Here is a 54,002-nt window from a genome sequence, read left to right as displayed (position 1 = left end):
CTTCGAGACCCTGCGCTTCGGCGCGCCGCAGGCCCACCACGCGCCAACGACGCTGCGGGCCGCCTCGGTCGGCGTCTTCAGGCGCGCGCACCCGCTGCACGCCGCAGCGCTGGCGCCCATCGGCGAGCCGGTGTCGGCGGGGCAGGCCGTGGGCGTGCTGCAGATCGGCCCGCTGCTGCTGCCGGTGCTCGCGCCGGTGCCCGGGCGGGTGGCCCGGTGGCTCGCGGACGATGGGGCGGCGGTCGGCTTCGGCGCCGCCCTGATCGAGTTTCAAGAAACGACCTGACGGCGAAGGGACCGCACCATGGACATCGATCTGAACGCCGACCTCGGCGAGGGGCTGGGACCCTGGCGCATGGGCGACGACGAGGCCCTGCTCGGCATCGTCTCGTCGGCCAACGTCGCCTGCGGCTTCCATGCCGGCGACCCGCTCATCATGGACCGCACCGTGCGCACGGCGCTCAGGCACGGCGTCGACGTCGGCGCCCACGTGGGCTTTCCGGACCTGGTCGGCTTCGGCCGGCGACAGATGCAGATGGACCCGGCCGAGCTCTCTGCCTGCGTGCTCTACCAGCTCGCCGCGCTGTCCGGCATGGCCCGGGCCGCCGGCCACCGCCTGACGCACATGAGCTTCCACGGCGCCCTCGGCAACATGGCGGCGGCCGATCCGGCGCTGGCCGGGCCGCTGGTGCGCACGGTCGCCGATTTCGATCCGTCGCTCACGATCAGCTCGTCGGCCAGCCGCGCCATCGAGGAAGCCGCCGCGGACTGCGGCCTGCGCGTGCGAACCACCTTCCTGGCCGACCGCGCCTGCGACGAGGAGGGCCTGCTGATCCCGCGCAAGATGCCGGACGCCGTGATCCACGAGCCGGCGCGCGTGCTGGCCCGGGTCCGCCAGCTGCTGGAGGAGGGCACGGTCACCAGCTATGGCGGCCGGAAGATCCCGATGCGCGTCCACTCGATCCTGGTCCATGGCGACACGCCGGGGGCGGTGGCGCTGGCGCGCGGGGTGCGCGCGCTGGTCGAGGCGCACGGACGGGTCGTCCCGATCTCCCGGCAGGCGGCCTGAGGGGCCCGGACATGGTGCCAACCCTGAGCCGGCGCGCACCCTTCCCGGGCGACATAAGGGCCCCTTATCGCTCCACAGACAAACCGTCTTGGCGCGTTGCCGGAGCGCTCGATACAGTGAATCCATCGCATCGTCCTTCGTTCCACTGAAAGCCATCGCCATGCCGTTCTCCGACTACAAGACAGCCCTCGTGACGGGCGCCTCCTCCGGCATCGGTGCCGCGGTGGTCGAGCGCCTTTGCAAGGAAGGCCTGCAGGTCCACGCGCTGGCGCGCAGCGGCGGCAAGCTCGAGGCGCTGGCCGCGCGCACCGGCTGCATCCCGCACGCCATCGACGTCAGCGACCTGCGCAGCATCACCGCGCTGGCGAAGGAGGTCGACTTCGACGTGCTGGTCAACAACGCCGGCGTCGACCGGCCCGGCTCGATCCTCGCGGCCGATGCCGAAGGGATCGACCTGCTCGTGGACGTCAACCTGCGCGCCGTGCTGCACCTCTGCCGGCTCGTCGTCCCCGGCATGGCAGCGCGCGACCGCGGGCACGTGGTCAACATCAGCTCGATCGCGGCGGCCTACAACTTCGGCGGCAACAGCACCTACCACGCGACCAAGGCCGCCGTCAGCATGCTGTCGCGGCAACTGCGCATCGACTGCTTCGGCAAGCGGGTGCGCGTCACCGAGATTTGTCCGGGCCGCGTCGCGACCGACATCTTCGCCCACGTGCACGGCGATTCCGAAGCCACCCACCAGCGCTTCGTCGAAGGCTTCGAGCTGCCGCAGGCCGAGGACATCGCGGATGCGATCGCCTTCGCGATCGCGGCGCCCATCGCGGTCAATGTCGGCCACATGGAAATCACGCCCACCATGCAGGTTCCGGGCGGCCTGTCGACCACGCGTCCCGGCGCGGCGCAGGCCTGAGTCCGGGTCTCGCATCGCTCCGCACGGCGCCTGCCACACCAAGGACCGGCAATGAAGGAATTCGATCTCCTGGCGATCCTGCTCAAGCCCGAGTTCGGCCTGATGCTGCTGCACGGCATCGAGGCCACCTTGCAGATCGCCGCCGGCTCCTGGCTGCTGGCCATGGCCATCGCGATCGTGCTGCTGGTGGTGCGCCTGACGGGCCAGCCGATCGCCGAGCGAGCCGTGGCGGCCTATGTGTCCTACCACCGCAACGTGCCGACCCTGGTGCAGCTGATGCTCTGGTACTTCGGCATCTTCAGCCTGCTGCCCGACGCCCTGCAGGCCTGGCTGTCGGAGCACAACGCCGAGACCCTGCTGTCGATCGTCGCGCTGGGCCTGTGCCAGGCGGCGTATTTCAGCGAGGACATGCGCTCCGGCCTGCGCTCCATTCCCGCCGGGCAGGCCGAGGCCGCCCGGGCGCTGGGCCACGGCTACATCGGATCGATGCGTCACGTGATGCTGCCGCAGGCGATCCGCAACGCGGTGCCGGCGCTGGTGAACCACAGCGTGTCGCTGTTCAAGAACAGCAGCCTGGCGATGGCGATCGGCGTCGCCGAGCTGACGCATGCGGTGAAGGAAATCGAGAGCCAGAGCTTCCGCACCTTCGAGGCCTACAGCGCCGCCACCGTGCTGTACCTGGCGTTCTCGCTGCTCATCATGGCCGTCGGCGCCTGGGTGGCGCGGCGCTATCGAATCGTCGGTGCGAGGTAGCCCATGTTCAGCATCTTCGAGATCCTCAGGGACAACTGGCTGCTGCTGCTGGTGGGCCAGTATCCGAACGGGCCCCTGGGCGGGATCGTCGCCACCCTGATCCTGTCGGTGCTCGGCATCGTGCTGGCCTTTCCGCTGTCGGTGCTGCTCGCGCTGGCGCGCCTGTCGCCGTGGAAGCTGCTGCGGGTGCCCGCCACGGTGCTGGTCTACATCGTGCGCGGCGTGCCGCTGCTGATGGTGATCCTGTGGGTCTATTTCCTGGTGCCGATCCTGATCGGCCGCGACGTGTCCGGCTTCACGACGATGCTCTGCACGCTGGTCATCTACGAGGGCGCCTACCTGTCGGAGGTGGTGCGCGCGGGCATCCAGTCCCTTCCCAAGGGGCAGAGCGAGGCGGCGCGCGCGCTCGGCCACAGCCACCTCGGGACGATGTTCTACGTGATCCTGCCGCAGGCGCTCTACAACATGCTGCCGAGCATGCTGAGCCAGTTCATCTCGACCATCAAGGAAACCACGCTGGGCTACGTGATCAATGTCCAGGAGCTCACCTTTGCCGCCAACCAGATCAACAACCAGCTGCTGACCAAGCCCTTCCAGGTGTTCTTCATCCTGGCGATGACCTACTACGTGGTCTGCTTCAGCCTGACCCGGCTGGCGCTCTGGCTGGAGCGCCGCATCGCCCTCAAGCGGCTCGGCACCGCCGTCCGCCAGGACCCCGGCGCCAGCGACCTGCCGCCCGCCGTGGCCACCCATCCCTGAGGCCGCGCAGACGGCCCACCACAGAAACCGACGGAGACAGACCATGAACCCCCCATCGCCCCTCCAGGACGACCCCATGATTCTGTTCAACAACATCAACAAGTGGTACGGCGACTATCAGGCGCTGACCGACGTCTGCGCCGAAGTGAAGAAGGGCGAGGTCGTGGTGGTCTGCGGGCCGTCCGGTTCCGGCAAGTCGACCTTGATCCGCACCGTCAACCGGCTCGAGGAGATCAAGTCGGGCCAGTTGCTGTTCGACGGCCACGACATCCACGCGCCGATGAGCAGCGTGGCGCTCAACCGGCTGCGCAGCCGCATCGGCTTCGTGTTCCAGAGCTTCAACCTCTTTCCGCACCTCTCGGTGATGGACAACATCATGCTGTCGCCGATGCGGGTGCTCGGCGTGAAGAAGGCCCAGGCCCGCGAGAAGGCCGGCCAGCTGCTGGAGCGGGTCGGCCTGTCGGGCAAGGCCGGCGCTTTTCCTGCGCAGCTCTCGGGCGGGCAGCAGCAGCGCGTGGCGATCGCGCGCGCGCTCGCCATGGAGCCGCCCGCGATGCTGTTCGACGAGCCGACCAGCGCGCTCGACCCCGAGATGGTGGGCGAGGTCCTGTCGGTGATGCGTGGCCTGGCCAGCGATGGCATGACCATGATGTGCGTCACGCACGAGATGAACTTCGCCCGCGAAGTCGCCGACCGCGTGTGGTTCATGGATGCCGGCCGGATCCTCGAGAAGGCCGAGCCCGAGACCTTCTTTCGTCACCCGCAGCATCCGCGCGCGCAGCGCTTCCTGTCCGACCTGCGCGCCCATTGACCCTTCCCCCGCCCTCTCACCCCTTCAGGAGATCTCCATGTCGAAACCGACCGCTCTTCAACTCGGCGCCCTGGGCGTCTGCCTGTCCGCGCTCTCCCTGCTGGCGCATGCCGACCAGTGGGCCGACATCGCCGCGCGCAAGGAACTCAAATGCGGCACCTTCGCCGACGTGCCGCCGTTCGCCGCGCCGGACCCGAAGACGCGCGAGATGGTCGGGCATGACGTCGACCTGTGCAACGCGCTGGCCAAGGAGCTTGGTTTGACGGCCAAGGTCACGCCGCTGTCGGTGGAGGCGCGGGTGCCTGAAGTCAAGCTGGGCCGGGTCGACGTGACGATCGCCAACCTGGCCTACACCAAGAGCCGTGGCGAGCAGATCCAGTTCAGCGATCCCTACTACGTCGCCAAGGAGATGCTCGCGGTCAAGGCCTCGGACCCCGGCACCACCAAGGCCGACTTCAAGGGCAAGCGCCTGAGTTCGACCAAGGGTTCGACCTCCGAGCTGTCCATCAAGATGAACGGCTCCGAGCCCGTGACCTTCCAGGACACCGGATCGGCCTTCATGGCGGTGCAGCAGAACAAGTCGATGGGGATGGTGGCCAACACCATGACCATCACCAAGCTGGTCAACCAGTCGAAGACCGAAGGCGTGCCGCTCAAGATGATCAAGGAGCCGATGGTGCTGCAGCCGATCGGCATCGGCATGAAGAAGGACGAGCCGCAGCTGCTGGCGAAGGTGAACGGCGCGCTGTATGCGCTCGAGAAGTCGGGCGAACTCGACCGCCTCTGGGCCAAGTGGCTGGGCCCGAACACCGAATACAAGCTGGTGCGCGAGGAGAAGGTGATGCCGCTGGCGGACCTGAAGTTCGAACTGCTGCCCTGAGCGCAGCTGCGCCAAAAAAAAAAGGGCCGCGCAGCGGCCCGTTCGTCTGCCTCCTTCGGCCGAAGGAGGCAGACTGCGATGTCAGCTTGCGGATGCGGTCGTCTCTGCCGAGACGGCGGGCGACACAGGCGCCGAAGCTTTCGTGGACGCGCGCGGTCGGCGGGTCTTGGCGGCGGCCTTTGGGGCCTTGGGCGCAGCAGCTGCCTTGCGTGCCGGCGCAGCCTTCTTCAAAGGAGCACTCTTCCTTGGCGCGGCCTTCTTGGCGCGAATCGACTTTTTCACCGGTGCGACAAGGCGGGCCTTGCGGGTGGTTTTTGCGACGGCCGCGACCGGCGCGTCGACGCCTTCGACCGAAGGTGCCGCAGCGACGCCAGAGGGGGCGATGAGGAACTTGTCACGGTTGCGAGCCGTGGCAATCCATCCGGGAGCCTTGCCGAAGCCGGTCCAGGTCTTGCCCGTCTTGGGATGGCGGTACTTGGGAATGCCTGCGCCCTTGCGAGGTGCCTTGCCCTCGCCGAAGGCCTTGACGGCGGCCACCTTCAACGCTTTGGCGCCACGGCCAAAGAGATGTTCGACAGTCAGGCCGAACGTGGCAATCGACTCCTTGATTTGCGCAATCACCTTTGTCATTTCAGCTTCACGGAGCGCAGCCGCTTCCTTTTCGAGTTTGGCGATGGCGGATTTGAGTTGCGCGTAGGACTTCGTCATTGAGTCTGAACCTTTGAAGTTGAGGGGGTTCGTCGCATGGCGTCATGAACGTTGGCGACAAAGGCGTCTTTATTGAATGAATGAATGAACTTCGCTTATTCAAATCGACGCCAATTTGGATTTTACGGGCTGCTCGACGTCGAACCGGCGCCCTCGCCGACGCAATTGATGACCAGGTCCAGGAATGCGCGCAGTCGTGCCAGTCCACGCAGGTCCTGGTGATAGGCGAACCAAACGTCCCTGCCCGGGGGTGACGGGTGGACATCGTGTCTCTCGATACCGGGAAACTGGTCACCCAGCAGAGTCGGCAACACGGCGAAACCTGCCCCCAGGGCGCATGTGCGAGCCTGCACATCGCGATTGTTGCTACCCAGCGCGAAGGTCGCTCCCGGAAACGTGTTTCGCAGCCAGTGCACATCCGGGAGGTCCTCGAACGCCGCATCCAACGTGATGAGCCGGCTGCCCGCGCCATCGCCTGCCGTCGGCGGAGGCATCCCGACCGGACCGTACAGGGCATAGGTCATGTGCATGAACTGCCGTTGGACGATGTCCGGGCTTTCCGAAGGCCGGATGCGAAACACCAGCTCCGCCTCCCGTCGGGCAAGGTCGCGAAAGCGCGAGTCCGTGATGAGGTCGACGCGCACCCCAGGGTGAAGCGCAACGAACCGCGCAACTACGGGCGAAAGCACATGGAGTCCGAACCAGTCTGAAGACGACACCCGGAGAAGACCTTGGAGCTCGGCGCCCCGTCCTGCAAGTTGTCGCTCGATGGCGAGCGCCTCTTCTTCCATCCGCTCGGCGTGCAATAGCACCGACGCGCCTTCATCCGTGAGTTGAAACCCCTCGCGCCCGCGTTGGAACAGCCTCTGACCGGTCGAGTCTTCCAAGGCTCGCAGGCGACGTCCCATGGTTGGCTGGGACATCCCCAAGCGCTGCGCTGCGCCACTCAGCGAGCCCGAGCGAGCGACCGCCAGAAAGATGCGGACATCACTCCAGTCCATGACGCATTCAAATATGAATGAGAGAAGTTCAGATTCGTGAATTTACATGCAAAGACGAACACCTCAAACTGAAGTCCTGGATTCACGCGCATCGCATATCAAAAGGACGATTCCCATGCCCCGCTCACTCGTTCCCGCCACCATGCAGGCTGCTGTCGTTCACGAGACCGACGGCCCCTTCGAAGTTCTAGCCCGCCCGGTTCCGGATGTCCCTCGGGGGCATGTCCTGGTGCGTATCGGAGCCAGCGGCGTCAACCCGCTCGACACCAAGATTCGCGCCGGCGTCGCGGCGCATGCAGAGCACCCCCTGCCGGCGGTTCTTGGAATGGACATGGCAGGGGTTGTCGTCCAGGTCGGTGTCGGCGTCACCCGCTTCGAGGTGGGTGACGAGGTTTACGGTCTCGTCGGTGGCGTGGGTGGCCTGCAAGGGACCTTGGCCGAATACGCTGCGGTAGACGCGGACCTCCTCGCGCACAAGCCGAAGCGCTTGTCCATGCGGGAGTCCGCCGCACTGCCGCTGGTCTCGATCACCGCCTGGGAAGGCCTGATCGACCGCGCACGCGCCAGTAGCGGTCACAAGGTCCTCGTACATGGCGGAGCGGGGGGTGTCGGGCATGTGGCCATACAGATCGCTCGCGCATTCGGCGCCGACGTCTACGCGACTGCAAAGCCCGCGCAGTTCGATGTCGTGCGTTCGTTCGGCGCGACGCCCATCGATTACACGGCTTCGACCCCTGCGGACCATGTTCACGCGCACACGGCGGATGAAGGATTCGATGTGGTGTACGACACCGTGGGTGGCGCCACGCTCGATGCGTCATTCGTGTCTGTACGCCGCTACACCGGCCACGTCGTGAGCGCTCTGGGTTGGGGCACCCACTCGCTGGCGCCGCTGTCCTTCCGAGGGGCCACCTATTCCGGCGTCTTCACGCTGATGCCCATGCTCAGTGGCAAGGGCCGCGCCCACCACGGACACATCCTGGCCCGGATCGCCGAACTGGTCGATGCGGGTCGGCTTCGCCCTCTCCTGGACACGCAGAGATTCACGCTCGGTCAGGCCGCGGACGCACACGCTCGCGCGACCAGCGGTCGGGCTGTTGGCAGAGTGGTTGTCGACATCGCCTAGTCCCCTCGGATTCCACTTCGCAATGCGCGCCCCGAGCGGGTCACCCGCAGCCCACCACCCATCGTGCATAGAGCCGCCCCAGCAACGCGTGCATTTCCTGCGTGCGCTTCGGCAGATCGTTCAGCAGGTCGCCGCCGGCGCTCGCCGCCGGATTCGCGAGCGCGTTCTGCCGAACCAACTGCTGGCCGTTGCGCGCCATCGACAGCTCGACCAGTGCAGGCGTCATCTCGAGGTGAGACTGCACCAGCAGATGCCGGTCGCGCAGCACGAAGGCCTGGTTGGCGCAACAGGCGCCGCGCGCCAGCGGGACCGCGCCGGGCGGGGGCGTGAAGGTGTCGGCGTGCCACTGGAAGGTCTGAAGCACCTTGCCCGCGTGCTCCTCGCCCCACCACGCACGCGCCGTGTCGCTGGCTTCCGCGGTGATCTCGCACCAGCCGATCTCGGGCCGGTCGTGCGGATGGACTTCGCCTCCCAGCGCGAGCGCCACCAGCTGGCTTCCCAGGCAATGGCCGGCAACCGGGATGCCGCGCGCATCGGCGTCGCGGATCAGGGCAAGCTCCTGTGCGATCCAAGGCAGCGGGTCGTGCGCGCCCATGTAGCCGCCCATGAAGACCAGGCCGCTGAAGCGCGAAGCGTCCGCAGGGACCGCCTGGCCGTCGACGATGCGCACCATCTCCACCTCGCGGCCCAGGGCCCCGAGGATCGGCAGCACCGCGCCCGGTGCCCCCACCTCGGTGTGCTGGAAGACCGCGATCGGCTTCATCGGCGCCGACCCCTCATGCCTGCACGTCGGTCATTCCGACGCCGAGCAGGCCCTCGAGCAGCGACGCATCGCCCGCCAGCGCCGCGCTCGGACCGGCATGCACCACCGTGCCGCGTTCGAGCACGATGGCCTGGTGCGTCATCTCGAGCGCCAGCACCGGATGCTGCTCGACCACGATCGACGCCAGCCCCTCGCTCTCGCAAAGGTGGCGGATCGAGCGGGCCAGCTCCTCGACGATGATCGGCGCCAGGCCTTCCATCGGCTCATCGAGCAGCAGCAGCTTCGGGTTGGTCATGAGCGCGCGGCCGATGGCCAGCATCTGCTGCTCGCCGCCGGACAGCTGGTTGCCGTAGTTGCCGCGCCGCTCGCGCAGCCGCGGGAAGAACTGGTAGACCCGCTGCAGGTTCCAGGGACCGGGCCGGCCGATCACGGTCAGGTTCTCCTCGACGGTCAGCGACGGGAATACCTCGCGCTCCTGCGGCACCCAGCCCAGGCCCGCGCGCACGCGCCGGTGGGCCGGCCAGCGCGTGATGTCCTCGCCGCACCAGCGCAGCGCGCCGCGCATCACGCGGGTGTTGCCCATCAGCGTCTCGAGCAGGGTGGTCTTGCCGACGCCGTTGCGTCCGAGGATGGCGAGGCTCTGGCCCTGCGCGAGCGCGAAGCTCAAGCGGTCGAGCACGACGGCGTTGCCGTAGCCGGCGACCACCTGGTCGAAGGCGAGCATTTCAGACATGCGCAGCTCCATGGCCGAGATAGACCTCGCGCACCCGCGGGTCGCGGCCGATCTCCGCCGGGCTGCCCTCGGTGAGGATCCGGCCGGCGACCAGCACCGAGATCCGGCGCGAGAAACGGAAGACGAGGTTCATGTCGTGTTCGATGAACAGCACGCTGATGTCCTGCGGCAGTTCGGCGATGGCTTCGAAGAGTTCGCCGCTCTCGTCCTCGGGCACGCCGGCGGCGGGCTCGTCGAGCAGCAGGATCCGGGGCCGGGCGGCCATCGCGAGCGCAATCTCGAGCAGGCGCTGCTTGCCGTAGGCGAGTTCGGCCACCGGCACGTCGGCCAGCGCGTCGAGCTTGAGTCGGCCGAGCAGCGCATGCGCTTCGTCGAACGCCGCCTTGTTGCGCTTGAGCGGGCGCCACCAGACGGCGCCCAGGCCGTCGCGCTCGCTGATCGCGAGCACCACCGACAGCAGCGGCGTGAGGCTCGGGAACAGCGTGTTGATCTGGAAGGTGCGCGCCAGCCCCATGCGGGCGCGCTTGTCGGCGCTGAGCGCGGTGAGCTCGCGCTCGCCCATGTGGATCGTTCCGTGGGTTGGCTTGAAGACGCCCGTCAGCAGGTTGATCAGTGTCGTCTTGCCGGCGCCGTTGGGGCCGATCAGGGCCTGGCGGGCACCGGGTTCGAGCGTCAGGTTGACGTCGTCGACCGCGCGGAAGGCGCCGAAGGAGATGCCGAGGCCGCGCGTGCGCAGTACGGCGCTCATGACGCCCTCCCGGTCTTCACCAGCCGAGACAGCGCGCCCATGATCCCGCCGCGGCCCAGCATGACGGCGGCGATCAGGAAGATGCCAAGCCAGAACATCCAGTACTGCGGATTGAGATCGGCGAACCAGTCGTGCACCAGCATGTAGACGATCGCGCCGATCATGCCGCCGTACAGCCGGCCGGTGCCGCCGAGCACGAGGATGATCAGCACCTCGGCCGAGCGGTTGAAGCCGATCGATTCGATGCCGACGAACTGCGTGGTCTGGGCCAGCAGCGCGCCGGCGATGCCGGCCACGCCGGCCGACAGCGCATAGGCCAGGCGCAGGCGGGCCTCGACCGGCGAGCCGATCGCCAGCATGCGCTTGCGGCTGTCGTGGATGCCACGCAGCGTGAGCCCGAACGGCGAGCGCAGCACCAGCCGCACGCCGAGAAAGACCACCAGCACCACGCCGTACGCATAGGCGAAAGCGGTCTTGCCGTACAGGTCGAACTCGAACAGCCCGAGCACCGGCGCGATCACCACGCCCTGCAGGCCGTCGGTGCCGCCGGTGATCGACGACAGCCGGTTGGCCAGCTCGGCCAGCAGCATGCACACGCCGATGGTGATCATGAGCCGCGTGAGGTCGGCGCCGCGCACCACCAGGTAGCTCAGCACATAGCCGAGCGCGACGCACAGCAGCAGGGCGAACAGCAGGCCGCTGAAGGGCTCGCTCCAGCCGTGCCTGGCCAGCAGCCCGGCGGCATAGGCGCCGGCGCCGAAGAAGGCCGCATGGCCCACCGTGAGGATGCCGGCGTAGCCGAGCGCCATGTCCAGCGAGACCGCGAACAGGCCGAAGATCACGATCTGGCTCATCAGCGTGAGCTTGTCGGGCAGCAGGAAGAAGCTCGAAGCCAGTGCGAGCCAGAAGAAGACCTCGATGCCTCGCAGGCGGGCGGGGGACAGTGCGAGCGGCTTCATGCCAGGCCCTTGCGCGGGATGATGCCGTTGGGCCGTGCTAGCAACATGATGATCATGACGACGTAGATGAGGAATGCGCCGGCTTCCGGCAGGTAGTACTTGCCTGCGACATCGACGATGCCGACCAGCAGCGCGGCCACGAAGGGGCCGGTGATGGTGCCGGCGCCGCCGACGCAGACGACGATCAGGAAGTACACGAGGTACTTGAGCGGGAACGAGGGCTCGAGCCCGAGCATGCCGAGGCTCAGCGCGCCGCCGAGGCCCGCCAGCCCGCAGCCCAGCGAGAAGGTCAGGAAGAACAGGCGCTGCACGTGGATGCCGGTGCCGCCGGCGACGCGCTGGTTGTCGACCGCGGCCCGCACCATCGCGCCGTAGCGGGTCTTGCCGAGCACCCCCAGCAGGGCCGCCAGCACCGCCACGCCGCAGAGGATCAGGAACAGGCGGTAGCGTCCCACCTCCAGCCCGAGCAGCGACACCCGGCCGTCCAGCAGCGGCGGCAGCTGGAAGGCCTGCATGGTCGGGCCGAAGAAATACGTGAACACGGCGACCGAGACGAACACGATGCCGATCGACAGCAGCACCTGGTCGAGCGGATGGGCGCGGTAGAGCCGGCGGTAGAAGGAGAACTCGAGCACCGCGCCGACCAGCGCGGCGGCGATGAAGGCCGCCGCCAGCGACGGGAAGAAGCCGACGCCGAAGTGGTTCATCAGAACACTTGCGGCGTAGCCGCCGACCATCGCGAACGTGCCGTGCGCGAGGTTGACGAAGTTCATGAGGCCCATCGTGATGGACAGGCCCACCCCGATGAGGAACAGGAGCATGCCGTAGGCCACTCCGTCGAAGATCACGATTCCCATGGATTTCCCGTTGCTGCTGGCGGCCGGCTGGTGCCGGTTACTGGCTTTCCTTGGCCGGGTCCTTGACGCGCTCGAACTTGTCGAACTCGACGTTCACCAGTTCGCCCTTGACCCGTTCGGTCTTGCGGATGTAGACCGTCTGCACGATGTCGCGGGTGGCGGGGTCGATCTCGATCGGGCCGCGCGGGCTCTCGAACTTCAGCCCCTTGAGCGCGTCCATGAACTTGTCGCCCGAGAGCTCGCCCTTGGTCTTGGCGAGCGCCAGGTCGATGGCGGCCATCGTGTCGTAGGCCGTGACCGCGAAGTAGCTCGGGCGCAGCTTGGTGCCGAACTCGGCGGCGAAGTCCTTGACGAACTTCTGGTTCTTCGGCGACGCATGGGCGTACGAATAGTGATGGCTCGTGACCAGGCCCAGCGCCACGTCGCCGGTGGCGTCGAGGTAGCTGTCGTCGGTGGCTTCGCCGGTGGCGTAGAGCTTGATGCCGGCTTCTTCCATGCCGCGCTCCTTCCAGACCTTGAGGAAGGCCGGCGGCATCACGCCCGACGGAAAGAAGAAGAACACCGCCTGCGGCCTGGCGTCCTTGATGCGCTGCACGTAGGCCGAGAAGTCGGGGTTGTTCATCGGCGTGCGGACTTCGCCGACCACCTTGCCGCCCTGGGCCGTGAAGGCCTTCTTGAACGCGGTCTCGGCGTCGGTGCCCGAGGCGTAGTCGGCCACCACGGTATAGGCCTCCTTCACGCCCTGCTTGACCATCCAGCGTGCCATCGGGTCGGTGACCTGCTGCACGGTGAACGACAGGCGCGCCACGTAGGGCGAGCTGGCCGTGATCGCGGAGGAGGCCGCGTTCATCACCAGGGTCGGGATCTTGGCCTGGGTGGCGATCGCCGCCACCGCGTAGGCGTTGGGGCTGAAGTCGAGGCCGGTGAGCACGCTCACCTTGTCGCGCACCACCAGCTCCTGGGCGATCCGCTTGGCGGCATCGGGCGCCGGGCCGGCGGTGTCCTTCTTGATGACCTCGACCGTGCGGCCGGCGATCTTGCCGCCGTGTTCCTTGAGGTAGAGCGCGACGCCGGCGTCGAACTGGCGGCCGTAGTCGGCATAGGGGCCGGAGTAGGTCGCGATCAGGCCGATGCGAAGCGGCTCGTCGGCCGCCTGCGCGGACATGGCACCGAAGGCGCCGAGGCAGGCCAGGGTCAGGGTGGCGAGCGCGTTTCTCTTGTTCATCATCATCGGGGAAGCTCCGTTCAGGGAAGCCGGCGAGCCGGCGGGCAAGGGGTGATCAGGCGACCGTCTTGAGGTCGAAAGAGGGGTCGGCGAGCTGGTCGGCACCGAGGCGGGCACGGGCGCCGATCAGCTTGCGGCTTTGCATGTGCTCGGCCGGCTTGTTCACCGAGTGGGCGGCCACGAGTGTGCCTTGCCGCAGGTAGAACACGCTGAAGCGATCGCTGGCCATGTCGCCGCGCAGCACGACTTCGTCGCCGGGCGCGGCCAGGCCGGTCATCTGCAGCTTGAGGTCGAACTGGTCGCTCCAGAACCAGGGCACCGCGGTGCAGGGCGCCTCGCGGCCGACCACCAGGGAGGCCAGCGCGCGGGCGCCGTCGTTGGCCGACTGGATCGACTCGAGCCGCATGCGCGCCGGCACGCCGGGTGCGGGCGGCAGCGCCATGCTGGCGACGTCGCCCGCGGCCAGCACCCGCGGCGCCGACGTGCGGCCCAGCATGTCGACGACGATGCCGTTGTCGACCGCGATGCCGGCCTGCTGCGCCAGCTCGGCGTTGGGCAGCACGCCGATGCCGAGGACGACCAGGTCGCAATCGATGCGGGTGCCGTCGTCGAGCTCGACCGCGGCCACGCGGCCCTGTGCGCCGTGCAGCGCCCGCACGCCGCGGCCGGTCAGCAGCGCGACGCCGCGGCGGCGATGCGCGTTCTCGACATAGGACGACATCAGCTGCGGAAATGCGCGTGCCAGCAGGTGCGGCTGGGCCTCGACCACGGTGACCTCGGCGCCGCGCGCGCGCAGCGCCGACGCCACCTCCAGGCCGATGAAGCCGCCGCCGATCACGCAGGCGCGCTCGGTGCGCCCGGCGGCGTCGGCGATCCGCAGCGCATCGTCGAGCGTGCGCAGGTCGAGCACGCCTTCGAGCGTCGAGCCCGGGAGCGCGAAGGGCCGGCAGCGTGCACCGGTCGCCAGCGCGAGCCAGCCGTAGTCGAGCACGGCGCCATCGTCGAGCCGCACGCTGCGCGCCCCGGGGTCGAGCGCGGTGGCACGCCGGCCGAGCATCAGATCGATGGCGTTCTGGGCGAAGAAATCGGGGCCGCGCAAAGCCAGGTTGTCGACGCTGGTCTTGCCGGTCAGCAGGCCCTTGGACAGGGGCGGGCGCTGGTAGGGCGCGTGGACCTCGTCGCCGACGATGACGATGCGCTCCTCGAAGCCGAGCTCGCGCGCGCTGGCGGCCAGCTGGACGCCGGCATAGGACGCGCCGACGATCACCAGGGGGTGGGCGGCGGCCATCAGCTCTGGGTCTCGGGGATGCGCACGGTCAGGCCGTCCAGCTCGGCGGTCACCGTGAGCTGGCAGCTCAGGCGGCTGCCCGGGCGGCGCTCGGAGGCGACGCCATCGAGCAGCTCGCTTTCCATCTCGTCGGCCGGCGGCAGGCGGTCGGTGAAGGCCTCGTCGACATAGACGTGGCAGGTGGCACAGGAGCAGGAGCCGCCGCATTCGGCGTCGATGCCGCGCACGTTGCCGCGGATGGCGTTCTCCATCACGCTGGAGCCGGGCTTGGCGTCGACGCTGCGGCTGCTGCCGTCTTTCAGGATGTAGTGGATCGTGGGCATGTCGGGCAGCGTCAGAACATGTCGAAGTACTCGCGGTGTTCCCACTCGCTGACTTCGAGGTTGAAGCGGGCGATCTCCGCTTCCTTGATGTGGCAGAGGTAGTCGACGAAGGCCTTGCCCATCTGGGCGTTGAGCATCTCGTCGCCGCGCAGGCAGGCGAGCGCATCGCCGAGCGAGCGCGGCAGCTGCTCGGCCGGCGTTTCGTAGGGCGCGTCGGCCGACGGGCCGGGGTCGGTCTTGCTGCGCATGCCATCCAGGCCCGAGAACAGCTGCGACGCGAGGTAGAGGTAGGGGTTGGCCGTCGGCTCGCCGACCCGGTTCTCGATCCGGGTCGCGTTCTGCCCGGCGCCGCCCAGCACGCGCAGCATCGCGCCGCGGTTGTCGCGGGCCCAGATGGCACGGTCCGGCGCCAGCGAGAAGGGCCGAAAGCGGCGGTAGCCGTTGATGGTCGGGCTGGCCAGGGCCGCCGCGCCGCAGGCATGCTGCTTCAGGCCGCCGAGGTAGTGCAGGCCGATCTCGCTCAGGTCCTGTCCCGGCTCGGCCGGCATGAAGGCGTTGACCCCGTCGCTCTTGCGGCGCAGCGACTGGTGCAGGTGCCAGCCGCTGGACATCACGTTCGGAATCTTCGGCCGGCACATGAAGGTCGCGTGGTAGCCGGCGCGCTGGCAGATCTGCTTGATGGCGCTGCGCAGCAGCACCATGGTGTCGGCCGGCAGCACGCCGGCGGTCGGGCCGAAGGTCAGCTCGAACTGGCTCGGGCCGAACTCGATCTCGAGCGAGCGCAGCGGCAGGCCGAGCGCGACCAGCTGCGAGCGCAGCAGCTCCATCACGGCGTCGACCCGGTCGTAGCGCAGCTCGGTCAGGTACTGGTGGCCGTGCGACAGCAGCGACACCCGCGGCGGCTCGCCGGGCTGGCCCGAATCGGCCAGGCCCATGCGCGGATCTTCGAGCTTGAAGACGTGGAACTCGACCTCGAGGCCGGCGATGAAGTCCATGCCGAGTGCGTCGAGCTGCTTCACCGCGCGCTGCAGGATCTGTCGCGTGGCATAGGGGCAGGGCCTGCCGTCGGCCATATACGCATCGCACAGGACCCAGCCCGAGCGCGGCGCCCAGGGCAGCACCTTGAAGGTGGCGGGGTCGGCCACGACCGTGAAGTCGGCGCCGCCCTGGAAGCCTTCGATGGCGAAGCCGCCGCCGGCCGCGAACACCGGGAACACGGTCTTGTGCGAGGTGTCCTTGGCGAGCAGGGTGGAGGTGAGGTTGACGCCGTCCCACAGCGCGGCGCGGGCTTCGCTGGCGACCAGGGTCTTGCCGCGCAGCAAGCCGTGCTGGTCGGGCCAGGCGAAGCGCACGACATCGACTTCGCCGGCGTCGATGCGGCGCACCAGTTCCTGGGCCTGCTTCTGCTGGTCGTCGGACCAGAGGCCGTGGCGGTCTACAAAGGAGCTCATGGCGTGCGCGTGCTCAGGCTGCGGCCAGACGGGCCGAGGCCCAGTCCGACTTGAGGCGGCGTTCGCGGTCGGCGCTCTGCCAGTAGCCGTCGGTGTTGCCGGCTTCGCCGATGCCGTCGATCGACGGTGGCCCGGTGAGCGCGCTGGCCTGCGCGGCGTCGATCAGCATCGGCGCCGTTTCGCCGGCCTGCGTGCTCTCGATGGCCCGCACCAGCATCCGGCGGTAGGTGATGATGCCCTTGTCGGTGCTGCCCAGGTGCTCGCGCGTGCGGTCCTGGATCGGGCCCTGCGACTCGACCGCCCACTGGTCGTGCACGTTGATGTCGTCGCCCATGCCGGTGTAGGTCTGGCTCAGCTGCTCGTCGATGCTGTAGCCGTAGTTGTTGCGCTTGTTCTTGCGCGAGGTGTAGTCGGGCAGCTCGTAGAGCTTCAGGCGCTGGTCGCGCATCTGCTGCTTGTCGACCGGGCCGGTGAAGCTGGTGAAGATCGCATACCAGTAGCAGTGCGTGTCGTCGACCGGCACGTGCCACTGCGAGATCGTCATCTCGGCGCTCATCGGGATCACGAAGGCCTGCGGGAACACCACGTTGGTCACCCGCACATGGGTCTGGGTTTCGGACAGCTGGCGCAGTGCGGTCAGCCGCATGCCGTAGTCGGTCGGCTCGACGCTGATGTCGGGGCGGTCGTACTCGCGCAGCACCTGGGTGATCGGCATGTCGGAGTCGGCCGAGGCGCCGCGGAACTGCTTGCCATAGCTCTCCGAGGTGTCGGCATCTTCGAAGAAGCGGTGCAGGTACGAGGCATGCGCCGGGTCGATGCCGACCTCGAGCGCCTGCAGCCAGTTGCATTCGAACAGGCCCTTGAAGGCGAAGGTGTGCGAGTCGGGCGCCACGAAACAGTCGAAATCGGGGAACGCGGGCGGCTCGCCGTCGCCGATGTAGGCGAACACCGTGCCGGCGCGCTCGACCACCGGATAGGCGGCCTGCTTGATGCGGGTGCAGAGCTTGCTGCCCACGGGCTCGGCGGGGGTTTCGAGGCAGTTGCCCTTGGCGTCGAACAGCCAGCCATGGAAGGGGCAGCGCAGGCCGCCGTGCTCGAGGCGGCCGAAAGCCAGGTCGGCGCCGCGGTGCGGACAGTCGCGGTCGAGCATGCCCAGCTGGCCCTGCTCGTCGCGGAACAGGACGAAGTGCTGGCCCATCAGCTGTACCGCCTTGACCGGGCGCGGACCGGCGAGTTCGTCGGCCAGCGCCACTGGCTGCCAGTAGCGGCGCAACAGCGTGCCGGCGGGGGTGGCCCGGCCGACCCGGGTGATGAAATCATTCTGTTCTGCACTGATCATGGGGTGCTCCATCGTGGGGGTGACTGTCGGAAACATGCACTGCATGCAATTGCATACATTGTCTGGGCGGTTTCTGATCCAGGTCAATCTTTTTTGATTTCTGCGGGGTCATTTTGGCGTCAAAACGAGGGTTAACACTTAAATGTTGTCGCATCTTCGAGGTGCATTCCCTCTTTCTGAATGCACTGCCTCCGGCATGTATGCAACAACTGGACCAAGTTGGCCTGACTGTGTGCAGCGACGGCCGATCTCCTTAGAATCGAGGCATTCTTCGTTCCGCTGCTCCAGATGGACTCCCAACAAAACCGTGTGCTGGTTCAACTTCGCGACCTGATCCTCAAGGGCGAATTCGTGCCCGGCGAGCGGCTGGCCGAGATCCCGCTGGCGGAGAAGCTCGGCGCCTCGCGCACGCCCGTGCGGCTGGCGCTCACCAGCCTGGAGCACGAGGGCCTGATCGAGCAGTCGCCGAGCGGCGGCTACCAGATGCGCCGCTTCACGTCTCAGGAGATCGCCGACGCGATCCGCGTGCGCGGGGTGATCGAAGGCTTCGCGGCCCGCCTGCTGGCCGAGGATGGTGCCTCGCGCCAGTTGCTGCGCGACCTGCATGACTGCCTCGACGAGGGCGACAAGGCGGTCAACAAGCCCGAGATGGGCCTGGACGACTACGCGGCCTATGTCCAGATGAACGACCGCTTCCACCAGCTGATCATGCAGGGCTGCGGCAATGTCGCGCTCCGGCGCGTGATGGACATGCTCGACGGCCAGCCCTTCGCGTCGCCGAGCGCCATGCTGCCGATGCAGTCGTCGATGGAGGAGGGGCACCAGTGGATGAAGCAGGCCCACCGCACGCACCACGCGATGGTGCAGGCGATCGAGCGCGGGCAGGGCTCGCGCGCGCAGGCGCTGGGCGAGGAGCACGTCGAGATCGCACGCATGAACCTTGACTACGCACTCGAGCGGCCGGAGCTCGCGGCCGAGCTGATGCCGGGGATGCGGCTGGTGGCTGGGAAGACGCGGCCCTGACAGGGGTGCTGCGGTCGACAGGCGCCTGAGCCCGCCATGACAGCCTGGACCATCATCGAAGCGACGCAAGAGGAGGTGCGGTCGGGCGAGCTCGGTCGACGGCTGCGCCACTTCAACTACGGATTCGTGGGCGAGTATCCCGAGTCTCAGCCGGTATGGCTAAGCGCAAGGGATGCGCAAGGTCGAATGGTCGGAGGGCTTCGCGGCTACGTCTTCCTTTACTGGCTCCACATCGACGTGCTTTGGGTCGACGAGGCGGCCAGGACAGCCGGGCTTGGCAGCGAGCTGCTTGGGCAGGCCGAGACGAAGGCAAAGAGCCTGGGCGCGCACAGCGCCAAACTCGATACGTTCGAATGGCAGGCCCGCGACTTCTATGCGAAGCGCGGCTACCAGGAGTTCGGGCGCATCGACAACCACACCGATGGGTTCTACCTGGCGTTCATGATGAAGAAGCTCTGAGGTCCAAGGGCAGGATGCGGCCCATGAGCGGACTGTCACTGTCGACCCCCGGTGGAGCCTCTTTCGGTGGTCCAGGTGACCCGCCAGACCCTGAAAAACACCCCAAACGGTTGGATCCGCCTGCGCCCCGGGCACACCTGGAACGAATGGCTGGCCCACGCACAGAAGGCAGCCGACAAGGCGTGGCGCCTCGACCCGACATTGCCCCCCTCCAAGGGCGCGCGCGCCGCGGTGCTGATGTTCACGGGCAGGACGCATGAGGCGATTGCGCTGAGCGAGCAACAGATCGCCATGAACCCGAGCGAGCTGATTGCACGCCACGATCTCGCGGCGCTGCTGCTGTTCAGCGGCCAGCCGGAGCGCGTCGCGAACCGTCGAGCCCAAGAGATTGCCTTCGCGATAGCCATCTTCCTGGCGCTTGTCGCCGGGACTCCCTCGGCGTCGATCGCACAAATTGCACGCACCAAGGTCCTGACGTTCCCCTCGGTGACACTCACTGATCAGGAGTTCCTCACCGGGCGCAAAGACGGCAAGTCGGAAACCGTCGGTGGAGTCTTGCGTCTACCGGCGGGGACCGGCAAGGTGCCGGTAGCTGTTCTCCTGCACGGGTCGGGCGGCATCTCCAGCTATGTCACCGACTGGGAGGACGACTTCAACGCCTTGGGCATGGGCACATTCATCATCGACAGCTTCAGCCCCCGTGGCATCGTCAACACCAACGCGGATCAGTTCGTCCTCGGCCGACTGGCAATGATCGTTGATGCCTACAACGCGCTTGAAGCGCTCTCGAAGCATCCCCGAGTGGATCCGTCACGAATCGTTCTGATGGGGTTCTCGCGCGGCGGGCAAACAGCCCTCTACGCCAGCGTAGCTCGATTCCAGCGTACGTACATGCCAGCCGGCGTTTCGTTCGCTGCCTACGTAACCATGTATGCGCAGTGCGGTACGACCTTTCGGGATGACGACGATATGGTCGATCGGCCCGTTCGGATGTTCCACGGCATCGACGACAACTATGTCTCCATTGAACCCTGTCGTGCGTATGCCGCTCGACTGAAAGCCAAGGGTCGCGACGTGCAGCTCACCGAGTACCCAGGTGCTGGTCATGTATTCGACGGCAAGGCGTTCAAGAAGCCGCTCGCCCCGCCCAACTGGCAAACGATGCGGCACTGCACACTTGCTGAGGCCGATGCTGGTGCGATCTTCAATGCGAAGAGCGGCCAACCGTTTACTGCGAGCGACCCTGTATCGAGTTCGGCCCGACCGTGCTTTACAACGAGGATGCTTCCCGGCAGGTGCGCAAGGCGGTCGCTGACTTCATGAACGCGACAGTGCTGAAGAAATATGGATCTGACTGACGCGCAGCCGGGTCAACACGACAGCCGCTTCGTGGCCGCGCGTCACGGTCACATACCTTCGTTGGTGGTCCGCACGTCGGGCTGAAGCTCGTGCACGCCCACTACCCGTAGGGCAGAATGCGGGCCAACATCGGACCTTCATGTCTGCCTTCCAATCTGCCATGAACTGACCGACGGACATGACCCCAACCGCCGTTCGGAGCCGCGCCCAGCGAAACGTTCTTGGGGGCGCTCGTAGAATTCACCGCTTTGCCGAGACAAACATGACCACTGCCAAGAAGCAAACGGCGTTCACGCGCCCCCTGACACCCAGCGTCGAGCTCGCAGCCGTCATTGGCTCCGCACCCCAGCCTCGAACCGAGGTCACCAAGCTGCTGTGGGACTACATCAAGCTGAATAACCTCCAAAACCCAGCGAACAAGCGCAATATCCTTTGTGATGCCAAGCTTCAAGCGGTGATGGGCAAGCCGGAGGTGACGATGTTCGAAATGTCGGGTCTTGTTGGGAAACACCTGTCCTGAAGAGCGTTGCCGCACGCACGCAGCCGGCTCTGGCCGGCCAGGAACGGACATTCGAGTCGACGTTCGCGTTTGCTTGATATGAATAGCTCGTATCGCGGCGCGACTGACCTACCTATCGGATGCTCTCAACCCAGCTTCCAAGAGTTCCGTTCGCCGACAGAATCGCCAGCGCTCCGTCGCGTCTGACCATCGTGTAACAATTCTCCGTAGGCGCCTGCTTGTTCCAAGGACATTCGGCCAAGTAGCAAGCGCTCGACTCGACCCTTCAAATCTGGTCAAGGCCGACTTGTTCAGCCCGGCGCTTCCCCTCGACTGAGGACGAATATCGCAACGGCGTGTCCCACAATCGACGTCCGACAGGTGGTGAGTCTCACTGGCATCAAATGCACGCCGGCAGGTGAGTTCACCCCTTGAAGGAGTCGGCGCGACCGCCGGATGCGTCCTGAAGCAGTCCTCGGCCGCAGACGCCCATCCCGTGCCAACGAACTGTCGCGTTGACGCACCGCGGCCGTCGCGCACCTCGCTGAATGGACTCCTGCGCCCAAGCCCACGCCTGACGCTGTTTCTTGCAAACCGCGAGCCAGTGGAGCTGAAGTTCGTCACCTACAATTTCGTCCTTCAATATCGATGACCGATTCTGTTCGAGACATATTTCTGGCATTTGCGCGAGTGCATGTTCTGCATCACGCCGTGCATGGGCGAATCTTCGGCGCGGGAATGGCGGAAGAACTCGGCAGGCACGACTACACGCTGAGCCGGGCACCCTGTACCCGCTGTTGCATTGCCTTGAGCTCGATGGCTTGCTCATGAGTGAGTCGGAGGTTGTGGGGGCAAGGTGCGCAAGTACTACGTCGCGACCGAAAAAGGCCGGCGGGTACTGATTGAGATTCGACCGAAGCTGTCCGAACTTGTCGGAGAAGCGCCAACCAATGAAGCAGCCGCACCGAATCGACTCAGAATCCCCCGCATCACCCCTCGCTGATGGCGTTGGCGCCATCCGCTCGAGAGGCACGGTGCTCGAGGTCCTCCTTGCGTTTCTCAAGCTTGGCCTGACGTCCTTTGGCGGACCGGTGGCGCACCTCGGCTATTTCCGTGCGGAGTTCGTTGAGCGCCGCGGGTGGCTCGACGACAAGAGCTACTCGGACTTGGTCGCGCTGTGCCAGTTCTTGCCTGGTCCCGCGAGCAGCCAGGTTGGCATCGCGCTCGGACTGGGCCGTGCCGGCTGGGGCGGTGCGATGGCCGCATGGGTAGGATTCACGCTCCCTTCGGCCATGGCGCTCATCCTGTTCGCGGCCGGTGTCACGCAATGGGCCGCCCTATCGCATTCGGGCGCTGTCCACGGCCTGAAAGTGGTCGCGGTCGCTGTTGTCGCGCAAGCGGTTTGGGGCATGGCCAGATCGCTATGCCCCGACCGACTCCGCGCGGGAGTTGCAGTTGTCGCCGCTCTTTTGGTTCTCGCAGTGCCTGCTGCGGTGGGGCAGATTGGAGCCATCATCGTCGGAGGCGTCGTGGGTCGATGGGTGCTCACGCTCGGTCATCTTCCACCAGCGCAACACCGCGACTATGGCGTGAGCAAAGTGACCGGGGCAATTCTCCTCGGCCTGTTCATTGTGCTGCTGGCTGTTTTGCCGATGGTGGCTGCAGCGGTGCACTCGCCGGCACTGTCTGTCCTTGCCAAGTTCTATCAAGCCGGCGCCTTGGTATTTGGCGGCGGGCACGTCGTGCTTCCGCTTCTACAGGCCGGGGTCGTGCCCAGTGGTCTGGTTTCGAACGATGTCTTGCTTGCCGGCTATGGTGCGGCGCAAGCAGTGCCGGGCCCCTTGTTCACCTTCGCCGCCTACCTCGGTGCCGTCATGCCCAGCCCGTTCGGCGGCTGGATAGGCGGACTCGCATTGCTCCTGGCCATTTTCATCCCCGCCTTCCTGCTTGTCGTCGGCGCGCTTCCGTACTGGGAGAGCTTGCGCCAACGCGATGGGGTCCAACGCGCTATGGCTGGAGTCAATGCGGCGGTCGTCGGGGTGTTGGTGGCAGCCCTCTACGACCCGGTGTGGACGAGTGCCATCCATTCAAGAGCCGATTTCGGACTTGCTTTGGCAGCCTTCGGGCTGCTGGTCTACGCACGTCTTTCGCCCGTGCTGGTCGTGTTACTTTCGGCCGTGGCTGGATTGATGTTTGCCGCCTGAGGTCGAAGTCCGAGAGACCTCAGAGCCGAAGGTCCGCATTGAGGAAGGAGCGTACAGCCGCAATGGGGCCCTGACCCGCCATCCACCTTCGACCGACGAGCGGCAGCGGTGCGATCGAAAGCGGTCGGAGAAGTCGGGGCCACGACTCCAATGCCCAGCTCAGGAGCGCTTTGCCCCGACAAGGACGAACAGCATGGTCGCCGGCTTGTCGCTCTTGTTGCGCCAAGCGTGGCGTGTGCCGTTCTGAACGACCACATCGCGCGGCGCAAGCTTCTTCGTAGCGCCATCGTCGAGGTCGAGGTGTAGCTCGCCGTCGATCAACACGCCGTAGTCAACGGAGTCGGAGGTGTGCATGCCGGGGTGATCCATCTCGAACTTCTCAGCCAAACCGGGCAGCACTCGCATGTACTCACCTCCGGCGGCAGCTGGATCGAAGTCGGGAGTCATCATCACAGCGTCGGGAGGAAACGTGATGAACATCAGGTTTGTGCCACCTGGTGGCGGCGTCCATGACGTGGCAGAGATTGCCGGGTCACCCTCGCCCGCGGGCACTGTCGCGTTGGGAGCCGTCTCCCACAACAAGGAAGTAACGAAGCCTGGAACGTGCTCGAACTCGGTGGTACGCGGCGCAGCTGCGTCCGATACGAAAACGGCGTTTCCTTTCCGGTCGTGGCCGGTGACGATGCGTCGGATGTGCATGATGTGCTCCTTTTGTGCCGCTCAATGCATGATCACGACGTTGGTGAATCCGCCGCTGCGCTGGTCGATCGCATCCAGCGCTTCATTGACACGCTCAAGCGGAAAGCGCTCGTGCTCGAACACCCCGAGATTGAGCGTGCCCGCGTGGGCCATCGCCGCCATGTCCTCGCCTTCCGCGCTCGTGAACCACAGCGAGCCGATGTAGGACTTCTGCAGGCACATGAGGGGGAACGGCTCCAGCGGGATGGGATCGGCAACGCCGCCAATGTTGATCGCCTTCCCTCCGCGGCGCAGAGCATTGAACGAGTCGAGCACCGTCGCCACCGCAGCATTGGGGCCCAGCGCCTCGATGAGCGCATCGACACCGAAACCCCCGGTCGCCTCCATCACGATTTCGGAAGTCGGCCGCGATCCGAGCGCGATCGGGACGATGCGCTGCGGATTCAGTTGCTGCAACTTTTCGAGCAGCGTGGTGTTGCGCCCCGTCGCGAAGATTTTGGCCGCGCCCATGGCCAGCGCAAGGATGACCGCGCCCAACCCCAGTGTGCCCGTCGCGCCGTCAATGAGCACCGTCTGACCTGGGGAGAACTGCGCCTTTCGCAGTGCCGAGTAAGCGGTGCCCAGATAGCCAAAGCGAGCGCCTTGCTCGAAGCTGATGCTGTCGGGCAGCTTCACCAGGTTGGCGGCGGGTGCCGTCAGGTACTGGCCGAAGCCTCCGTATGGGTAGTCCTCGAAGAGCTGCTGCGAGCCCGGACCAAAGCCGAAGTAGCCCTGGAACGTGTAGGAGGTGCAGTTGATGTGATCGCCGCGCCGGCATGCGAGGCAGCTTCCGCACGATAGCCCCGGATTCACGTAGACGCGGTCGCCGGGCTTGATGTCTGCGCGGACTTGGCTGCCCACCTGCGTCACCACGCCGGCCGAGTCGAGGCCGTAGATTGCGGGCAAAGCAGGCAATGGCAGGAAGGGAAACCACTTCGGATAGCTGGTGACCACATTGCGCAGGTTAGGCACGACGCCCGCGGCTTTCACTTCGACAAGCACGTCGGTGGACCGAACTTCGGGTACCGGGATCGTGTCAACCTGGAAGGGTTCACCGATCTTGTGCAGACGTGCAGCATTCATCATCTTGGTCATGGAAGTCTCCGTTGAACTAGGGAAAAATGGCCGGACTTCCACGCCCGGCCGGGGGGATCGCTTGACGAGCCAGTGGCTCCTTTCGATTCGCACAGACCTCCGGACGCGGGTGTCCAATCGCCGCGCATCGAGCGAGGCGTTCAAGGAAAGATCAGCGCCCGGATTAGCTCAGCGCGCCAGGAAGTCCAGCACCATGCGATTGAACTTGTCGGCGTGCTCCCACTGCGCCCAGTGGCCGCAGCGGCTGAACACGTGCAGGTCGGCCTTCTGCAGGCCGGTCACCAGCCGCAGGCCGATGTCCAGCGGAACGAAGCGGTCGTCGCGCCCCCAGACCAACAGCGTCGGAGCCGCGATCTCGCCGAGTCGGTGCCCTACATCGGGAAACTGTTTCGGGTTCGCCTCGGTGCTCTTGACGAAGTTCTCGAGGTGATCGCGGCGGCTGAGCATGTTTTCCAGGCGCGCCTGGAAAAGCTCTTCGGTGAGGTTGCTCGTGTCGTAGACAAACACGTTCATCATGCGCTTGAGGTTCTCGATCGTCGGATCGCGGTACAGGGCGCCAATCAGCTTGATGCCCTCGGTGGGCATCGGCACGAACGGGCTGAGCCCCCCGGTACCGCCACCCATCAGCACCAGCTTGCCCACGCGTTCGGGGTTGGCCAGCGCGAAGGCAACCGCGCTGTGCCCACCCATCGAGTTGCCGACGATATGCACCTTGTCGAGGCCAATGGCGTCCATCAGGCCCTTGAGCGCCCGTGCATTGAGGTCGGAACGCGAGCCGGTGCTGACTACTGGGTCGCTCTTGCTCCAGCCCGGACAGTCCATCAGGACGACGCGGTAGCCGGCGGCCACGAACGGCTCGACGTTGCGGTTGAAATTGGCCCAGCCGCTTGCGCCGGGGCCCGAGCCGTGCAGCATCACCACAGTCTCGGCGCCGCTACCGGCATCGTTGCAGTGCAGTTGTAGGTCGAGGTCGCCTTCCTTGATGCGGACGAAGCGGCTTGTGTCGGATTCGGTGATGGGAGCGTTGTTGGTGGACATGACTCGGTCTCGGATGTGTTGATTTCGGGAAAAGGGACTCAGGCGGCTTCGCTCATGGTGGGCGGCTGGTGAACGCGCTCGTGTTCGACGCCCTTCAACAGGTCAAGGGCCACGTCAACGATCATGTCTTCCTGACCACCGACCATGCGGCGTTTGCCCAGCTCGACCAGGATGTCCACCGTTTTCAGACCGTACTTGCCGGCGGCTGCTTCCGAATGGCGCAGGAAACTCGAATACACCCCGGCATAGCCGAGCGCCAGCGTCTCGCGATCCACGCGAACGGGACGGTCTTGCAAAGGGCGGACGATGTCGTCGGCCGCGTCCATGAGCTTGTAGAGGTCGGTGCCGTGGTTCCAGCCCATGCGCGCGGCTGCGGCAATGAACACCTCCAGCGGTGCGTTGCCCGCCCCGGCGCCCATCCCCGCCAGGCTTGCGTCGACGCGGTCACAGCCTTCTTCAACCGCGACGATGCTATTGGCGACGCCCAGGCTCAGGTTGTGGTGCGCGTGCATGCCCGTCTGCGTTTCCGGTCTGAGCACATCCTTGAATGAACGGAAGCGGTCGCGCACGTCGTTCATGCTCAACGCACCGCCGGAGTCCACCACGTAGCAGCAGGTCGCGCCATAGCTTTCCATCAGCTTGGCCTGCTCGGCCAGCGCTTGCGGCGTGGTCATGTGACTCATCATCAGAAATCCCACGGCCTCCATGCCCAGATGGCGCGCATACTCGATGTGCTGTCTCGAAACGTCGGCCTCGGTGCAATGCGTCGCCACGCGCACGATGCGCGCTCCTGCTTCATAGGCCGCCTTGAGGTCGTGCACCGTTCCGATGCCAGGCAGCAGTAGCGTTGCAATCTTCGCGTGCTTGACCACGCTGGCGACCGCCTCGATCCACTCGACATCGGTGTGGGCGCCGAAGCCGTAGTTGAAACTGCCGCCCTGCAGGCCGTCGCCGTGGGCGACCTCGATGGAATCGACCTTGGCCTCGTCGAGCGCCTTGGCGATCTGCTTGGCTTGCTCCACGCTGTACTGGTGGCGAATGGCGTGGCTGCCGTCACGTAGGGTCACATCGGAGATGTAGATCTTCTTTTCGGGTTGATGGCTCATCGGTGTCTCCTTCAGGCTGGCACGGCGGTGAGCATCCGCTCGGCCATGGATTCGGCGGTGCGCAAGGCGGCGCTGGTCATGATGTCGAGGTTGCCGGCATAGGCAGGCAGGTAGTGCGCAGCGCCCTCTACCTCCAGGAAGATGGAGGTTTTCAGCCCGTGCACGCGCGCTCCCACGCCGGGAATGCGGATCGGGCGGTCGGCCTCGATGCGGTCGAACTGCACCCTCTGCTTGACGCGATAGCCTTGAACATAGGCCTGTACGTCTGCGGCCATGCGCTCGACGGAAGCGGCGATCTCGTCCTCATCGGCGAAGTCGCTCAGTGTGTAGACCGTGTCCCGCATCATCAGCGGCGGTTCGGCCGGGTTCAGCACGATGATGGCTTTGCCTTTGGCAGCGCCGCCAACCGCCTCGATGGCCTTGGACGTCGTCTCAGTAAACTCGTCGATGTTGGCGCGTGTGCCGGGCCCGGCACTCTTGCTCGAGATGCTGGCGACGATTTCGCCGTAGTGAACCTTCGTCACGCGCGAGACGGCCGCCACCATCGGGATCGTTGCCTGTCCACCGCACGTGACCATGTTGACGTTGAGCGCGTCCAGATGCGCCTGGCCATTGACCACAGGAATGCAGTACGGACCGATCGCTGCGGGCGTGAGGTCTACGAGGCGGATCTCGGGCTTGAGGCTGCGAAGGAAGGCGTCGTTCTTGATGTGCGCGCCGGCAGAGGTGGCGTCGAAAACGATGTCGATGTCATCGAAAACGGGCAGGCGCGAGAGACCTTGCACGCCTTCGTGGGTGGTTGCCACGCCCATGCGCGCGGCACGTGCCAACCCGTCGGACGCGGCGTCGATGCCGACCATCGCCCCCATTTCGATGCGCTGGCCGTGGCGTAGGATCTTGATCATCAAGTCCGTACCGATGTTGCCGCTGCCGATGATTGCGGCCTTCAGTTTGCGGGTCATGAATGTTCCTTTTGGGGTGATGCGACTGCGAAGGCTTCGGCGGCCGCGTGGGGTTCGGTGGGCTGGCTCATGCTGCGGAGAAGCGGGCGCGAACGCTGCCCACTCCTTCGATACGTGCCTCGAAGTGATCGCCTGGCAGTACGGGAACCATGGGTCCCAACGCCCCCGTGAGGACCAGGTCCCCCGCGCGCAGCGGTTGACCAAGAGAGGCCAGCTTTCGTGCCAGCCAGACAGCGGCGTTGAGGGGATGGCCGAGGCACGCCGCACCGCTGCCGCTCGACACGGCCTCCTCGCCGCGCAGCATCGTCATGCCACACAACTTGAGGTCCAAGGCGTTGAGCTTGGTCGGTACGCCGCCCAGCGCGACCAGGCCGCTGGAGGCGTTGTCGGCGACCGTGTCCGCAAAGCGGATGTTCCAATTGGCGATTCGGCTGCCAACGATCTCGATGGCTGGCAGGACGTAGGCCGTAGCGCCGATCAGTTCCACCAGCGTGGTATCGGCTGCCAGCAAGTCACGCTCGAGTACCAGCGCGACTTCGGCCTCGACCTTGGGCTGCAGCGTGCGCGACAGTGGGATTTCTTCATCGTCCCCATAAAGCATGTCGGCAAACAACGTCCCAAAGTCGGGCTGGTCCACGCCAAGTTGGCGTTGAACGGCAGGCGACGTCAGCCCGATCTTGCGGCCCACCACCCGCCGTCCCTGCGCAACGGCATGCGCGACGTTGGCCTGCTGGATGGCGTAGGCGAGGCTGCCGTCCGCGTCAGTGCCGAGTTCGTCCCGCAAGGGCGCGATTGGCTCTCGTTGAGACTCGGCCATGCGCAAGCGCTCGGCCCACTGTTCGATGCGGGGGTCCATTTGATCTTCCTGTTCAGTTGGGTTGCTTTAGCAACATGAGGCCGAAGCCGGCGATGTATTCGGGGATGGCCTGGTAGTGGCGCAAGGTGCAGGTCAGCGGACGGTCCACGTCGAGGGCGCTGCGCGCGACGAGCCAGCTCTTGGACTCATGAGCCGACAGGCCGCCCTCCCTTTCGATGCTGTCCTCGCTCATCGCGCACAGCGCATCGAGGCCCGCCGCGCCATCGATCAGACCGTCCATCCACCGGCGGTCCCAATCCGGGTTGATGGGCTTCATGGCGCTGTCGCCGGCTGCCAGCGCGAGGCCAGCGGCCATCACACGTTGTGTCTTGGCCTCGCGCTCCTCTGGCGTCGGCTCGCTGCGGTGGGTGATGCGTTCGCGAACGGCCGCGTCCGGGTGTGAGAGCGTAGGGACCGGCGGCTCGTGCGAGAGGCCGCCGGAGCCAATCAGCAGGGTGCGCCGCGGCTCCTTGTCGAGGAAGCGGCCGATGGCCTCTCCCAACGCTCGGCAGCGGCGCAGACGCGGGATTCCTGGCTGGGCGACCGCGTTCAGAAAGATCGGCAGCACGGGCGGCGTGTCCAGGCCACCCCACAGAAGCTGCAGCGATTGTGCGAACCCATGATCAACCTGCATGCGACGCGATACAGCGAGGTCGAAGTCCTCATCCATCAGTCGCGTGGCCAGTGCCACCGCCGCGTCGGCATCCACATGGAGGTCACCAGCCGGCGTCAGATAGTCACCCACCGAGCGCGCCTGCGTGCCAATACAGAACGGCGGCATCAGCTCGTTGAAGAAGCCGTTGTAGTGATCCGGCGCCACGAGCACGACGAGCTCCGGGGCAAATGCCACGACCTGATCGCGTGCGCTGGCAATGGCGACCTTCAGTGCTTGCTCCACTGGCGGCGCGACGGGGTTGAGCCCCATCAGCGGTGAATGCGAGATGCCCAGGAATGCGCGTTCCATCACGCCGCCTCCAACACCCGCGACTTCTGGTCCAGCAACGAGGCCAGGGCCTGCTCAAGCTCCTCTCGGGCTTGCGCGGAATCCACCACCCCAGCTTGCTTGCGCCAAGCCACGACACCGTCGGGCCGCACCAGCAACGCACCCGCTTCCTCGATTTCACGGACCGCGTGCCAACTGCAGTAGACGTCCTGGGCGGTCGGGCCTCCGATCACAACGGTGCGGAGGAACGGCAGGTCCATCTCTTTCGCAGCGTCCGCCCAGGCTTGACCGGCGATCCCCGTTACCAGCGAGACCTTGCCCTTGCCCGTGAGATCCAGCGTCGACACGCGACGCCCGTCCTGGCCCACCAGCCAGGCGTGAGGCAGCTTGGCGCCAGGGCGCGTCGTGGGTTGGACGTGGAGCTGCGGGTCGCGCTTCCAGACCTCCTCGGTTGCGTCGGGCTCCGGAATGACGGCCTCCGATACGCAGCGCTGGTTGAGCTCGACGCCCTGCGCATTGAACTCGTAGTTCTTCAGCTTCAATGCCTCGGCCAACGCAGAGCGCCGGGCGATGCCCGCCGCACCCGGATCGGCGAGTTCGTCGATCCCGGCGGCGAGCGGATCCGGTGCGCCTGCTTTGCGGAAGGCCTGTTGGAGCGGGGCATAGTCCAGTCGCGATTGATTGGCGCGCTTCACGATCTGCGCGCCGACCGGAGCGCGCTCGAGGGTGTAGGAATCCAACAGTTGCTCGCCAGCGTGCCCCTTGACCACGAATGCCAGTTTCCAGGCCAGGTTGAAGGCGTCCTGCATGCACGTGTTCGAGCCCAGGCCACTCGAGGGCGGATGGCGGTGGACTGCATCGCCGCCGCAGAAGACGCGGCCGGAGGAGTAGACAGGCGCATGTGCTTGATTGACGTACCAGACCGACGTGCTGTCGATCTTGAACTCCAAGTCTGGGTCGCCGACCAGCGCGCGCACCTTGCGCTTGACTTCTTCGGGCGAAAAATCGGGCTCGCCCTTCGACATGTCGAAACCCCAGCCCGCGATCCATTGGTTCCAGGGTTTGATGGCTCGCAACAGTCCCATGCCGATTTCGCCAAAAGAGGCGTCGGAAGTCACCATCCAGTACAGGATGCTGGGTCGGTGGGCCACATAGCGCGTGAGGTCGGCCGTGAACAGAACGTAGGCGGTGGCAGCGCGCGCCAGTTGCCCCTCCACCTTCAGGCCTGCATCGTCCATGACCTTGGATTTGGCACCGTCTGCGCCAACAAGGTAACGCGCCCTGACCTGATACTCGCGGCCGGTGAGCAGATCGCGCAGCTTCACTGTCACGCCCGACGTGTCCTGCTCGTGACTTAGGTACTCGGTGTTGAAGGAAAAGATCGCCCCGCGCGCGACGGCGTTCTTCACCAGCAGTGGCTCCATCTGGTCCTGCGGCAGATCCATCATTGGGCAGGGGCTGGCCTGCAGGTAGTCTCCGACGCGCTCGTCGCCGGTGCCCCAGGTGCGCAGCCGGGCGATCTCCGGTCCGGCAAGACTGGTGGTGAACAGGGTGTCGCCCATCCACTCCCAAGGTGTGGCATCGCGCCGGGCTTCTTGCTCAACGCCCAGGTCGCGCAGCACTTCCATGGCGCGCTGGTTGGTGATGTGCGCACGCGGTGTATTGGCCGTCCAGTTGTAGCGGTTGACCACGTGCACGCGCACGCCGTACGTTGCCAGTGCAAGTGCGGTCGTCGCCCCCATCGGGCCGGTGCCCACCACCAGCACGTCGGTTTGAAATTCCTGCGATCGGGTCATGATTGGCCTCCCTGCTTGGTTACTTGATCGTTGCCTGGATTACCGAGCCATAGGTCTCGATGTCTCGGCGCACACGGGCTGCCAGTTCGGCAGAGTCCGCCGGGTAGGGGTCGCCCGAGATACCCAGCTTGTCCTTCATCGCCGGCTGCTTGAGGGCCGCGTTGAACTCGCGGCCCAGCTTGTCCACGATGGCCGGCGGGGTCCCGGCCGGTGCGACAAAGAAGAGGTAGTTGGAGATCGCCAGGCCCGGGTAGCCACTTTCGGCAAGCGTCGGAACCTCGGGCAGCAATGGATGGCGCTGCGCGCCCAGCGTGGCGATCGGCACCAGCTTGCCCGCCTTGATGTACTGCTGTGCGTAGTGCACCGGCATGACCATCGTGTCGATCTGTCCCGCCAGCAGATCCGTGGCCGCCGGCGCCAGACCCTTGTAGGGCACATCCACGAAGTCAGCCTTCGTCAAGCCGCGCAGCTGATGCATGTGGATGAACCACGGGCTTCCCGTTCCCATGGTGCCGAAGTTCAGGCCGGAGTTCTTATTGTCCTTGGACAGCTGGACCAGGTCCTTCACGGTACGAGCCGGTACCTTGGGATTCACCACGAGCACCAGCGGCACGATGATCATTCCTGAGACGGGAGCGAAGTCCTTCAGCGCGTCGTAGGGCACCTTGGCGCCGAGCACGTCTGCGGCCTTCGGCAGCTTGGCCATCGCATGGTTGATGGCGTGGGAATCCGAAACCACCCCGATCGTGTAGCCGTCCGCCGGCGCCCTGGCCACGGCTTCCGTGCCGATGATCGAGGACGCGCCGGGGCGGTTGTCGATGATGATGGTTTGCTTGAGATTGGCCGACGCCGCCTCTGCGACGGCGCGCGCCGCCGAGTCGGCATTGCCGCCGGCCGGATACGGCACGATGATCTTGATGGGCTGCTTGGCAGGCCACTCCTGTGCCCAGGATGGGCTGGCGGCGAAACCCAATGCGACAATGGTGCAAAGGGCACGGCGAGTGATGGACATCTTGTCTCCTGAATAGGGTGGTTGAGGCTTCTGTCGTCGCATTCCTTGCGACTGGTTGGCAGTGTCTGAGGGGGACCTCAAGTCGTATAGTCCGTGCACACAGTGCACCGAATGAAGGCGACGAATGCCCGTATCCGCAAGTTTTGGGGACTCGACCCTCTACCGGGAGGTGCGCGGCCTGAGCCGCGGGCTGGCCGTGCTGCGGGCCTTGAACGCGATGCCCGGCGGCATTGGTGGGGTCGTGGAACTGGCTCGCGTCACCGGACTGCACCGCACCACCGTCAAGCGCCTGCTCGAGACATTAAAAACAGAAGGCTTGGTGCACCACAAGGACGACGGGTTGTCCTATGCCTTGGGCTTTGAAGTTAGACGCTTGTCCGAGGGGTACGTGGGCGCCGACTGGATCGACCGGGTGGCGGCGCCAGCGATGCGCGCGCATCTGCGCGCCCTTTCATGGCCGAGCGACCTGGCCACGCCAGACGGTGGTTTCATGATCGTGCGGGAATCCACCCACCGGGTGAGCATGCTGTCGCAGCACCGCGCGACGATCGGCATCCGCATTCCTATGCTCGTCTCTTCGCTCGGCAGAGCGTGGCTGACCTGGTGCGCAGACGAAGAGCGCGAGGCCACGCTATCGTTGCTGCAGGAACGCAGCGACGCCATTGGAGAAATGGCGCGCGACGGCGCCTATGTGAAGCGGGTGCTCCGGGAGACGCGACGACGTGGATACGCGATGAACAAGGGGGAATGGCTCACCGAGGCCAGCGTGACGGCCGTGGGCTTCCCGATACGAATCGGCGAGCACGCAATCGGCGCGATCAATCTAGTTCTGCAAAACAACGCCGTGACAGATCGCGAGATTGCCATGCGCTATGTGCCGCTGCTGCGCACGCTGGCAGATGAGATCTCCCAAGGAGCAGCGAGTTCGCCTCGCGGCTGACCGCGCATAGGGTTTACGGGTAAACCCTTGATTCCGGCGTAGGCCTCTTGGGTCGCGACGGGCGCTTCCGCCCAGTAGCCAACGGCAAGTAGGCGAGCGAGACCGGTCCTAGCAGGCGGGCGAGTGACTGTCCGGTCGTGGCCGTTCGGACCCTGTCGCGGCCGACTGCTGGCCGAATGTCATGCGACCGGTGCGCCTCAGTCGGCTCACCTGAGCAACAATTCCCAAGTCACTGCAAACTGGAGGTGAAACGTGAATGTCACCGTTGCAAACCTGCAGGCCTTCGCCGATGCTTGGAACAGCCACGATGCTGAAGCCCTCATGAGCTTCATGACGGACGACTGTGTGTTCGAGGCGTCCGCCGGCCCCGACATCTGCGGAATTTCGCACATCGGCACAAAGGCTGTCCAGGCCGCATTTTCCGACGTTTGGAAGACATTTCCCGACGCGCAGTGGCTTGAGCCTCGTCACTTCATTTGCGGCGACCGTGGGGTGTCCGAATGGACATTCACCGGGACGCGGGCCGACGGCTCGCGCGTCGAGGTCCACGGATGCGACGTGTTCACTTTTCGGGAAGGAAAGATTGCCGTCAAGAACTCGTACCGCAAGAACCGCCCCCCACTTCCCGCGGCATAGCGTTCACCTTCAACCGTTGCCATCGCAAGGCACGGCCGGATGGACGCCGGTTTCGAGGCTTGAGGTCGACCGTCACTTCTTGGCCGGCTGATGCCGTCCGGAGCAATCACCGAAGGATTGAGCTGAAATGCGAGCGCTCAGCCGACACTGGTTTCCCAAAGCGCCCTGACTTCGATGTATCCCTCGGCACGGGCGCACGGCGTCTTCGCGAGGGGTGTTCCCGGAGCTGGCGGGCACGCGCGTCAGCCATTCGTGGTGCGGCTTCGTCGCCTACACCTTCGACGAGCTGATGCACGTCGGCAGGCACGAGGGACTGCACTACGCGATGGGGTGCTGCGGCGCCGGCGTCGGCACCGCGAGCTATTTCGGGATGCGCGTGGGCCAGCAGGTGCTGGGCCTGGCCGAGGGGCTGACGGCGCTGGACGGCCTGGCGTTCCAGGCCCGGCCGTTCTACACAGGCAATCCGTGGTTTCTCGCGCCTTCCGTGAGGTACTACCGCTGGCGCGACCGGCGCGGCTGAAGGGCGCGTCGGCTAGGGTGGACAATCGGCGGTCCCGACCCCGCCACCGTCCCCAGGAAGCCAGCAGCCATGTCCGCGTCTACCGACCTCGAGTCGATGTTCGATCTGTCGCCCGTCTCTCTCTGGCTCGAAGACTACAGCGGCCTCAAGGACCTGTTCGACCAATGGCGCCTGGCCGGCGTCACCGACCTGGCCGCGCACCTGGCGGCCGACCCCGCGCGCATCCGCGACTGCATGGCCTGCTACAAGGTCCTGCGGGTCAACCAGCACACGCTGACGCTGTTCGGTGCGCGCAGCCAGGACCACCTGCTGGCCGCCCTCGACCAGGTCTTCCGCGACGACATGGCGGACTGCGTCATGCACGAACTCGAGCAGCTCTGGCAGGGAGCGCTGAGCGTGGAGAACCAGACGGTCAACTACACGCTCGACGGCCGCCGCCTGGACGTGCAGGTGCGCCTGCGCATCCTGCCGGGCCACGAAGACCGCTGGGGCCGCGTGCTGGTGTCGCTCGACGACATCACGGCCCGCGTCGCGGCCTATCGCGAGCGCACCGAGGCCGAGCGCTATGCCCGCGGTCTCTTCAACCATTCGCCGGTCTCGCTCTGGGTCGAGGATTTCAGCGCCGTCAAGAAGCTGCTCGACGAGATCCGGCAGCGCGGCATCACCGACTTCACGACCTTCATCAAGGTGCACCCGGAATTCGTCACGCGCTGCATGCAGGAGATTCGCGTGATCGACGTCAATCGCGAGACGCTGCGGATGTTCGGTGCCGCCGACACCGCCGACCTGCTGCGCAACATCCCCAGGGTGTTTCGCGACGAGATGCAGGATTCGTTCGCCGACCAGCTGCAGGACCTGTGGAACAACAAGACCTCCCAGCAGCGCGAAGTCGTGAACTACTCGCTCGCGGGCGACCCGATCAACATCCACATGCAGTTCACCGTGCTGCAGCACCACCTCCAGACCTGGGACCTGGTGCTGGTGTCGCTGGTCGACATCACGGCGCGCAAGAAAGCCGAGGCCTACCTCGAATACCTCGGCCGCCACGACGTGCTGACGCAGCTGTGCAACCGCGCCTTCTACACCGAGGAGCTGCACCGGCTGGCGCGCAAGGGCCCGTGGCCGGTGTCCGTCGTCGCGATCGACCTCAACGGCCTCAAGCGCGTCAACGACGAGGACGGCCACGCCGCGGGCGACGCCCTGCTCAGGCGGGTCGGCGAGGTGCTGACCCAGGCGGTCGATGCGCCCGGCTGGCCGGCGCGCATCGGCGGCGACGAGTTCGCCGTGCTGCTGCCGGCCACCGACGAGCGCGGCGCTGCCGGCATGCGGGATCGCATCGTCTCGCTGCTCGACCTGAACAACCAGTTCCACGCCGGCCAGAGCGGCCACGTGGTGCACCTGGCGATCGGCGTGGCGACCTGCGGGTCCGGCGACCAGCTGGAAGCCGCCTTGCAGCGGGCCGACCGGGCCATGTACGAGGACAAGGCCCGGCACTACGCGAGCAGCGTCGCCTGAGCCGTCGTCGGCGGCCGCTGGACTTCGCTGCGGCAACCGGAGGGTCATGGCACGCATCGTGCACAGCGGTGGCATGCTCGCATTCGTGATCGAGACATTTCCGCAACGGCTGCGCCGATGGGGCGCCGGGCAGGCACAGGCGCTGCGGGTGCTGCTCACCCTCGGAAGCCTGATGGCGGCGTGCGGCGCCAGCAACCGGATGGACGCCGTGACGCCGCTGTTCCTGGGCGCCATCGCCAGCGCGCTGGCCGAAACCGACGACAGCGCGCGGGGACGCTACCGGGCCCAGATCGTCACGCTGCTCTGCTTCGCGGCGGCGGCTTTCGCGGTGTCGGCCCTGATCGACCGCCCGGCGCTGTTCATCACCAGCCTCGCGCTTGCGGCCTTCTGGCTCACGATGCTCGGGGCGGTCGAGGCGCGCTACAAGGCGATCGCCTACGCCACGCTGATCCTGGCGATGTACACCACCCTCGGCATCGGCAACCACCCGCTCGCGGGCCCGGACGAGCGCCTGCACGAGCTCTTGCTGCTGCTCGCGGGCGCAGCCTGGTACGGCGTCTTCTCGGTCGCCTGGTGCCTGGCCTTGCCGGCCCAGCCGGTGCAGGCGCGGCTCGCCCGGCTGTATTCGGTGCTCGGCCACTACGTGCGCTTCAAGGCCTCGCTGTTCGAGCCGCTGCGCGGCATCGATATCGAGCGCAAGCGGCTGTCGCTGGCGCAGCTCAATGCCGATGTGGTGGCCGAGCTCAACGCTGCCAAGGAGAGCATCTTCCGCCGCATCGGCGCGCGGGCGCCGACCGGCCGGATCGCGCGCTACCGCGGCCTCTACCTGATCGCCCAGGACGTGCACGAACGCGCGAGTTCGTCCCACGACGACTACAACGCGCTGGCGGACGCCTTCTTCCACAGCGACCTGCTCTACCGCTGCCAGCGCGTGCTGCACCTGGAGGGCGAGGCCTGCCGTCGGCTGGCGCAGTCGATCGAGCGGCGCGAGCCCTTCGTGGCCGACACCGCCACGGTGCAGGCACTGGCCGAACTGCGCAGCGCCATCGCGCATGAACGCTCGCACGCGCGCGAGCCGGCGCGGCAGGCCCTGCTGGCGTCGATCGAGGCGCTGGCGCACAACCTGGAGCGTCTCGATGGCCAGCTGGCCGGCGCCAGCGAGCCGACCGCGCGCGCCGGGCGCACCGACATGGGCCTGCTCGACCGCTCGCCGCGCTCCTGGCGCGATGCGGCCGAGCGCGTGCGGCACCAGCTGTCGCCGCGCTCGCCCCTGTTCCGGCATGCGCTGCGGCTGGCGATCGCGCTCGCGGCGGGGTACGGCGTGATGTGGCTGATCCATCCCGCCCAGGGCTACTGGATCCTGCTGACGACGCTGTTCGTCTGCCAGCAGACCTGGGGCGACACCATGTCGCGCATGGGCCAGCGCATGGCGGGGACGGCGGTCGGCGTGGTGGTCGGCTGGGCGCTGCTCGACCTGTTCCCGCAGCATCTGGTGCAGGCGCTGCTGGCGGTGGCGGCCGGCGTGCTCTTCTTCGCCACCCGCAGCGCACGCTACCTGCTGGCGACCGCCTGCATGACGGTGCTGGTGCTGATGTGCTTCAACCAGGTCGGCGACGGCGGCGTGCTGATCGTGCCGCGGCTGGTCGACACCGCCATCGGCAGCCTGATCGCCGGATTGGCGATGGTGCTGGTGCTGCCGCACTGGCAGGGCCGGCGCTTCAATGAACTGGCGGCCGCGGCGATGCGCAACCAGGCGCTCTATCTGCGCGAGATCGCCGAGCAGTACCGCGCCGGCGCGCGCGACGACCTGCCCTACCGGCTGGCGCGGCGCAATGCCCACAACGCCGATGCGGCGCTGGCCGTGGCGGTGTCCGAGATGTTCCGCGAGCCGGCGCTGGTGCGGCCGCGCGCCGGCGTCGCGCTGCGCTTCCTGATCCAGTCGCACACCCTGCTGAGCTACCTGTCGGCGCTCGGCGCCCACCGCGTCGCCCTGCGCAGTCCGGCGCTGGCGGTCGCGACGCGCGGTGCGGCTGAAGGCGCGGCCCAGGCGCTGGAGGCGTTGGCGGCCGATGTCGAGCGCGGGTCAGCGGAGGCCATCGAGGCCGCCACGGCCCCGGCGGACGAGCGCCCGGCACTGGCCGACCTGCTGGCGACCGACGGCGAGGGCGGCGACGCCGCGGCGCAGCTCATCCGCACCGAGCTGTCCCTGATCGGCCAGCAGATCGAGGCGCTGCGCGGCCATGCCCTGCAGTGGCTGCGGCCGGTGGTCGAAGCTTCAGAGTGAGGCGGCGGCGCCGAGCCTCCCGGCCAGCCGCTCGAGCGCCTGTGCGGCGGTCGGTGCCAGATCGATCGATCGCGACAGCATGAGGTTGAGCGGCTGCCCGAGCCCCTCGACCACCGTCCCGGTGGCCGCTTCCGTAACCTCCCCGGCCGCATCGCGGCGGCAGGCGATCGCGGCCTGCACGCGCTCCGCATAGCTGCCCTGCGGCACGCCGTAGCCGACCACCGGCAGGCCGAGCGCGACCGCGAAGCCGACCTCGAACACGGTGCCGGCGTCGGGCTCCTGGCCCCGAAAGCTCGCCAGGTTGGCGACCACGCCGTCGGACTCGCGGATCAGCGCGACGTTGCCTTCGTAGATGGCTTGGGCCCGGGCGTCGTCGCTGGCCGAGGCCGCCAACGCCAGCGGTGCGTCGATCGGTGCGACGCCGGCCAGGCCCAGGCGCGCGCAGTCCGCCTTCAGGGCGGCGAAGATGCGGTCGCGGTCCGGCAGGAAGACGTCGGGCCCGGCGAGGTAGATGCGGGGGCGAGGGCGGTCGGGGTCGCCCTGGGCATGGGAGGTCATGGCGCCATGTTATCGGCCCGCGCCGGCTGGCTTGCCTTGGACCGCCCCAGGATGTCGGCGCGCAGGTCGTTGTAGCGCGAGACGAAATTGACCAGCACGCTGGCGGTCCAGGCGAAGGCGAAGATGCCCGAGATCCCGATGATCGGCGGCACGATCCGCCAGGCGCGCGGCAGCGAGAACGGCTCGCCGAGCGCGGTGTAGCAGTTGGCCGCGAAGTAGGCCGCGGTCGACCAGCCGTCGACGATGTCGCCGAAGATCAGCGCCGCCGACCAGACCACGATTTCGGCCAGATGCAGCGCCAGCAGCATCATCACCGTGACGGTGAACAGCAGGTCGGCCCGCCAGAGCGACGCCCGAACGTGCAAGGCGCTCGTGTGCTTGAGAAAGGAACTCGTGATCACACGGATCCAGAAGGCATGGAACATGACCACGAAGACCAGCACCGCGCCGCCGAACATGATGTCGGGCAGCGGCAGCGCCTGGGTCAAGGCGTTCTCGACCAGGCTCGGCCGCAGGCTTTGCAGGTCCGACGCGGCCGTTGACATGACGCCGGGCAGCGAGTCGGTGTCGAATTTCGAATCAGCCATGTTCCAGGGTCCCCGATCGAGTGGTGGCGGTTGGAGGCACGGGAGCTTACGCGATCCGCGGCGAGGGCAGAATCATCCCAAGACCCCGCACCCGATACCTGGAGATGTCGCACGATGACCATCGAGCTCAGCAAGGAAGCCCGCAAGGAGGCCATCGCCTCTATCGAGCGATATTTTCGGGAGAACATGGAAGAGCCCATCGGCAACATCGCCGCGGGCGCGCTGCTCGGCTTTTTCCTCGAGGAAGTCGGGCCGGTGATCTACAACCGGGCCGTGACCGAAGTGCAGGAGCGGCTCCAGGCCAGGATCTCCGAGCTGGACATCGAAGTCCACGAGGACGAGTTCCAGTACTGGCGCAAGTACGAGCGCAAGGCGCGCGAGCGGAAATGACGCGGGACGGCGCCGACGATCCAGGCGCTCAATGCACGGCGCTCGACGCCGCCGCCGCGGCTTGCGCCTGCGGCGCCTCGTCCCATCCCCCGCCCAGCGCCTTGTACAGGTTCACCAGGTTGACCGCCTGCTTGAGCTGCAGCTCGATCCACTGGCGCTGTTCGAGGTAGAGCTCGCGCTGGGCGTCGGCGCCGGCGAAGTAGTCTTCGAGCCCGTTGCGGAAGCGGGTGCGCGAGATCGCCGCCACCTTTTCGAGCGCCTGCACGCGGCCTTGCTGGGCCTCGAGCTGCGGGCCGAGATGGCTGTCGGCGATCAGCGCGTTGGCGGTCTCGCGCAGCGCCTGCTGCACCGCGTATTCGTAGGCCGACATGGCGGCGGCCAGCCGCTCCTCGTTGGCCGTGAGGTTGGCCGAGCGGCGGCCCCAGTCGAGGATCGGCAGCGAGACCCCGAGCACCGTGGCCCAGCTGCGGTTGCCGCTTCCCAGCAGGTTCGAGAACTCGCTGCTGAGCCCGCCGGCCACCGTGGTCAGCGAGAAAGTCGGATAGAACGCCGCCTTGGCGGCCCCCACGCCCGAGTTCGCCGCTTCGACGCGCGCATAGGCCGCCAGCAGGTCGGGCCGGCGCTGCAGCAGGCTGGCCGGCAGCCCGACCGGCACCTCGGCCACCGAACGGTCCGGCCAGGGGCGCTGGGTGCCGGTCGTGGCCGCCACCGGCTGGCCGACCAGCACCGTGAGCCACTGCAGGTCCTGCCCGACCCGCATGCCGAACTCCTCGCGCTGGACCTTGGCCCGCTGCACCAGCGACTGGGAGCGCAGCAGGTCGAGGTCGGAGGTGCCGCCGACCGATCGGGCGCGCTTCATGATGTCGGTGCTGTCGCTCTGGCTCTTCAGGTCGGCCTCGGCCAGGGCGAGCAGCGCGCGGTCGGCGCGCAGCGTGAGGTACGCGTTCGTGACTTCGCCGACCAGGTTCATGCGCGCCGCGGCGTAGTCCCGGTCGATGGCCTGCGCCTGCGCCCCGGCCTGTTTGACGCCGGCATCGACATGGCCGAAGAAGTCGAGCTCGTAGGCCGTGACGCCGGCCTGGACCGCGTAGGTGTTGCCGACCCGGCCGATCGCCTGGTTGCTCGTGACGACACCGGTGGAACTCAGCGAAGTCGCCATGTCGCCCCGTTGGGCATAGCCGGCGATGCCGATCTCGGGGAACAGGCTGGAGCGCGTGCCGGCGTAGACGGCGCGCGCCTCGCGGGCTTTCGCGGCATAGGCGCGCAGGTCGCGGTTCTGCGCCAGTGCGGTCGCGACCAGGCCGCGGAGTTCGTCGTCGCGCACGAAGGCCTGCCACGCCATGGGTGCCGCGTCGCCGACGGCCGCGCCCGTCGGCCACTGGGTCGGCAGCTCGACATCGGCCGGCTTGAGCGCAGGCGTCAGGCTGCAGCCGCCGAGCACGAGTACGCCGAGCACCAGCGCCAGCAGCAGCGGTGCCGGCGCGGCGACCCTGCGCAGCCACGCCGCCGGAACCCGGGGCCAGCGCCAGCCCGCGCTGCCGAGGAAGGCCATGACCGCGCGGCCGGGCCGCACCTGGGTGGCGACATGGCTCGGCGGCAGGCTGAACACATGGCGCACCAGGCGGTCGTGCACGGTCTCGTCGCAGGCGAAGCTCAGCTCGGCGCCGGCTGGCGTGTGGTCCGCCAGCAAGGCGGGCACCCAGCCGACCTGCTCGACATGGACATCCAGCGGCTGGCCGACCGGGATCCGGCGCAGCAGGGCGCTGTCGCGCAACAGCGCGCCGTCCACCGCGATCTCGATGAAGTGGGTGGCGCCGACGCCGGCGGCGCTGCGCAGGGTGGCGGGGGCGTCGCAGGGAAAGCGTTCGTCATGGTCCGGCCGCGGGCGGTCGATGCAGGCGATCAGCGCCGCCAGGCAGTAGACCGTGGCCACCAGGGTCCAGATCACGTTGAGGACATCGCCGGTGCTCATCGTCCCGCCGATGGCGTCGAGCGCACCCATTTCCATCGCCACGATGAGACCGCCGAAGACCGCGACGAGGTTCCAGTGGACCACGGTCTTCGAGCGGTCCTGGCCCTTGGCCGTGACCTTGAAAGGGCGCCCGAAGGGCCGTACCAGCGAGGTGACGATGGTGCGCGTCACGGCCATCGCCGCCACGATCTGCGTCACCTCGGTGAACACCGGCAGGCAGCGCCGCTGGCTGATCCAGTAGGTGTAGCCCCAGAACATGACCAGCGGCGGCAGGCCGTAGAGTGCGAAGGCTCGAGGCGTCGCGTGGAAGGCCGAGACGCCCGCATACCAGTACAGCGCGGGCGCCGCCAGGATCAGCAGGATGAACGGCTTGCTGAGCCAGTGCAGCAGGCCGTGCACATAGTGCAGGCGCGCCGCCAGGCGATACCCCTTGCCGCGCAGCGGGCCGTCGCGCAGCAGCGCTACCTGGATGGTGCCGAGGCACCAGCGGCTGCGCTGGTTGATGTAGTCGACGATGCTGTCGGCCGACAGCCCGTTCGACAGCCGCTCGTTCAGCCAGCGCGTCACCCAGCCGAAGCGCATCAGCGTGTAGGTGGTGTAGATGTCCTCGCACACGCTGCCGGTCGGGAAGCCGCCGGCGGCGGTGATGGCGTCGCGCCGCACGATGAACGAAGTGCCGACGCAGAAGGCGACGTCGGCCGCGTCCTTGGCCGGCTGCAGCACGTCGAAGAACACCCGCTGTTCGTCGACCCAGCTGTCGGTGGCGCGCAGGTTGTGCTGGATCGGGTCGGCGTTGTAGTAGAACTGCGGCGTCTGCACCAGCCCCACCTTCGGATCGTCGAACAGGCCCAGCATCCGGTAGACGATGTTGCGGTGTGGCGTGAAGTCGGCGTCGAGCACCAGGATGTACGGCGCGTCGGTGGCCGCGGCCGATTGGCGCAGGCCGTTGTTGAGGTTGCCGGCCTTGGCATGGGCGTTGTCGGCGCGCCGCGCGTAGTGCACGCCCTTGCGGGCACAGTAGTCGCGCAGCCAGTCGCGGCGCGTGTCGTCGAGCACCCAGACCGCGAGGCGCGGGTAGTCGATCGCCTGGGCGGCGAGGATCGTCTTCTCGAGCACCCCGAGTTCCTCGTTGTAGGTGCAGATGAAGACATCGACCGCCGGCACGTCGGCGCCGCGCGCGCGCAGCGAGGCTTCGCCGCGGTCGGCCAGCCCGTGGTTGTCGCGCCGCCCGGTCAGCATCTGGATCGACATCAGGGTGTAGAGGATCGACACCATCTCGAACACCAGGAAGACCCAGCCCACCAGCGTGCCGAAGCCGAGATCGGCCGGCGGCAGGGTTTCGGCCAGCCGCCACACCACGTAGCGCACCAGCACCAGCGCGGTCAGGAAGCCGAACAGCGCGCGGTGCCAGAGGCGGTCGGCGCGGGCATGGAAGATCATCATCAGGGCCAGGCCCGTGACGATCAGGTTGATCCTGAACTCGGGCGAATCGATCAGCTCGAACATGGCGTCTCTCCTGTGGCGGTGGGGCTTCCTGTGAACGGGTTCCAGCCGGTCGCTGCGAGCGCGATCCAGGCGGTGGCACCGAGGTGGGGCCAGTGGTAGTAGAAGAAGTCGGCGCCTGCCGAGTCCGGCCCGATGGCCAGCCCGGTCGAAATGCGCGGGCTTGGTGTCGCGTAGTACAGGCCGTTGTCGGCGCGCTGCGCGGCCAGCAACTTCCACAGCGCCTCGGGCACCGCGCCCGTGACGGCCGCCAGCGTGGCGGCAGCCTGGGCGCTGCCCTCGGTCCAGATGCCGTCGGGCTGCTGCGAGAACCCGTAGCCGTCGCCGTAGCGGTGGTTTCGCTCGACCCACGCCAGGCCGCTGCGCCAGCGGCAATGACCCGGCGGAGCGGCCAGCAAGGGCCACAGCTGGGCGTCGAGGCCCGAGCCGGTGGTCGACACGGTCGACCCATCGGCCAGGGTGCCTATAAAAAAGCGCTGCTGCTGCGGGCTCCACATGCGCGCCACGAAGGCGAGCGCGGTGCGTGCCTGCCGCATCTGCTCGGGCTGTGCACTCGCGCGCGCCGCCCAGGCCGCGGCCATGGCGATGTCGATGTGGTGCTCGGTCGACTTCCAGGTCTGCGCGCTCTGCGCATCGTCCCAGCCGTACCAGCCGCCGTTGTAGCCATCGGGATCGACCGTGGCGCGGGTGCGCTGCTCGATCCATGCCAGCAGCCTGGCCGTCGCGTCGAGATAGCGCGGCGCGGGTGCTTGCTGGTTCAGGTTCAGCAGCAGCAGTGCCGCCCATGCGACGTTGCCGGTCGCGGTGCTGATCTGGTAGGCGTCGGCGATCCATTGATTCCTCGCGGCATCCCAGTAGCCGGGCAGCACGGGCCTCGCCTCGGCCAGCGGGCCGGCGCGGTAGGCGTTGCGGACCCTGCCGTCGAGGTAGTGCGGATCACGCTCGACCGCCAGTACGACGGCCTCGGCGATGCGCAGGGCCGAGGCCGTCTCGCCGCAGGCCAGCAGCGCGATGCCGGCCAGGGCGTTGTCGTAGACGAAGGCGACGTTCGCGAGCGTCGGCGGCAGCGGCGCAACGCCCTCGATGACGGTGTCGACGCGATAGCTCGCGAGCAGCAGCGGCGCTGAAGCATCGCCGCGCGCATCGGTGGCTACTGCGCGGCGCAATCCTTCGCAGCTTTGCTGCGCCAGCGCCTGCCGGACCTCGCTCGCTGCCGTCGCAGTTCCGGCGTGCAGCGCCCAGGCGATCGGCCATGCCAGGGCCAGGCGGATCGCGTGTCGCCAGGTGGATGCAGTGCTTGCCATGGCGTGACTCCATCGACGCCGCTACGCGCCCAGCCGGGCCGACACAACCTTGCCGGGCGCACACAGGCTGCGCTGCACCGCCGGGTCGGCGCTCGAAGGTTCGATGCGCGCCACCGCATAGACGGAACCCTGCTCGGCGAAGGGGAAGGGGACGATGTAGCTGCTCTGCAGTTCGTCCGGCGCGACCGGCAGCAACTGCGTGACGCGCGCCGGAACCTCCAGGCCGCTGTCATCGGTCGTCACTGTGAGCATCGAGCCCATGTTGAGCCGCTTGGCGAGCCGCGGCGCGAACACCGCCACCACTTCGATCCGGTTGCAGTCGACCATCCGAACCAGCGTGGCTCCCTGGGGCACGAAGCTGCCCTGCGGCATCAGCACGGTATGCACCTGCCCGGCCTGCAGCGCGCGCACTTCGTAGGCGGCCAGCCGGTCGATGCGGCGCCGCTCGTCGTCTTCGAGCGCGGTCACTTCGCGCAACTGCTTCTGCACCGCCGTGCTGTCCTGCTGGGCGCGCTCGATGCTGCCGGCGAGCGTCTCGCGGCGGCTCACCAGGGTCTGGAACACCGTGCCGCTGCCACTGCTCACGAAAGCCCCCTGGCTGGCGATCGCGACGCTCTTGCCAAGCCCGGCATAGGCCTGTTCGGCCACCGCGGCGTTGGCGCGCGAGGTGCTCAACTGGGCCTGGGCGGCGTCCATCGCCTGCGGACTGACCGCGCCCTGGTCGAGCATCGCCGAGGTGTGGCGTACCTTGAGCTCCTGCTCCGCCACGTTGGTCAACGCCACCTCGCGCTGGCGCTGGGCGATCTGCCAGGCGTCGCGGGTCTGCGCCATCGACGCCTGCCGGTACAGCTTGACCTGCTGCTCGACGAACTGCAGTTCCTCGTCCGAGGCATGCAGCTGGTTCGCCAGCTGCGACACCTGGCTTTGCAGGGCCAGGCGCTGGGTGGTCAGCGTGGTGAGGATGTCGCGGTCGATGGTCGGGTTCTGCACCGTGGCGACCACCGCCCCGGCATCGACCTTGTCCAGCGCACGCACCGTCATGTGCGTCACCACGCCGCTGATCGGCGAGGTGACCAGCAGCACGGGGGCCTGCAGCACCGTGCGGGTGGCCTGCCTCGACACCAGCGGCTGGATCAGGGTCGTGACCACCAGCCACAGGACGAAGGCGAGCAGCGCATAGCCCGCGAGGCGGGGAACGATCGACTCCGACGTGCTGCCGCGCCAGCGCCGCAGCCGGCCCCGCCAACCGGCGGGTTCGGCACCTGCAATCTGGATCGACTCCTGGACAGTGCTTGCGTTCATGGGGCGCCTCGCGTGAGTGGACGGGGTGGCTTTTTCAGGACCAGGGGCGTCTCCGCTGTCGCAGCACATCGTTGGGGCATGCTGTCGTCTTATGCTGCAGTGCAGCAATACGCGTGCCAAAAATTAAGGGTTTTTACTTATTGAGCAACAGGATGTACATCACCCCTGCAGCCGCTCGGCCAGCAAGAAACTAGGGTTAACCCTATAATTGAGCCCGTACGCGACCCCGTCCTGGCGTCGCTCCCCTGGAGAACCCATCTCATGTCCACGATTCTTGCCAATGGCCTTTCCGTCGACGCACCCGGTTCGTCGCCGGCTTCGTACGCCCTGTCGCGTGTCCTGGGCTTCGGCATCCGGCTGCTGACCGGCTGGAAGGCGGCGGCGCCCGAGGCCCCGCTGTCGCGCAAGGCCGAAGCCGATGCGGTCCGCGAATGGGCATGGACCTTCGCCCGCACCGATCGCAGCTTCTCGGACGACCTGTTCGCGGCCGCCGATCGGCACGAACTCGCCCGCCACTGAGGACAGGCGCGGGCCGGCGCCTCCGCTGAAGCCCGTCAGAGAACCTTCACCGCCCGGCCGATGAACTGGATCGGCCCGGTCGGCCGATCGAGCGGCGAGCCGTTCGCTGGCTCGAGGGTCAGTTCGAACAGCTGGTTCGGCTCCAGTGGCGGCAGCTTGTCGAGCGGTACCTGAAGCGTCTGGCCCGGCGTGACGAGGCCCAGCGACACCGGGCCACGCCAGCCGTCGGCCTTGGTCCAGAACTGCAGCGACTTGTCGCTCGGCACCGTGATGCTGCCGAGCGGCGTCAGGCTCAGCCGGCGCGCATCGGCGGCCGCCTGCACCACCCAGCCCGGGGCCTTGTCCTGCGGCGCAACGAGCACCACGATGAACTGCGTGGCGGGCGCCGGCTCAATGCGTGTCACCAGCACGGCAGCCATCAGGGCGGCCGCAGCGAAGCCGGCGCCGGCCAGCCCGCGCCAGAGTTGCAGGCTGCTCCACCAGCCGGTGCGGCTGGCGGTGCGGCGAGGCGCTGCCGCGGCCGACACGCTGGCGTCGATGCGGCGCCAGAGCGCGGGCGATGGTTCCACCGGCTCGGCGAGCGCCACCAGCGGATGCAGGCGTTCTTCCCAGGCTTCCACGGCCTCGCGCAGCGCCGGCTCGCGCCGCATGCGCGCCTCGACCTCGCGGCGCGTGGTGGCCGACAGCGTGCCGAGCACGTAGTCGCCGGCCAGCGCGTCGAGGGCGTCGTCGGCGGACGGGGGTGTGGTGTCGTTCGGGTTCATGCCATGCATTCGCGCAACGAGCGCATGCCGCGCTGGATCCAGGACTTCACGGTGCCCAGCGGCTTCTGCGTGCGCTGCGCGATTTCCCCGTGGGAGCAGCCATCGAGATAGGCGAGCACGATGCACTCCCTGCGTTCGGCTTCGAGCCGCTCCAGGCAGGCCTCGAGCCGGCCCAGGTCCACCCGCGTCTCGGCCGGATCGAGCTGGGTCGCATGGCGGGCCAGCGCCACTTCGTCTTCGAGCGCGGCCTGGCCTTCTTCGTCGACCGGCACTTCGCGCGCATGGCTGCGGACCCAGTTCAGCGCCGCATGCCGCACCACGCTGTAGATCCAGCCTCGTCCGGCGCCGCGGGCCGGGTCGAAGGATCCGGCCCGCTGCCAGATGCTGACGAAGGCATCGTGCAGCACGTCTTCCGCCGACTGGCGCTGCCGCACGATGCGCAGCGCCACGCCCAGCAGGTAGCGGCCTTCCAGGCCGTAGATCTGCGCCAGCGCCTGCCGGTCGCCGCGCGCGCAGGCGGCCAGCGCGGCGTCGTGGTCGAAAGGGTCGGTGGCGGGCAAGCGGGTCGGTGCTAGGCGATGGAGGCGCCATCGTAGTCGACGGCCCGCATCCGGCCCCCGGGCTCAGGCGGCTTTCCAGAAGATGTAGTCGGCCTGGTAGCGCACGGTCTGCTGCTGGCCCTTGGCGGCCGGCGTGCAGGCGCTGGCGGGTGCGATACCGCCCTTGAGCGCGACCCGCTGGATATACGTGACCCCGCTCATCGCGCCGCTGCCAGTCGCCGGGTTGGCCTTGACCAACTGGTAGGGCAGGCTGGTGGGCCCGGAGGGCGCGACCGCGAGCTGCGTCGCCGTGAGCTTCGAGCCGTCGTTGGCCTCCCAGGTGGCGGGCGGTCCGTAGTACCGGCCGACCGCCTTGCCGCTGCGGTCGGTCAGCACCGCCTTGGGCCCGACGAACACCCACTCCGCCTGGCCGGGCGCGCCGGCCTTGTCGCGGCACTCGTAGGTGATCTCGCCGACGCCGACGGTTTCCAGCGCGACCTTGTGGCCTGCCGGCACCTGGATCGGGGCCGGCAGCGAGGCCTGCGAGAAAGCCGATCCGGAGCTGGGCATCGAGCCGCAGGCGGTCAGCAGGGCGGCGGCCAGCAACGGTGCGGCGACGACGGGGCGCGACGGGATGAGGTGACGCATGGGAAACTCCTTCGGTGGTTGGGTGGGCAGCGGCTTGCTGCTGCCGGAACTACCCGCCGACGGCGCGATTGGATGCAGGTGCAGCCAAAAAGAATCTTCGGCGCGGCGTTGTGAATCCGCTGCTTAACCGGTCGGACAGTGGGAGCGGATGCGCAATAATCGTCCCCATGTATCCCGCGAAAAGCGCAGTTTGGCGCCATCAGCCATGAGTTCGAGCGTGCCGACCCCGGCGCAGCTGGCCGACATCGACGACGAAGAACTCGTGCGCCTGGCCGTGAGCTGGCGCGCCCAGGCCTCGCGCGGCGACCGCGAGGCCTTCGGCATCGCCCACGCGCTGGAGGTCGAGTGCCGCCAGCGGCTGCGTGCCAGCCAACTCCAGCAGTTGCCGCCCGAGTCGATACCGGCGGCGCGGCCCTGGTGGAAGTTCTGGGGGTCGAAGGACCACCCGGCGTCCGCCCCCTGACTCAGCCTCCGCGCACCATTGACAGCACCTGCCGCGGGTCCAGCGTGCGGGCTTTCTCCTGCATCGCCGGCAGATAGCGCGTCTGCAGCCCCTGCGCCTCCTGGATCACGCTGGCGTAGGCGCCCTTGAGCATCTCGGTCGACAGCTGGCGTCCACCCGCGTAGTAGCGTCGGGCGACATGGCCGAGCGCGTAGGTGGTGGTGAAGCTCATGCCCGAACTCACGGCCTGCTTGCCGAGGCCGCCGAGCAGGCCGCCACCGACCTTGCCCAGCAGGCCGCCGAGCAGCTTTCGGCCGGCCTGCTCCAGGTACTGCGAGGTCAGGCCGACGCCGACCGTGGCGACGAAGTCCTTGATGTGGCCGCTGTCGAGCTCGAAGCCGTAGGCCTTGCCGACGCGGTAGACCAGCTTCATCTGCAGCGGGATGATGGCCATGGTCGAGAGCGTCTCGGGCAGCAGCTCGAGCGCGCCGTTCAGGATCGCGGCGTTCAAGATGGCCTGGTCGAGTTCGGCCGGGTCGGGCCCGCCGCCCGGTGCCGCCGGCGCGGCGCCCGCGGCCAGAGGCGCCGCCGCGATCGCCTGCGCCTCATCGGTGAACGCGGCCGAAGCCGCGGCATCGAGTCCGAGCGATGCGCGGAGATCGGCCAGGAAGCCGCGTTCGGCCTCCGAGTGCGCGCCATCGGCATCGCAGACGCAGACCGCCATCTCGTAGGCCAACTGCTTGGCGCCGTGACTGCGCAGCTGCGCACCCAGGTCGGCGACCGAGACGCGCTGCATCAGCACGTCCTGGTAGAGCGTCGGCAGATTGATGGCTTCGGCCCGCGAGAAGCCGTCGGCGATGCGTTTGATTTCCTCGCGTTCGCGCGCGTGCTTGTCGCCGTCGGCGAAAGCCGCCATCAGAGCCAGCGTGACGATGGCGCGGGACTCCGTGTCCGTCATGCTCATTCCTCGCGGCTGCCGCCCAGGCCCAGCAGCATCAGCAGCGACTGGAACACGTTGTACAGGCTCAGGTAGACGCCGAGCGTGGCCGTGATGTAGTTGGTCTCGTGGCCGTCCTTGACGCGCTTGAGGTCGTGCAGGATGAAGGCCGAGAAGATGCCGATCGCCAGCACCGCCAGCGTGATCATCAGCGCGCCCGACTGGATGAAGAAGTTGGCGATGCCGGCCACCAGCAGCAGGATGGCGCCGATGAACAGCCACTTGCCCATCGCCGACAGGTCGCGCTTGATGATCGACGACAGGCTGGCCATGCCGAGGAAGATCGCGCCGGTCCCGGCGAAGGCCGTCATCACCAGGCTGGCGCCGTTCTGCATGCCCAGCACCACGCCCAGCATGCGCGACAGCATCAGGCCCATGAAGAAGGTGAAGCCCAGCAGCACCGGCACGCCGGCGGCCGAATTCTTGGTCTTCTCGATCGCGAACATGAAGCCGAAGGCACCGGCCAGGAAGACCACCATCGAGATGCCGGGCGACATCGCGCGCGCCAGGCCGGTCGAGAGGCCGAGCCAGGCGCCCAGCACGGTGGGCACCATCGACAGCGCCAGCAGCCAGTAGGTGTTGCGCAGCACCTGGTTGCGCTGCGCGGCGGCCGGCGTCGCCGCGTAGGGCGAGCCGTAGACCTGGATGTTGTCGTTCATTCGAATGTCCTTGGTAGGTTGGAAAAACCACGCGTGTACACGCGCATGAGGCCCACTCTAGGGCGATATAGCCTTCGAGAAAAGTCGAATTTTTGACACCATTCATTCGAGTTTTCCGTAGGATTGAGGCTAGTATGAACTTCAAGCACCTGCACTACTTCTGGGCCGCCGCCAAGGCCGGCGGCATCGTGCGCGCCAGCGAGCAGCTGCACATCACGCCGCAGACGCTGTCGGGGCAGATCAAGCTGCTCGAGGACAGCCTGGGTAGCCCGCTGTTCCAGAAGCGCGGCCGCGGGCTCGAGCTGACGCCCGAGGGGCGCACGGCGTTGAGCTATGCCGACCAGATCTTCGCGCTCGGCGCCGAACTCGAGGCGGCGCTCGGCAGCCGCGGCGAGGGTGCCCGCGCGCTCGACTTCCGGGTCGGCATCGCCGATGCGGTGCCGAAGTCGATCGCCTACCGCCTGCTCGAGCCGGCGCTCGGCATCGCCGAGCCGGTGCGGCTGATCTGCCACGAAGGCAACTTCCGCGACCTGCTCGGGCAGTTGTCGGTGCAGCGCATCGACCTGGTGATCGCCGACGAGCCGATGGGCCGGCAGGTCGGCGTCAAGGCCTTCAACCACACGCTGGGCACGACGGCGATGAGCTTCTTCGCGACCCCGGCGCTCCGGCGCACGCTCAGGGGCGAGTTCCCGCAGTGCCTCGACCGCGCGCCGATGCTGATCCAGGGCGCCTCGTCGGCCGCGCGCCAGCGGCTCGACCTGTGGCTGGCCGAGCACCGGCTGCGGCCGCGGGCTATCGGCGAATTCGACGACGCCGCGCTGCTGAAGGCCTTCGGCGGCGAGGGCCGCGGCGTCTTCATGACGCCCGAGGTGCTCGAGGAAGAGACCTGCACCCAGTACGGTGTCGAGGTGATCGGCCGTGCCGCCGGGCTGATCGAGGAGTTCTTCGCGATCTCGGTCGAGCGCCGCGTCACCCATCCTTGCGTGGTGGCGATCACGAAGGCCGCGCGCGGGCGCTTCCGTCGCCGCCGCGGCGCCGGATGATCGGCTGGTACGCTTCGCGCCAACTCGGGGTTCACAGGGTGGAGACAAATGACAAGTGCGTTCGGCAGCCTCATCCGCAGTGCCAGCCTGAGCGGGTACAGCGACCTGGTGCGCGCGCTTGGCGGCGACCCGCAAGCGCTGCTGCGCAAGGTGGGCCTGTCGGCGCGGCTGCTGCAAGACCCGGAGGCGCTGATTCCCAACAACGCGGTGCGCGAGGCGCTGGAGCTTGCGGCTCGCGCCACGGGCGCGGAGGACTTCGCGCTGCGGCTGGCGGCGCGCCGGCCCTTGTCCAACCTCGGGCCGGTCAGCCTGGTGCTGCGCGAGGCCGCCACGCCGCGCGAGGCGCTCGACGCGCTGTGCCGTTACCGCAAGCTGCTCAACGCTTCGCTGATCACGCGCATCGACGATGAGGGGGACTGCACCATCATCCGCGACGACCTGCTGCCCATTCCCGGCCTGGCGACGCGTCAGTCGATGGAGCTGGCGCTGGGGGTGATGCTGCATATCCTGAAGGAACTGATCGGTTCCCGCTGGCGACCGCGCAGGGTGTGCTTCACACATGCGCCGCCCGCCGACATGGCGGCGCACCGGGCCTTCTTCGGTTGCAGCGTGCTGTTCGACCAGCCGTTCAACGGCATCGTCTGCCAAGCGGCGGATCTGCGGCAGCCGCGCAGCACGCAAGACCCTGGCATGGCCCGCTTTGCCCGCGACTACCTGGAGTCAGCCTTGCAACAACGGGGCAACCGGGCCAGCGAGACCTGCCGCGAACTCATCCAGGCTTTGCTGCCCGGAGGCCGCTGCACCGCGGACGCGGTAGCCCGCCACCTGCGCATGGACCGACGCACGCTGCACCGCCATCTCGGCGCCGAGGGGCTGAGCTTCATCGTGCTGCTGGACGAAGTACGGCGCGAACTGGCGCTGCGCCATCTGCGCGGCAGCAACATGACCGCGGCCGAAATCGCCCACCTGCTGGGCTTTTCTGCGCCCAGCGGATTCAGTCATTGGTTTCGCGCGCATTTCGGTTGCAGCGTGACGCAATGGCGCCGGCAGGTGACCGGCTGACTCAGGCCGTGAACACCTTGCGCAGGAAGCCCTGGTTGCCTCCGTTGCGGTTGGGCGCAAAGCCGTTGGCGGCCAGCGACTCTTCCACGGTGTCGTAGAACACGCCGATCCTGCTGATCTCGCGGGCCTGCCTGGCGGTGGCGATCGGCCGGCCGAACTCTTCGGAGATGCGCACCAACTGCTCGATCTGCGACACGGTGCTGGCCTTGGCGCTGCGCTTCTGGTTCCACAGGCAGTCCTCGGTGCCGCAGCGCACATGCAGGCCCGCCGCAATGCCCCACATGTTCACGGGCAGCACGTTGCGCACATTGCTTTCCACGGTGAGCACGGCGCCATCGGGCACGGCGCGCACGAAGTTGGCCAGACTGTAGAGGCTGGGCGCATCCATGCCACCGCCAATGGCCACCCAGTTCATCACCAGCGGGCCTTGGTAGACGCCCTTGCGCATCAGGCGCTCGACCGACTCGAAGCTGTTGATGTTGTAGCACTGGAAGGCGCTCTGAATGCCCGCCCTGGTCAGGCGGCGAATATGCTCCTCGACCCAGCCGGGTTGCGCGGGCACGGTCATTTCCTTGTAGGCGTTGAAGATGGCCGGGATCTGGCGCGAGGTGCCTTCGAAGTCCGCGTCCTCGGCCTGCTCGGTCACGTTCATCTGCGAGGTGTTCACGGTCACCGTCACCTGGTCGGGCACGGGCTCCAGCTCGGCCAGCATGTGGCGGGTGTCGTCGCTGAGCCACTTGGCGGCTGCGCCTTCGGTTTCCGGCGCGAAGCTGATGGAGCCGCCCACCTGGACGATCATTTCCGGCACCGCCTTGCGCACGCCCGCGATCAGTTCGTTGAACTTGCTCAGGCGCTTGCTGCCCTTGCCGTCGAGTTCACGCACGTGCAGATGCAGGACCGTCGCGCCCGCGTTGTAGCAGTCCACGGCCTTCTGGATCTGCGCCTCCATGGTGACCGGGATGTCTTCGGGAAAGTCGGACGGCAGCCAGCCCGGCGCGTAGGGCGCGGCGGTGATGATCAGG

55 protein-coding genes (2 of these 55 only partly in view) are annotated in these 54,002 nt (G+C 67.3%); 23 read left to right on the top strand and 32 right to left on the bottom strand.

What is annotated here, in order from left to right; genetic code table 11:
* From QZH52_RS10450 to QZH52_RS10420, 7 genes are all read left to right on the top strand, one after another.
* Positions 1-286, top strand: the 3' portion of a protein-coding gene (locus tag QZH52_RS10450) for a biotin/lipoyl attachment domain-containing protein (RefSeq protein WP_301807806.1). Its footprint begins 83 nt before the window's first position; only the last 286 of its 369 coding nucleotides appear in the window; its start codon lies beyond the left edge, outside the window; its stop codon occupies positions 284-286.
* Between the two features lie 18 nt (positions 287-304).
* Positions 305-1,069, top strand: a complete 765-nt coding sequence (locus QZH52_RS10445) for a LamB/YcsF family protein (protein WP_301807803.1) — start codon at positions 305-307, stop codon at positions 1,067-1,069.
* A 160-nt stretch (positions 1,070-1,229) separates the two neighbouring features.
* Positions 1,230-1,982, top strand: a complete 753-nt coding sequence (locus QZH52_RS10440; protein WP_301807800.1) for an SDR family oxidoreductase — start codon at positions 1,230-1,232, stop codon at positions 1,980-1,982.
* Between the two features lie 51 nt (positions 1,983-2,033).
* Positions 2,034-2,735, top strand: a complete 702-nt coding sequence (locus tag QZH52_RS10435; RefSeq protein WP_286530418.1) for an amino acid ABC transporter permease — start codon at positions 2,034-2,036, stop codon at positions 2,733-2,735.
* 3 nt (positions 2,736-2,738) lie between these two features.
* Entirely contained in the window at positions 2,739-3,494 is a 756-nt protein-coding gene (locus tag QZH52_RS10430) for an amino acid ABC transporter permease (RefSeq protein ID WP_286530416.1), read from the top strand.
* Positions 3,495-3,570: 76 nt separating this feature from the next.
* Complete coding sequence (locus QZH52_RS10425; RefSeq protein ID WP_286526091.1) at positions 3,571-4,305, top strand: amino acid ABC transporter ATP-binding protein; 735 nt, start codon at positions 3,571-3,573, stop codon at positions 4,303-4,305.
* A 37-nt stretch (positions 4,306-4,342) separates the two neighbouring features.
* Positions 4,343-5,185 carry an ABC transporter substrate-binding protein gene (locus QZH52_RS10420; protein WP_286509428.1) on the top strand — a complete coding sequence of 281 codons (843 nt, stop codon included), beginning with the start codon at positions 4,343-4,345 and terminating at the stop codon, positions 5,183-5,185.
* Between the two features lie 81 nt (positions 5,186-5,266).
* Here the strand turns inward: QZH52_RS10420 and QZH52_RS10415 are convergent, their stop codons facing one another.
* Both QZH52_RS10415 and QZH52_RS10410 read right to left on the bottom strand, forming a co-directional pair.
* A complete protein-coding gene (locus QZH52_RS10415; RefSeq protein ID WP_301807792.1) occupies positions 5,267-5,893 on the bottom strand; it encodes an H-NS histone family protein in 627 nt (208 codons plus the stop codon).
* A 122-nt stretch (positions 5,894-6,015) separates the two neighbouring features.
* Positions 6,016-6,894, bottom strand: coding sequence for a LysR family transcriptional regulator (locus QZH52_RS10410; RefSeq protein ID WP_286530410.1), 879 nt, complete (start codon positions 6,892-6,894; stop codon positions 6,016-6,018).
* 115 nt (positions 6,895-7,009) lie between these two features.
* Between QZH52_RS10410 and QZH52_RS10405 the strand changes: the two genes are divergently transcribed.
* The gene (locus QZH52_RS10405) at positions 7,010-8,020 is read left to right on the top strand and encodes a zinc-binding dehydrogenase (protein WP_301807788.1); all 1,011 of its coding nucleotides are present in this window, start codon (positions 7,010-7,012) and stop codon (positions 8,018-8,020) included.
* Positions 8,021-8,060: 40 nt separating this feature from the next.
* On the opposite strand, the gene QZH52_RS10400 is transcribed toward QZH52_RS10405, so the two are convergent.
* Genes QZH52_RS10400 through QZH52_RS10355 form a run of 10 tightly spaced genes read right to left on the bottom strand, consistent with a single transcriptional unit; the run spans position 8,061 to position 17,706 of the window.
* Positions 8,061-8,783, bottom strand: coding sequence for a type 1 glutamine amidotransferase (locus QZH52_RS10400; RefSeq protein WP_301807783.1), 723 nt, complete (start codon positions 8,781-8,783; stop codon positions 8,061-8,063).
* 13 nt (positions 8,784-8,796) lie between these two features.
* Positions 8,797-9,516 (bottom strand): ABC transporter ATP-binding protein, encoded by a 720-nt coding sequence (locus tag QZH52_RS10395; RefSeq protein WP_301807780.1) that lies wholly within the window; start codon positions 9,514-9,516, stop codon positions 8,797-8,799.
* Positions 9,509-10,264, bottom strand: a complete 756-nt coding sequence (locus QZH52_RS10390) for an ABC transporter ATP-binding protein (protein ID WP_301807778.1) — start codon at positions 10,262-10,264, stop codon at positions 9,509-9,511. Before QZH52_RS10390 ends, QZH52_RS10395 begins: the two co-directional genes overlap by 8 nt.
* A complete protein-coding gene (locus QZH52_RS10385; protein WP_301807775.1) occupies positions 10,261-11,223 on the bottom strand; it encodes a branched-chain amino acid ABC transporter permease in 963 nt (320 codons plus the stop codon). Before QZH52_RS10385 ends, QZH52_RS10390 begins: the two co-directional genes overlap by 4 nt.
* Entirely contained in the window at positions 11,220-12,080 is an 861-nt protein-coding gene (locus QZH52_RS10380) for a branched-chain amino acid ABC transporter permease (protein ID WP_301807772.1), read from the bottom strand. Before QZH52_RS10380 ends, QZH52_RS10385 begins: the two co-directional genes overlap by 4 nt.
* Positions 12,081-12,117: 37 nt before the next feature.
* Positions 12,118-13,311, bottom strand: coding sequence for an ABC transporter substrate-binding protein (locus QZH52_RS10375; protein ID WP_301807769.1), 1,194 nt, complete (start codon positions 13,309-13,311; stop codon positions 12,118-12,120).
* Between the two features lie 49 nt (positions 13,312-13,360).
* Positions 13,361-14,593: an NAD(P)/FAD-dependent oxidoreductase gene (locus tag QZH52_RS10370; RefSeq protein WP_301807765.1), complete on the bottom strand. Its 1,233-nt coding sequence runs from the start codon at positions 14,591-14,593 to the stop codon at positions 13,361-13,363.
* Positions 14,593-14,916, bottom strand: a complete 324-nt coding sequence (locus QZH52_RS10365; protein ID WP_286525947.1) for a 2Fe-2S iron-sulfur cluster-binding protein — start codon at positions 14,914-14,916, stop codon at positions 14,593-14,595. Before QZH52_RS10365 ends, QZH52_RS10370 begins: the two co-directional genes overlap by 1 nt.
* An 11-nt stretch (positions 14,917-14,927) precedes the next feature.
* Positions 14,928-16,367 carry a glutamine synthetase family protein gene (locus QZH52_RS10360; protein ID WP_301807760.1) on the bottom strand — a complete coding sequence of 480 codons (1,440 nt, stop codon included), beginning with the start codon at positions 16,365-16,367 and terminating at the stop codon, positions 14,928-14,930.
* Positions 16,368-16,380: 13 nt separating this feature from the next.
* Positions 16,381-17,706 (bottom strand): aromatic ring-hydroxylating dioxygenase subunit alpha, encoded by a 1,326-nt coding sequence (locus tag QZH52_RS10355; protein WP_301807757.1) that lies wholly within the window; start codon positions 17,704-17,706, stop codon positions 16,381-16,383.
* A 288-nt stretch (positions 17,707-17,994) separates the two neighbouring features.
* On the opposite strand from QZH52_RS10355, the gene QZH52_RS10350 reads away from it, so the two are divergent.
* The 5 genes from QZH52_RS10350 to chrA all read left to right on the top strand — a co-directional run bounded on the left by QZH52_RS10350 (position 17,995) and on the right by chrA (position 23,250).
* A complete protein-coding gene (locus tag QZH52_RS10350) occupies positions 17,995-18,729 on the top strand; it encodes a GntR family transcriptional regulator (protein ID WP_301807755.1) in 735 nt (244 codons plus the stop codon).
* A gap of 36 nt (positions 18,730-18,765) precedes the next feature.
* Positions 18,766-19,188, top strand: a complete 423-nt coding sequence (locus QZH52_RS10345; RefSeq protein ID WP_301807752.1) for a GNAT family N-acetyltransferase — start codon at positions 18,766-18,768, stop codon at positions 19,186-19,188.
* Between the two features lie 75 nt (positions 19,189-19,263).
* On the top strand, positions 19,264-20,511 hold the full coding sequence (locus QZH52_RS10340) for a dienelactone hydrolase family protein (protein WP_301807750.1): 1,248 nt from the start codon (positions 19,264-19,266) through the stop codon (positions 20,509-20,511).
* A 298-nt stretch (positions 20,512-20,809) separates the two neighbouring features.
* Entirely contained in the window at positions 20,810-21,067 is a 258-nt protein-coding gene (locus tag QZH52_RS10335; RefSeq protein WP_286656933.1) for an SWIB/MDM2 domain-containing protein, read from the top strand.
* Positions 21,068-21,996: 929 nt separating this feature from the next.
* A complete protein-coding gene (gene chrA, locus QZH52_RS10330) occupies positions 21,997-23,250 on the top strand; it encodes a chromate efflux transporter (protein WP_301807741.1) in 1,254 nt (417 codons plus the stop codon).
* Positions 23,251-23,409: 159 nt separating this feature from the next.
* Here the strand turns inward: chrA and QZH52_RS10325 are convergent, their stop codons facing one another.
* The 9 genes from QZH52_RS10325 to QZH52_RS10285 form a co-directional block, all read right to left on the bottom strand.
* Positions 23,410-23,949 carry a cupin domain-containing protein gene (locus tag QZH52_RS10325; protein ID WP_301807736.1) on the bottom strand — a complete coding sequence of 180 codons (540 nt, stop codon included), beginning with the start codon at positions 23,947-23,949 and terminating at the stop codon, positions 23,410-23,412.
* A gap of 21 nt (positions 23,950-23,970) precedes the next feature.
* Entirely contained in the window at positions 23,971-25,083 is a 1,113-nt protein-coding gene (locus QZH52_RS10320) for an alcohol dehydrogenase catalytic domain-containing protein (RefSeq protein ID WP_301807733.1), read from the bottom strand.
* A gap of 168 nt (positions 25,084-25,251) precedes the next feature.
* Positions 25,252-26,121, bottom strand: coding sequence for an alpha/beta fold hydrolase (locus QZH52_RS10315; RefSeq protein ID WP_301807730.1), 870 nt, complete (start codon positions 26,119-26,121; stop codon positions 25,252-25,254).
* Positions 26,122-26,159: 38 nt separating this feature from the next.
* Positions 26,160-27,227, bottom strand: coding sequence for a 4-hydroxy-2-oxovalerate aldolase (gene dmpG, locus QZH52_RS10310; protein WP_301807726.1), 1,068 nt, complete (start codon positions 27,225-27,227; stop codon positions 26,160-26,162).
* Positions 27,228-27,238: 11 nt separating this feature from the next.
* Positions 27,239-28,189, bottom strand: coding sequence for an acetaldehyde dehydrogenase (acetylating) (locus QZH52_RS10305; RefSeq protein ID WP_301807723.1), 951 nt, complete (start codon positions 28,187-28,189; stop codon positions 27,239-27,241).
* A gap of 67 nt (positions 28,190-28,256) precedes the next feature.
* Complete coding sequence (gene mhpD, locus QZH52_RS10300) at positions 28,257-29,045, bottom strand: 2-keto-4-pentenoate hydratase (protein WP_301807719.1); 789 nt, start codon at positions 29,043-29,045, stop codon at positions 28,257-28,259.
* A 13-nt stretch (positions 29,046-29,058) separates the two neighbouring features.
* Positions 29,059-30,009, bottom strand: coding sequence for a 3-carboxyethylcatechol 2,3-dioxygenase (locus tag QZH52_RS10295; RefSeq protein ID WP_301807716.1), 951 nt, complete (start codon positions 30,007-30,009; stop codon positions 29,059-29,061).
* Positions 30,009-31,784, bottom strand: a complete 1,776-nt coding sequence (locus QZH52_RS10290) for an FAD-dependent oxidoreductase (protein ID WP_301807713.1) — start codon at positions 31,782-31,784, stop codon at positions 30,009-30,011. Before QZH52_RS10290 ends, QZH52_RS10295 begins: the two co-directional genes overlap by 1 nt.
* A 19-nt stretch (positions 31,785-31,803) precedes the next feature.
* Positions 31,804-32,796 (bottom strand): Bug family tripartite tricarboxylate transporter substrate binding protein, encoded by a 993-nt coding sequence (locus QZH52_RS10285; protein WP_301807711.1) that lies wholly within the window; start codon positions 32,794-32,796, stop codon positions 31,804-31,806.
* A 124-nt stretch (positions 32,797-32,920) separates the two neighbouring features.
* Between QZH52_RS10285 and QZH52_RS10280 the strand changes: the two genes are divergently transcribed.
* The 5 genes from QZH52_RS10280 (at position 32,921) to yccS (ending at position 38,691) form a co-directional block, all read left to right on the top strand.
* A complete protein-coding gene (locus QZH52_RS10280; RefSeq protein WP_301807709.1) occupies positions 32,921-33,736 on the top strand; it encodes a DNA-binding transcriptional regulator in 816 nt (271 codons plus the stop codon).
* Positions 33,737-33,988: 252 nt separating this feature from the next.
* Positions 33,989-34,372, top strand: a complete 384-nt coding sequence (locus QZH52_RS10275) for a nuclear transport factor 2 family protein (protein WP_301807707.1) — start codon at positions 33,989-33,991, stop codon at positions 34,370-34,372.
* A gap of 214 nt (positions 34,373-34,586) precedes the next feature.
* Positions 34,587-34,892 (top strand): FAD-dependent oxidoreductase, encoded by a 306-nt coding sequence (locus tag QZH52_RS10270; RefSeq protein WP_301807705.1) that lies wholly within the window; start codon positions 34,587-34,589, stop codon positions 34,890-34,892.
* Between the two features lie 69 nt (positions 34,893-34,961).
* Entirely contained in the window at positions 34,962-36,407 is a 1,446-nt protein-coding gene (locus QZH52_RS10265) for a sensor domain-containing diguanylate cyclase (RefSeq protein WP_301807701.1), read from the top strand.
* A 73-nt stretch (positions 36,408-36,480) separates the two neighbouring features.
* Positions 36,481-38,691 carry a YccS family putative transporter gene (gene yccS, locus QZH52_RS10260; RefSeq protein ID WP_436411565.1) on the top strand — a complete coding sequence of 737 codons (2,211 nt, stop codon included), beginning with the start codon at positions 36,481-36,483 and terminating at the stop codon, positions 38,689-38,691.
* Here yccS and QZH52_RS10255 read toward each other — a convergent pair.
* The gene (locus tag QZH52_RS10255) at positions 38,683-39,249 is read right to left on the bottom strand and encodes a nucleoside 2-deoxyribosyltransferase (RefSeq protein WP_301807694.1); all 567 of its coding nucleotides are present in this window, start codon (positions 39,247-39,249) and stop codon (positions 38,683-38,685) included. The genes yccS and QZH52_RS10255 overlap by 9 nt on opposite strands.
* Positions 39,246-39,836 (bottom strand): hypothetical protein, encoded by a 591-nt coding sequence (locus tag QZH52_RS10250; RefSeq protein WP_301807693.1) that lies wholly within the window; start codon positions 39,834-39,836, stop codon positions 39,246-39,248. Before QZH52_RS10250 ends, QZH52_RS10255 begins: the two co-directional genes overlap by 4 nt.
* A 114-nt stretch (positions 39,837-39,950) precedes the next feature.
* Here QZH52_RS10250 and QZH52_RS10245 point away from each other — a divergent pair, with 114 nt between their 5' ends.
* Positions 39,951-40,226: a DUF2164 domain-containing protein gene (locus QZH52_RS10245; RefSeq protein ID WP_301807691.1), complete on the top strand. Its 276-nt coding sequence runs from the start codon at positions 39,951-39,953 to the stop codon at positions 40,224-40,226.
* Positions 40,227-40,254: 28 nt separating this feature from the next.
* Here the strand turns inward: QZH52_RS10245 and QZH52_RS10240 are convergent, their stop codons facing one another.
* From QZH52_RS10240 to QZH52_RS10230, 3 genes are read right to left on the bottom strand one after another with little or no spacing between them, the layout of a single operon-like run.
* Positions 40,255-43,704 (bottom strand): efflux transporter outer membrane subunit, encoded by a 3,450-nt coding sequence (locus QZH52_RS10240; RefSeq protein WP_301807688.1) that lies wholly within the window; start codon positions 43,702-43,704, stop codon positions 40,255-40,257.
* Complete coding sequence (locus QZH52_RS10235) at positions 43,692-45,005, bottom strand: hypothetical protein (RefSeq protein ID WP_301807686.1); 1,314 nt, start codon at positions 45,003-45,005, stop codon at positions 43,692-43,694. Before QZH52_RS10235 ends, QZH52_RS10240 begins: the two co-directional genes overlap by 13 nt.
* Before the next feature lie 21 nt (positions 45,006-45,026).
* Positions 45,027-46,307: an HlyD family secretion protein gene (locus QZH52_RS10230; RefSeq protein WP_301807685.1), complete on the bottom strand. Its 1,281-nt coding sequence runs from the start codon at positions 46,305-46,307 to the stop codon at positions 45,027-45,029.
* Between the two features lie 261 nt (positions 46,308-46,568).
* Here QZH52_RS10230 and QZH52_RS10225 point away from each other — a divergent pair, with 261 nt between their 5' ends.
* The gene (locus tag QZH52_RS10225) at positions 46,569-46,826 is read left to right on the top strand and encodes a hypothetical protein (protein ID WP_301807683.1); all 258 of its coding nucleotides are present in this window, start codon (positions 46,569-46,571) and stop codon (positions 46,824-46,826) included.
* A gap of 35 nt (positions 46,827-46,861) precedes the next feature.
* Here the strand turns inward: QZH52_RS10225 and QZH52_RS10220 are convergent, their stop codons facing one another.
* The 3 genes from QZH52_RS10220 to QZH52_RS10210 all read right to left on the bottom strand — a co-directional run bounded on the left by QZH52_RS10220 (position 46,862) and on the right by QZH52_RS10210 (position 48,777).
* A complete protein-coding gene (locus QZH52_RS10220; RefSeq protein WP_286530345.1) occupies positions 46,862-47,590 on the bottom strand; it encodes an anti-sigma factor in 729 nt (242 codons plus the stop codon).
* Complete coding sequence (locus QZH52_RS10215; protein ID WP_301807680.1) at positions 47,587-48,150, bottom strand: sigma-70 family RNA polymerase sigma factor; 564 nt, start codon at positions 48,148-48,150, stop codon at positions 47,587-47,589. Before QZH52_RS10215 ends, QZH52_RS10220 begins: the two co-directional genes overlap by 4 nt.
* Before the next feature lie 63 nt (positions 48,151-48,213).
* Positions 48,214-48,777 carry a DUF3455 domain-containing protein gene (locus QZH52_RS10210; RefSeq protein ID WP_301807678.1) on the bottom strand — a complete coding sequence of 188 codons (564 nt, stop codon included), beginning with the start codon at positions 48,775-48,777 and terminating at the stop codon, positions 48,214-48,216.
* Positions 48,778-48,982: 205 nt separating this feature from the next.
* Here QZH52_RS10210 and QZH52_RS10205 point away from each other — a divergent pair, with 205 nt between their 5' ends.
* A complete protein-coding gene (locus QZH52_RS10205; protein ID WP_286526000.1) occupies positions 48,983-49,240 on the top strand; it encodes a hypothetical protein in 258 nt (85 codons plus the stop codon).
* 1 nt (position 49,241) lies between these two features.
* On the opposite strand, the gene QZH52_RS10200 is transcribed toward QZH52_RS10205, so the two are convergent.
* Positions 49,242-50,177 carry a YcjF family protein gene (locus tag QZH52_RS10200; RefSeq protein ID WP_301807674.1) on the bottom strand — a complete coding sequence of 312 codons (936 nt, stop codon included), beginning with the start codon at positions 50,175-50,177 and terminating at the stop codon, positions 49,242-49,244.
* A gap of 2 nt (positions 50,178-50,179) precedes the next feature.
* Positions 50,180-50,875 (bottom strand): Bax inhibitor-1 family protein, encoded by a 696-nt coding sequence (locus tag QZH52_RS10195; RefSeq protein ID WP_286526004.1) that lies wholly within the window; start codon positions 50,873-50,875, stop codon positions 50,180-50,182.
* A 134-nt stretch (positions 50,876-51,009) separates the two neighbouring features.
* Between QZH52_RS10195 and nhaR the strand changes: the two genes are divergently transcribed.
* Both nhaR and QZH52_RS10185 read left to right on the top strand, forming a co-directional pair.
* Entirely contained in the window at positions 51,010-51,918 is a 909-nt protein-coding gene (gene nhaR, locus QZH52_RS10190; RefSeq protein ID WP_301807667.1) for a transcriptional activator NhaR, read from the top strand.
* Positions 51,919-51,966: 48 nt separating this feature from the next.
* Positions 51,967-52,980: an AraC family transcriptional regulator gene (locus QZH52_RS10185; protein ID WP_301807664.1), complete on the top strand. Its 1,014-nt coding sequence runs from the start codon at positions 51,967-51,969 to the stop codon at positions 52,978-52,980.
* 1 nt (position 52,981) lies between these two features.
* Here the strand turns inward: QZH52_RS10185 and QZH52_RS10180 are convergent, their stop codons facing one another.
* Positions 52,982-54,002, bottom strand: partial view of a beta-keto acid cleavage family enzyme gene (locus QZH52_RS10180; protein ID WP_301807662.1) — the 3' portion only. 44 nt of this gene lie beyond the right edge of the window; the window shows 1,021 of its 1,065 coding nt (coding positions 45-1,065); the start codon falls outside the window, past its right edge — the gene reads right to left on this strand; the stop codon is at positions 52,982-52,984.

It is taken from the genome of Variovorax ginsengisoli (assembly GCF_030486595.1).
GTDB lineage: Bacteria > Pseudomonadota > Gammaproteobacteria > Burkholderiales > Burkholderiaceae_C > Variovorax > Variovorax ginsengisoli_B.
The sequence above is the reverse complement of the archived record's forward strand: the minus strand, read 5'-3'. Positions and strand labels throughout refer to the sequence as shown.

What these genes read in the sequence shown, in the direction of transcription:
- QZH52_RS10280 (WP_301807709.1), top strand. Translation starts at nt 32,921, where the DNA reads ATGCCCGTATCCGCAAGTTTTGGGGACTCGACCCTCTACCGGGAGGTG.
- QZH52_RS10305 (WP_301807723.1), bottom strand. Translation starts at nt 28,189, where the DNA reads ATGACCCGCAAACTGAAGGCCGCAATCATCGGCAGCGGCAACATCGGT.
- QZH52_RS10285 (WP_301807711.1), bottom strand. Translation starts at nt 32,796, where the DNA reads ATGTCCATCACTCGCCGTGCCCTTTGCACCATTGTCGCATTGGGTTTC.
- QZH52_RS10265 (WP_301807701.1), top strand. Translation starts at nt 34,962, where the DNA reads ATGTCCGCGTCTACCGACCTCGAGTCGATGTTCGATCTGTCGCCCGTC.
- QZH52_RS10295 (WP_301807716.1), bottom strand. Translation starts at nt 30,009, where the DNA reads ATGGAACGCGCATTCCTGGGCATCTCGCATTCACCGCTGATGGGGCTC.
- QZH52_RS10380 (WP_301807772.1), bottom strand. Translation starts at nt 12,080, where the DNA reads ATGGGAATCGTGATCTTCGACGGAGTGGCCTACGGCATGCTCCTGTTC.
- QZH52_RS10350 (WP_301807755.1), top strand. Translation starts at nt 17,995, where the DNA reads ATGGACTCCCAACAAAACCGTGTGCTGGTTCAACTTCGCGACCTGATC.
- QZH52_RS10325 (WP_301807736.1), bottom strand. Translation starts at nt 23,949, where the DNA reads ATGCACATCCGACGCATCGTCACCGGCCACGACCGGAAAGGAAACGCC.
- QZH52_RS10430 (WP_286530416.1), top strand. Translation starts at nt 2,739, where the DNA reads ATGTTCAGCATCTTCGAGATCCTCAGGGACAACTGGCTGCTGCTGCTG.
- QZH52_RS10220 (WP_286530345.1), bottom strand. Translation starts at nt 47,590, where the DNA reads ATGAACCCGAACGACACCACACCCCCGTCCGCCGACGACGCCCTCGAC.
- QZH52_RS10235 (WP_301807686.1), bottom strand. Translation starts at nt 45,005, where the DNA reads ATGGCAAGCACTGCATCCACCTGGCGACACGCGATCCGCCTGGCCCTG.
- QZH52_RS10185 (WP_301807664.1), top strand. Translation starts at nt 51,967, where the DNA reads ATGACAAGTGCGTTCGGCAGCCTCATCCGCAGTGCCAGCCTGAGCGGG.
- QZH52_RS10435 (WP_286530418.1), top strand. Translation starts at nt 2,034, where the DNA reads ATGAAGGAATTCGATCTCCTGGCGATCCTGCTCAAGCCCGAGTTCGGC.
- QZH52_RS10425 (WP_286526091.1), top strand. Translation starts at nt 3,571, where the DNA reads ATGATTCTGTTCAACAACATCAACAAGTGGTACGGCGACTATCAGGCG.
- QZH52_RS10410 (WP_286530410.1), bottom strand. Translation starts at nt 6,894, where the DNA reads ATGGACTGGAGTGATGTCCGCATCTTTCTGGCGGTCGCTCGCTCGGGC.
- QZH52_RS10405 (WP_301807788.1), top strand. Translation starts at nt 7,010, where the DNA reads ATGCCCCGCTCACTCGTTCCCGCCACCATGCAGGCTGCTGTCGTTCAC.
- QZH52_RS10360 (WP_301807760.1), bottom strand. Translation starts at nt 16,367, where the DNA reads ATGAGCTCCTTTGTAGACCGCCACGGCCTCTGGTCCGACGACCAGCAG.
- QZH52_RS10245 (WP_301807691.1), top strand. Translation starts at nt 39,951, where the DNA reads ATGACCATCGAGCTCAGCAAGGAAGCCCGCAAGGAGGCCATCGCCTCT.
- QZH52_RS10385 (WP_301807775.1), bottom strand. Translation starts at nt 11,223, where the DNA reads ATGAAGCCGCTCGCACTGTCCCCCGCCCGCCTGCGAGGCATCGAGGTC.
- QZH52_RS10335 (WP_286656933.1), top strand. Translation starts at nt 20,810, where the DNA reads ATGACCACTGCCAAGAAGCAAACGGCGTTCACGCGCCCCCTGACACCC.
- QZH52_RS10200 (WP_301807674.1), bottom strand. Translation starts at nt 50,177, where the DNA reads ATGACGGACACGGAGTCCCGCGCCATCGTCACGCTGGCTCTGATGGCG.
- QZH52_RS10440 (WP_301807800.1), top strand. Translation starts at nt 1,230, where the DNA reads ATGCCGTTCTCCGACTACAAGACAGCCCTCGTGACGGGCGCCTCCTCC.
- QZH52_RS10225 (WP_301807683.1), top strand. Translation starts at nt 46,569, where the DNA reads ATGTCCACGATTCTTGCCAATGGCCTTTCCGTCGACGCACCCGGTTCG.
- QZH52_RS10445 (WP_301807803.1), top strand. Translation starts at nt 305, where the DNA reads ATGGACATCGATCTGAACGCCGACCTCGGCGAGGGGCTGGGACCCTGG.
- QZH52_RS10315 (WP_301807730.1), bottom strand. Translation starts at nt 26,121, where the DNA reads ATGTCCACCAACAACGCTCCCATCACCGAATCCGACACAAGCCGCTTC.
- QZH52_RS10365 (WP_286525947.1), bottom strand. Translation starts at nt 14,916, where the DNA reads ATGCCCACGATCCACTACATCCTGAAAGACGGCAGCAGCCGCAGCGTC.
- QZH52_RS10395 (WP_301807780.1), bottom strand. Translation starts at nt 9,516, where the DNA reads ATGTCTGAAATGCTCGCCTTCGACCAGGTGGTCGCCGGCTACGGCAAC.
- QZH52_RS10400 (WP_301807783.1), bottom strand. Translation starts at nt 8,783, where the DNA reads ATGAAGCCGATCGCGGTCTTCCAGCACACCGAGGTGGGGGCACCGGGC.
- QZH52_RS10240 (WP_301807688.1), bottom strand. Translation starts at nt 43,704, where the DNA reads ATGTTCGAGCTGATCGATTCGCCCGAGTTCAGGATCAACCTGATCGTC.
- mhpD (WP_301807719.1), bottom strand. Translation starts at nt 29,045, where the DNA reads ATGGACCCCCGCATCGAACAGTGGGCCGAGCGCTTGCGCATGGCCGAG.
- QZH52_RS10390 (WP_301807778.1), bottom strand. Translation starts at nt 10,264, where the DNA reads ATGAGCGCCGTACTGCGCACGCGCGGCCTCGGCATCTCCTTCGGCGCC.
- QZH52_RS10370 (WP_301807765.1), bottom strand. Translation starts at nt 14,593, where the DNA reads ATGGCCGCCGCCCACCCCCTGGTGATCGTCGGCGCGTCCTATGCCGGC.
- QZH52_RS10415 (WP_301807792.1), bottom strand. Translation starts at nt 5,893, where the DNA reads ATGACGAAGTCCTACGCGCAACTCAAATCCGCCATCGCCAAACTCGAA.
- QZH52_RS10255 (WP_301807694.1), bottom strand. Translation starts at nt 39,249, where the DNA reads ATGACCTCCCATGCCCAGGGCGACCCCGACCGCCCTCGCCCCCGCATC.
- chrA (WP_301807741.1), top strand. Translation starts at nt 21,997, where the DNA reads ATGAAGCAGCCGCACCGAATCGACTCAGAATCCCCCGCATCACCCCTC.
- QZH52_RS10205 (WP_286526000.1), top strand. Translation starts at nt 48,983, where the DNA reads ATGAGTTCGAGCGTGCCGACCCCGGCGCAGCTGGCCGACATCGACGAC.
- QZH52_RS10210 (WP_301807678.1), bottom strand. Translation starts at nt 48,777, where the DNA reads ATGCGTCACCTCATCCCGTCGCGCCCCGTCGTCGCCGCACCGTTGCTG.
- QZH52_RS10250 (WP_301807693.1), bottom strand. Translation starts at nt 39,836, where the DNA reads ATGGCTGATTCGAAATTCGACACCGACTCGCTGCCCGGCGTCATGTCA.
- QZH52_RS10320 (WP_301807733.1), bottom strand. Translation starts at nt 25,083, where the DNA reads ATGACCAAGATGATGAATGCTGCACGTCTGCACAAGATCGGTGAACCC.
- QZH52_RS10420 (WP_286509428.1), top strand. Translation starts at nt 4,343, where the DNA reads ATGTCGAAACCGACCGCTCTTCAACTCGGCGCCCTGGGCGTCTGCCTG.
- nhaR (WP_301807667.1), top strand. Translation starts at nt 51,010, where the DNA reads ATGAACTTCAAGCACCTGCACTACTTCTGGGCCGCCGCCAAGGCCGGC.
- QZH52_RS10355 (WP_301807757.1), bottom strand. Translation starts at nt 17,706, where the DNA reads ATGATCAGTGCAGAACAGAATGATTTCATCACCCGGGTCGGCCGGGCC.
- QZH52_RS10345 (WP_301807752.1), top strand. Translation starts at nt 18,766, where the DNA reads ATGACAGCCTGGACCATCATCGAAGCGACGCAAGAGGAGGTGCGGTCG.
- QZH52_RS10375 (WP_301807769.1), bottom strand. Translation starts at nt 13,311, where the DNA reads ATGATGATGAACAAGAGAAACGCGCTCGCCACCCTGACCCTGGCCTGC.
- dmpG (WP_301807726.1), bottom strand. Translation starts at nt 27,227, where the DNA reads ATGAGCCATCAACCCGAAAAGAAGATCTACATCTCCGATGTGACCCTA.
- QZH52_RS10290 (WP_301807713.1), bottom strand. Translation starts at nt 31,784, where the DNA reads ATGACCCGATCGCAGGAATTTCAAACCGACGTGCTGGTGGTGGGCACC.
- QZH52_RS10195 (WP_286526004.1), bottom strand. Translation starts at nt 50,875, where the DNA reads ATGAACGACAACATCCAGGTCTACGGCTCGCCCTACGCGGCGACGCCG.
- QZH52_RS10230 (WP_301807685.1), bottom strand. Translation starts at nt 46,307, where the DNA reads ATGAACGCAAGCACTGTCCAGGAGTCGATCCAGATTGCAGGTGCCGAA.
- yccS (WP_436411565.1), top strand. Translation starts at nt 36,481, where the DNA reads ATGCTCGCATTCGTGATCGAGACATTTCCGCAACGGCTGCGCCGATGG.